This is a genomic window from Arthrobacter sp. D3-16 (assembly GCF_054408515.1).
Genome location: NZ_CP096437.1, coordinates 1,981,153 through 2,038,823, shown reverse-complemented (window position 1 = coordinate 2,038,823; position 57,671 = coordinate 1,981,153). Strand labels below are relative to the sequence as shown.

The 57,671-nt window shown below is 65.3% G+C and carries 48 protein-coding genes (2 of these 48 only partly in view); 14 read left to right on the top strand and 34 right to left on the bottom strand.

Annotation, left to right across the window (positions count from 1 at the left end):
* The 3 genes from ctaC to M1D32_RS09755 form a co-directional block, all read right to left on the bottom strand.
* A protein-coding gene (ctaC, locus tag M1D32_RS09765) for an aa3-type cytochrome oxidase subunit II (RefSeq protein ID WP_163163798.1) crosses the window boundary here: on the bottom strand, positions 1 to 772 show its 5' portion. It extends 101 nt beyond the left edge of the window; the window shows 772 of its 873 coding nt (coding positions 1–772); the start codon lies at positions 770 to 772; its stop codon lies beyond the left edge, outside the window.
* A 188-nt stretch (positions 773 to 960) separates the two neighbouring features.
* Positions 961 to 1,350 carry a HesB/IscA family protein gene (locus tag M1D32_RS09760; protein ID WP_104044002.1) on the bottom strand — a complete coding sequence of 130 codons (390 nt, stop codon included), beginning with the start codon at positions 1,348 to 1,350 and terminating at the stop codon, positions 961 to 963.
* Between the two features lie 217 nt (positions 1,351 to 1,567).
* Positions 1,568 to 3,007 (bottom strand): M20/M25/M40 family metallo-hydrolase, encoded by a 1,440-nt coding sequence (locus tag M1D32_RS09755; protein WP_458781997.1) that lies wholly within the window; start codon positions 3,005 to 3,007, stop codon positions 1,568 to 1,570.
* A gap of 90 nt (positions 3,008 to 3,097) precedes the next feature.
* On the opposite strand from M1D32_RS09755, the gene M1D32_RS09750 reads away from it, so the two are divergent.
* Positions 3,098 to 3,700: a DUF3043 domain-containing protein gene (locus M1D32_RS09750; RefSeq protein WP_458782155.1), complete on the top strand. Its 603-nt coding sequence runs from the start codon at positions 3,098 to 3,100 to the stop codon at positions 3,698 to 3,700.
* A gap of 125 nt (positions 3,701 to 3,825) precedes the next feature.
* Here M1D32_RS09750 and M1D32_RS09745 read toward each other — a convergent pair whose 3' ends face one another.
* Positions 3,826 to 4,896 carry a quinone-dependent dihydroorotate dehydrogenase gene (locus M1D32_RS09745; RefSeq protein ID WP_458781996.1) on the bottom strand — a complete coding sequence of 357 codons (1,071 nt, stop codon included), beginning with the start codon at positions 4,894 to 4,896 and terminating at the stop codon, positions 3,826 to 3,828.
* A 75-nt stretch (positions 4,897 to 4,971) separates the two neighbouring features.
* Between M1D32_RS09745 and M1D32_RS09740 the strand changes: the two genes are divergently transcribed.
* Positions 4,972 to 5,970 (top strand): alpha/beta hydrolase, encoded by a 999-nt coding sequence (locus M1D32_RS09740; RefSeq protein WP_458781995.1) that lies wholly within the window; start codon positions 4,972 to 4,974, stop codon positions 5,968 to 5,970.
* Positions 5,971 to 5,991: 21 nt separating this feature from the next.
* Here the strand turns inward: M1D32_RS09740 and M1D32_RS09735 are convergent, their stop codons facing one another.
* From M1D32_RS09735 to leuA, 3 genes are all read right to left on the bottom strand, one after another.
* On the bottom strand, positions 5,992 to 6,834 hold the full coding sequence (locus M1D32_RS09735) for an isoprenyl transferase (protein WP_458781994.1): 843 nt from the start codon (positions 6,832 to 6,834) through the stop codon (positions 5,992 to 5,994).
* Between the two features lie 2 nt (positions 6,835 to 6,836).
* Complete coding sequence (gene recO / locus M1D32_RS09730; RefSeq protein ID WP_458781993.1) at positions 6,837 to 7,589, bottom strand: DNA repair protein RecO; 753 nt, start codon at positions 7,587 to 7,589, stop codon at positions 6,837 to 6,839.
* Positions 7,590 to 7,688: 99 nt separating this feature from the next.
* The gene (leuA, locus tag M1D32_RS09725) at positions 7,689 to 9,428 is read right to left on the bottom strand and encodes a 2-isopropylmalate synthase (RefSeq protein ID WP_458781992.1); all 1,740 of its coding nucleotides are present in this window, start codon (positions 9,426 to 9,428) and stop codon (positions 7,689 to 7,691) included.
* A gap of 250 nt (positions 9,429 to 9,678) precedes the next feature.
* On the opposite strand from leuA, the gene M1D32_RS09720 reads away from it, so the two are divergent.
* Complete coding sequence (locus M1D32_RS09720; RefSeq protein WP_458781991.1) at positions 9,679 to 11,631, top strand: M13 family metallopeptidase; 1,953 nt, start codon at positions 9,679 to 9,681, stop codon at positions 11,629 to 11,631.
* Between the two features lie 82 nt (positions 11,632 to 11,713).
* Here M1D32_RS09720 and M1D32_RS09715 read toward each other — a convergent pair whose 3' ends face one another.
* The 5 genes from M1D32_RS09715 to M1D32_RS09695 form a co-directional block, all read right to left on the bottom strand.
* Positions 11,714 to 13,162: an LCP family protein gene (locus tag M1D32_RS09715; protein ID WP_458782154.1), complete on the bottom strand. Its 1,449-nt coding sequence runs from the start codon at positions 13,160 to 13,162 to the stop codon at positions 11,714 to 11,716.
* A gap of 215 nt (positions 13,163 to 13,377) precedes the next feature.
* The gene (era, locus tag M1D32_RS09710) at positions 13,378 to 14,337 is read right to left on the bottom strand and encodes a GTPase Era (protein WP_458781990.1); all 960 of its coding nucleotides are present in this window, start codon (positions 14,335 to 14,337) and stop codon (positions 13,378 to 13,380) included.
* Positions 14,321 to 15,652, bottom strand: coding sequence for a hemolysin family protein (locus tag M1D32_RS09705; RefSeq protein ID WP_458781989.1), 1,332 nt, complete (start codon positions 15,650 to 15,652; stop codon positions 14,321 to 14,323). The genes era and M1D32_RS09705 overlap by 17 nt, the downstream gene beginning before the upstream one ends.
* Positions 15,649 to 16,122 (bottom strand): rRNA maturation RNase YbeY, encoded by a 474-nt coding sequence (gene ybeY, locus M1D32_RS09700; protein WP_458781988.1) that lies wholly within the window; start codon positions 16,120 to 16,122, stop codon positions 15,649 to 15,651. The genes M1D32_RS09705 and ybeY overlap by 4 nt, the downstream gene beginning before the upstream one ends.
* The gene (locus tag M1D32_RS09695) at positions 16,119 to 17,207 is read right to left on the bottom strand and encodes a PhoH family protein (RefSeq protein ID WP_458781987.1); all 1,089 of its coding nucleotides are present in this window, start codon (positions 17,205 to 17,207) and stop codon (positions 16,119 to 16,121) included. The genes ybeY and M1D32_RS09695 overlap by 4 nt, the downstream gene beginning before the upstream one ends.
* Before the next feature lie 359 nt (positions 17,208 to 17,566).
* Between M1D32_RS09695 and M1D32_RS09690 the strand changes: the two genes are divergently transcribed.
* A complete protein-coding gene (locus M1D32_RS09690; RefSeq protein WP_458781986.1) occupies positions 17,567 to 18,526 on the top strand; it encodes a GerMN domain-containing protein in 960 nt (319 codons plus the stop codon).
* Positions 18,527 to 18,540: 14 nt separating this feature from the next.
* On the opposite strand, the gene M1D32_RS09685 is transcribed toward M1D32_RS09690, so the two are convergent.
* The 3 genes from M1D32_RS09685 to hrcA form a co-directional block, all read right to left on the bottom strand.
* Positions 18,541 to 19,323 (bottom strand): 16S rRNA (uracil(1498)-N(3))-methyltransferase, encoded by a 783-nt coding sequence (locus tag M1D32_RS09685; RefSeq protein ID WP_458781985.1) that lies wholly within the window; start codon positions 19,321 to 19,323, stop codon positions 18,541 to 18,543.
* A 2-nt stretch (positions 19,324 to 19,325) separates the two neighbouring features.
* Positions 19,326 to 20,453 carry a molecular chaperone DnaJ gene (gene dnaJ, locus M1D32_RS09680; RefSeq protein ID WP_458781984.1) on the bottom strand — a complete coding sequence of 376 codons (1,128 nt, stop codon included), beginning with the start codon at positions 20,451 to 20,453 and terminating at the stop codon, positions 19,326 to 19,328.
* A 79-nt stretch (positions 20,454 to 20,532) separates the two neighbouring features.
* A complete protein-coding gene (gene hrcA / locus M1D32_RS09675; protein WP_458781983.1) occupies positions 20,533 to 21,546 on the bottom strand; it encodes a heat-inducible transcriptional repressor HrcA in 1,014 nt (337 codons plus the stop codon).
* Between the two features lie 178 nt (positions 21,547 to 21,724).
* Between hrcA and M1D32_RS09670 the strand changes: the two genes are divergently transcribed.
* The 3 genes from M1D32_RS09670 (at position 21,725) to M1D32_RS09660 (ending at position 23,717) form a co-directional block, all read left to right on the top strand.
* The gene (locus M1D32_RS09670) at positions 21,725 to 22,579 is read left to right on the top strand and encodes a DUF3097 domain-containing protein (protein ID WP_458781982.1); all 855 of its coding nucleotides are present in this window, start codon (positions 21,725 to 21,727) and stop codon (positions 22,577 to 22,579) included.
* A gap of 150 nt (positions 22,580 to 22,729) precedes the next feature.
* Positions 22,730 to 23,149 (top strand): DUF4870 domain-containing protein, encoded by a 420-nt coding sequence (locus tag M1D32_RS09665; protein ID WP_458781981.1) that lies wholly within the window; start codon positions 22,730 to 22,732, stop codon positions 23,147 to 23,149.
* Positions 23,150 to 23,204: 55 nt separating this feature from the next.
* Positions 23,205 to 23,717, top strand: a complete 513-nt coding sequence (locus M1D32_RS09660) for a 2'-5' RNA ligase family protein (protein ID WP_458781980.1) — start codon at positions 23,205 to 23,207, stop codon at positions 23,715 to 23,717.
* Here M1D32_RS09660 and M1D32_RS09655 read toward each other — a convergent pair.
* The 3 genes from M1D32_RS09655 to lepA form a co-directional block, all read right to left on the bottom strand.
* Positions 23,714 to 24,103, bottom strand: coding sequence for a hypothetical protein (locus M1D32_RS09655; protein WP_458781979.1), 390 nt, complete (start codon positions 24,101 to 24,103; stop codon positions 23,714 to 23,716). The two genes, M1D32_RS09660 and M1D32_RS09655, sit on opposite strands and share 4 nt — an antisense overlap.
* Before the next feature lie 66 nt (positions 24,104 to 24,169).
* The gene (gene hemW, locus M1D32_RS09650; RefSeq protein WP_458781978.1) at positions 24,170 to 25,399 is read right to left on the bottom strand and encodes a radical SAM family heme chaperone HemW; all 1,230 of its coding nucleotides are present in this window, start codon (positions 25,397 to 25,399) and stop codon (positions 24,170 to 24,172) included.
* 36 nt (positions 25,400 to 25,435) lie between these two features.
* Entirely contained in the window at positions 25,436 to 27,289 is a 1,854-nt protein-coding gene (gene lepA / locus M1D32_RS09645) for a translation elongation factor 4 (protein WP_256249668.1), read from the bottom strand.
* A gap of 173 nt (positions 27,290 to 27,462) precedes the next feature.
* On the opposite strand from lepA, the gene M1D32_RS09640 reads away from it, so the two are divergent.
* Together M1D32_RS09640 and rpsT are read left to right on the top strand one after the other, a co-directional pair.
* Positions 27,463 to 27,999, top strand: a complete 537-nt coding sequence (locus M1D32_RS09640; protein ID WP_458781977.1) for a type II toxin-antitoxin system PemK/MazF family toxin — start codon at positions 27,463 to 27,465, stop codon at positions 27,997 to 27,999.
* 169 nt (positions 28,000 to 28,168) lie between these two features.
* A complete protein-coding gene (gene rpsT, locus M1D32_RS09635) occupies positions 28,169 to 28,429 on the top strand; it encodes a 30S ribosomal protein S20 (RefSeq protein ID WP_011692086.1) in 261 nt (86 codons plus the stop codon).
* Positions 28,430 to 28,543: 114 nt separating this feature from the next.
* On the opposite strand, the gene holA is transcribed toward rpsT, so the two are convergent.
* The 5 genes from holA to leuS all read right to left on the bottom strand — a co-directional run bounded on the left by holA (position 28,544) and on the right by leuS (position 36,206).
* A complete protein-coding gene (gene holA / locus M1D32_RS09630; protein WP_458781976.1) occupies positions 28,544 to 29,560 on the bottom strand; it encodes a DNA polymerase III subunit delta in 1,017 nt (338 codons plus the stop codon).
* The gene (locus M1D32_RS09625) at positions 29,560 to 31,608 is read right to left on the bottom strand and encodes a ComEC/Rec2 family competence protein (protein ID WP_458781975.1); all 2,049 of its coding nucleotides are present in this window, start codon (positions 31,606 to 31,608) and stop codon (positions 29,560 to 29,562) included. Before M1D32_RS09625 ends, holA begins: the two co-directional genes overlap by 1 nt.
* Before the next feature lie 45 nt (positions 31,609 to 31,653).
* A complete protein-coding gene (locus M1D32_RS09620; protein ID WP_458781974.1) occupies positions 31,654 to 32,577 on the bottom strand; it encodes a ComEA family DNA-binding protein in 924 nt (307 codons plus the stop codon).
* A 68-nt stretch (positions 32,578 to 32,645) separates the two neighbouring features.
* A complete protein-coding gene (locus M1D32_RS09615; protein ID WP_458781973.1) occupies positions 32,646 to 33,626 on the bottom strand; it encodes a DegV family protein in 981 nt (326 codons plus the stop codon).
* 54 nt (positions 33,627 to 33,680) lie between these two features.
* Complete coding sequence (gene leuS, locus M1D32_RS09610; protein WP_458781972.1) at positions 33,681 to 36,206, bottom strand: leucine--tRNA ligase; 2,526 nt, start codon at positions 36,204 to 36,206, stop codon at positions 33,681 to 33,683.
* 294 nt (positions 36,207 to 36,500) lie between these two features.
* Here leuS and M1D32_RS09605 point away from each other — a divergent pair, with 294 nt between their 5' ends.
* Positions 36,501 to 38,852 (top strand): PEP/pyruvate-binding domain-containing protein, encoded by a 2,352-nt coding sequence (locus M1D32_RS09605; RefSeq protein ID WP_458781971.1) that lies wholly within the window; start codon positions 36,501 to 36,503, stop codon positions 38,850 to 38,852.
* Between the two features lie 258 nt (positions 38,853 to 39,110).
* Here the strand turns inward: M1D32_RS09605 and glpK are convergent, their stop codons facing one another.
* The 3 genes from glpK to M1D32_RS09590 form a co-directional block, all read right to left on the bottom strand.
* Positions 39,111 to 40,625 (bottom strand): glycerol kinase GlpK, encoded by a 1,515-nt coding sequence (gene glpK / locus M1D32_RS09600; RefSeq protein WP_458781970.1) that lies wholly within the window; start codon positions 40,623 to 40,625, stop codon positions 39,111 to 39,113.
* A 50-nt stretch (positions 40,626 to 40,675) separates the two neighbouring features.
* Positions 40,676 to 41,425 carry an MIP/aquaporin family protein gene (locus M1D32_RS09595; protein ID WP_458781969.1) on the bottom strand — a complete coding sequence of 250 codons (750 nt, stop codon included), beginning with the start codon at positions 41,423 to 41,425 and terminating at the stop codon, positions 40,676 to 40,678.
* A 91-nt stretch (positions 41,426 to 41,516) separates the two neighbouring features.
* Positions 41,517 to 43,331, bottom strand: coding sequence for a glycerol-3-phosphate dehydrogenase/oxidase (locus M1D32_RS09590; RefSeq protein ID WP_458781968.1), 1,815 nt, complete (start codon positions 43,329 to 43,331; stop codon positions 41,517 to 41,519).
* A gap of 165 nt (positions 43,332 to 43,496) precedes the next feature.
* Between M1D32_RS09590 and M1D32_RS09585 the strand changes: the two genes are divergently transcribed.
* From M1D32_RS09585 to M1D32_RS09570, 4 genes are read left to right on the top strand one after another with little or no spacing between them, the layout of a single operon-like run.
* On the top strand, positions 43,497 to 44,429 hold the full coding sequence (locus tag M1D32_RS09585; RefSeq protein ID WP_458782153.1) for a sugar-binding transcriptional regulator: 933 nt from the start codon (positions 43,497 to 43,499) through the stop codon (positions 44,427 to 44,429).
* 10 nt (positions 44,430 to 44,439) lie between these two features.
* On the top strand, positions 44,440 to 45,309 hold the full coding sequence (locus tag M1D32_RS09580; protein WP_458781967.1) for an aldo/keto reductase: 870 nt from the start codon (positions 44,440 to 44,442) through the stop codon (positions 45,307 to 45,309).
* A 7-nt stretch (positions 45,310 to 45,316) separates the two neighbouring features.
* Positions 45,317 to 46,246, top strand: coding sequence for an alpha/beta fold hydrolase (locus M1D32_RS09575; protein WP_458781966.1), 930 nt, complete (start codon positions 45,317 to 45,319; stop codon positions 46,244 to 46,246).
* Positions 46,243 to 47,343, top strand: coding sequence for a glycosyltransferase family 4 protein (locus M1D32_RS09570; RefSeq protein ID WP_458781965.1), 1,101 nt, complete (start codon positions 46,243 to 46,245; stop codon positions 47,341 to 47,343). Before M1D32_RS09575 ends, M1D32_RS09570 begins: the two co-directional genes overlap by 4 nt.
* 22 nt (positions 47,344 to 47,365) lie before the next feature.
* Here M1D32_RS09570 and M1D32_RS09565 read toward each other — a convergent pair whose 3' ends face one another.
* The 8 genes from M1D32_RS09565 to carB form a co-directional block, all read right to left on the bottom strand.
* Positions 47,366 to 49,498 carry a primosomal protein N' gene (locus M1D32_RS09565; protein ID WP_458781964.1) on the bottom strand — a complete coding sequence of 711 codons (2,133 nt, stop codon included), beginning with the start codon at positions 49,496 to 49,498 and terminating at the stop codon, positions 47,366 to 47,368.
* Between the two features lie 107 nt (positions 49,499 to 49,605).
* Positions 49,606 to 50,841 carry a methionine adenosyltransferase gene (gene metK / locus M1D32_RS09560; protein WP_458781963.1) on the bottom strand — a complete coding sequence of 412 codons (1,236 nt, stop codon included), beginning with the start codon at positions 50,839 to 50,841 and terminating at the stop codon, positions 49,606 to 49,608.
* Positions 50,842 to 50,928: 87 nt separating this feature from the next.
* The gene (gene coaBC / locus M1D32_RS09555) at positions 50,929 to 52,170 is read right to left on the bottom strand and encodes a bifunctional phosphopantothenoylcysteine decarboxylase/phosphopantothenate--cysteine ligase CoaBC (protein ID WP_458781962.1); all 1,242 of its coding nucleotides are present in this window, start codon (positions 52,168 to 52,170) and stop codon (positions 50,929 to 50,931) included.
* Positions 52,171 to 52,204: 34 nt separating this feature from the next.
* Positions 52,205 to 52,465 carry a DNA-directed RNA polymerase subunit omega gene (gene rpoZ / locus M1D32_RS09550; protein WP_003800778.1) on the bottom strand — a complete coding sequence of 87 codons (261 nt, stop codon included), beginning with the start codon at positions 52,463 to 52,465 and terminating at the stop codon, positions 52,205 to 52,207.
* 15 nt (positions 52,466 to 52,480) lie between these two features.
* Complete coding sequence (gene gmk, locus M1D32_RS09545; protein WP_458781961.1) at positions 52,481 to 53,077, bottom strand: guanylate kinase; 597 nt, start codon at positions 53,075 to 53,077, stop codon at positions 52,481 to 52,483.
* A 44-nt stretch (positions 53,078 to 53,121) separates the two neighbouring features.
* The gene (gene mihF, locus M1D32_RS09540; protein WP_458781960.1) at positions 53,122 to 53,439 is read right to left on the bottom strand and encodes an integration host factor, actinobacterial type; all 318 of its coding nucleotides are present in this window, start codon (positions 53,437 to 53,439) and stop codon (positions 53,122 to 53,124) included.
* 111 nt (positions 53,440 to 53,550) lie between these two features.
* A complete protein-coding gene (pyrF, locus tag M1D32_RS09535; protein ID WP_458781959.1) occupies positions 53,551 to 54,411 on the bottom strand; it encodes an orotidine-5'-phosphate decarboxylase in 861 nt (286 codons plus the stop codon).
* Positions 54,404 to 57,671, bottom strand: the 3' portion of a protein-coding gene (carB, locus tag M1D32_RS09530; RefSeq protein WP_458781958.1) for a carbamoyl-phosphate synthase large subunit. Its footprint extends 47 nt past the window's final position; the window shows 3,268 of its 3,315 coding nt (coding positions 48–3,315); its start codon lies beyond the right edge, outside the window; its stop codon occupies positions 54,404 to 54,406. Before carB ends, pyrF begins: the two co-directional genes overlap by 8 nt.

Genomic DNA, 57,671 nt, shown 5'->3' with positions numbered 1-57,671 from the left:
CTTCCGAAACCACCTTGACGCGGAACAGCATTTCCGAGTGGTACTCGCCGCAGAGTTCGGCGCACTTGCCGTCGTAGGTGCCCTCTTTAGTGGGGGTAAACCGGATGTAGTTGGTCTTGCCGGGGATCATGTCGCGCTTCTGCAGGAAGGCGGGAACCCAGAAGGAGTGGATCACGTCGCGTGCGTTGAGTTCGAGGTCAACGGACTTGTTGACGGGCAGGTACAGCGTAGGGAGCTGTTCCTTGTCAATCGTATTGCCGGTCAGGTGCGCCTGGACGCCTGCCTCGTGGACGTCTTCTTCGATGACGTCACCGGCTTTGTAGTTGAAGTCCCATGCCCACTGCTTGCCCCGGACGTCTACAACGACGTCGGCAGGCTGTGACCGGTCGTCAATGGCCTGCTGGTCACGGTCCGTGAAGTAGAAGAACACCAGGACCATAAAGAGCGGAATGGTCAGGTAAAACACTTCCAGCGGAAGGTTGAAGCTGGTCTGGCGCGGGAAGCCCACGGTGCCCTTGCGGCGCCGGTAGGCCACCAGGCACCAGACGATCAAGCCCCATGTAATGATGCCCACAGCCAAGGCGGCGATCCATGAGTTGACCCAGAGGTCCATGATGCGGTCGCTGTTGCTGGTGGTGCCACGTTCTGTGGGCAGCCACCCCTTCTCTACCTCTGGCGAACATCCGGTCAAAACCAACGCGCCGGCAATTGCCAAGCTTGTGATCGTGGTGATCGTTTTGCGTCGGCTGCCGGTTCGGTTCTGCGAACTCACAGACGGCCCTTCCTACTTGTTGCTGCTGTTGTCCGGGCAGCCATCGGCGCCGCGGGCACACTAAAAGTTTTACTACTCGGTGTAGAGCTTACCGCTCCGCCGGGAGTTTCGCCCACATGTCGGCGCCGCGCCTCCTTCCATCAATAAATGGAGGAAGCGCGGCGCCGGCACCGGGCGAAATAACCGGCTTAGTGGAAGGAGTCTCCACAGGCGCAGGAGCCGCCGGCGTTAGGGTTGTCGATGGTGAATCCCTGCTTGGCGATAGTGTCCTCAAAGTCGATGCTGGCACCGCTGAGGTACGGGACGCTCATCTTGTCCACAACAACTTCGACGCCGTCGTAGTCCCGGACAGCGTCGCCGTCCAGGAGCCGTTCGTCGAAGTAGAGCTGGTAGATCAGTCCTGAGCAGCCGCCGGGCTGCACAGCAACCCGGAGCCGCAGATCAGTGCGGCCTTCCTGCTCGAGAAGACTGCGGACCTTGCCTGCTGCGACGTCGGTCAGGTTGACCTCGTGGACAGGCAGTTCTTCACTGGCCGCGCTGGTGGTCTGGGTGCTGTTCTCATTGGTTGCGGTGCTCATTGGCCTACCTTCTTAGGACGGTCTGGCGGCTCCGCGCTAACGGTGCCTGCCCCTACGGATTCGGTATGGGCTATAGCTACATGCTACGCGGGGCGCACCCGTAGCTCTAACTCCTGACGTAACCATGGAAGCCCCTTCCTTGTTCCCGCGGAGCCACTTTCAGCTTCAGCTTTCGGGTGGCCGCCAGTGTGACGCCGTGACGACAGGCCGCCCGCTTCTACAGTCCATCGTTCAGGCGTGATAGCAGCAACGCTTCGGCAAGGATGGCTTTCCGGAAATCACCCAGGTGCAGTGACTCGTTGGCGCTGTGGGCCCGGGAGTCCGGGTCTTCCACGCCAGTCACGAGGATCTGGACGTCCGGATACACCTCGGTGAGGTCGGCGATGAACGGAATGGAACCGCCGATTCCTGTCTCCACCGCTTGTACGCCCCACGCCTCTCCCAAGGCCCGCATCATCAGTCCTGCAGCGGCCGAAGATGTGTCCGTCTTGAACGGGTTGCCGCTCTCCCCCGGCGTGAAGGTGACTTTGGCACCGAAGGGAGCGTGGGCCTCCACGTGTTTACGGACTGCCTCCATCGCTTCTTCCGGGACCTGTCCCGGTGCAAGCCGCAGGCTGAACTTGGCCCGCGCCCGCGGCAGCAGGGTATTCGAGGCCACGTCCACGGCAGGTGCGTCAAAGCCGATGATGGACAGTGCAGGCTTGGTCCAGAGCCGGGAGGCGATGCTGCCCGAGCCGGCGAGGCGGACGCCGTCGAGCACTGAGGCATCCGCCCGGTAGTCGGCCTCCGGGAACTCCACCGTTGCGTTGTCGAAGGCTACGAGACCCTGGATGGCGACGTTTCCGTCGTCGTCATGAAGGGTGGCGATGAGGCGGGACAACAGGGTGGGGGCATCCAGCACCGGTCCCCCGAACATCCCTGAATGGACCGCGTGCTCCAGGACCTGGACTTCAATGGTTCCGTCAACGAGCCCGCGCAGGCTTGTTGTCAGGGCCGGAACGCCCACCTTCCAGTTGCTGGAATCGGCGACGACGATGACATCAGCACGCAACAGCTCCCGGTGTGCTTCCAGGAACGGCCGGAAGGTGGGGGAACCTGCTTCCTCCTCGCCTTCGAAAAAGAACGTCACGCCGAGGCCCAGCCCGGTACCCAGGACCTCGGAGACGGCTGCGTACGCGGCGATGTGGGCCATGATGCCTGCCTTGTCGTCTGCCGCACCGCGGCCGAAGAGGCGCCCGTCCTTCTCAACAGCAGTGAAAGGTTCCGTGTCCCAGAGTCCCTCGTCGCCTGCGGGCTGGACGTCATGGTGGGCGTACAGCAGGATGGTCGGCTTGCCTTTCGCAGCCGGCCGGCGTGCGACGACGGCGGGACCGCCCGGAGTGCCGTCGGGCTTGTCGCAGCCTAGGATCTGCACCTCCTTGAGGCCAGCGGCGCGGAGCAGTCCCGCCACGGCTTCGGCGCTGCGATCGAGCGGAGAACGGTCGAAGCTGGGCCAGGCGATGCCCGGAATCGCGACCAGTTCCTTAAGGCGGGCCAAGGTGCCCTCAAAGGAGTGGTCGATGGCGGCCCGGAGATCTTCCGTGCCCGGGTGTGCCTTGAGGCCGGGAGGTGTGGAGCCGGCAATGTCGTCGGGGGTGGCCGTCGGAGATGAAGTCATGGAAAAAACATTACCCTCGTCACATTCAGCGCCGTGGCTGCCGCCACGGCCGGGCCGGAAAGCAGTGCCGCCGCAAGGTATTCTGTTCAGGTGTTCGGACGTAAAAAGGAAGCGCCCTCGGCGCAGGAATTATCAGACCAGCAGGCCGCGGAAGCCTCGGCCCGGCAGAACGGCATAGCCGGCAAGGGAGCTCCCACTCCAACCCGCAAAGCCCAGGAGGCTGCACGGAAGCGCCCGTTGGTGCCGGAGGACCGCAAAGCCTCCAAGGCTGCCGAGCGCCAGGCCATCCAGGACCAGCGGCTCAAGATGCGCCAGGCGCTGGACACCGGTGACGAGAAGTTCCTGCCGCTCCGGGACAAGGGCCCCCAGAAGCGGTTCACCCGTGACTATGTTGACGCGCGGTTCAGCCTCGGGGAATACCTGATGTTCGGCGCCCTGGTGTTCGTCCTGGTTTCCCTGGTCGTGCCCGCGTCCAGTGACCTGATGATTTACGTCCTGGGCGGTTTCTGGGTGATGTTCCTGGCCGTCTTCGTTGACGTGTTTATCCTGTCCCGCAAGCTCCGCAAGAGGTTGACCGAGAAGTTCGGCGAGGTGGAGCGGGGCACGGTCTGGTACGGCTCCATGCGTTCGCTCCAGTTCCGGAAGCTGCGGCTGCCTAAGCCGCAGGTCAGACGCGGGCAGTACCCGGCCTGATACGGTCCCCTGCGTCCTCGCATTTATACAGACAACAAAACCCCGGCGGAATGTCCGCCGGGGTTTTGCTGCAGTCAGGGGTACTGGCCCGCTGCCGGTGCGGCTGCAGCCGCTTCAGCACAATGCTAGGACCGCCGGTTCTTCGCCAGTTGCCGGTTGATGCGAGACGCCCAGAACGGCCCTTCGTAGAGGAAGGCCGTATAGCCCTGGACCAGGGTGGCGCCGGCGTCCAGCCGGTCCTGGACATCCTGCGCCGTTTCTACGCCGCCAACGGCCACGAGGGTCAGGGTGTCACCGGTGATCTGCTTGAGCCGGCGCAGCACTTCCAGGGACCGCTGTTTGAGCGGAGCACCGGAGAGCCCGCCCGCGCCGCACTGTTCCACCAGGGCTGCAGGGGACGCCAGCCCTGTCCTGGCGACAGTGGTGTTGGTGGCAATGATGCCGTCCAGCCTCAGGTCCAGGGCGAGGCGCGCGACGTCGTCGATGTCCTCATCGCTGAGGTCCGGGGCGATCTTCACCAGCAGGGGAACGTGGCGGCCCGCTGCACGGTCGGCTTCTTCACCCACGGCGGTCAGCAACGGCCGCAGGCTCTCCACGTCCTGCAGGAGCCGAAGGCCGGGGGTGTTGGGCGAACTGACATTGACCACAAGGTAATCGGCGGCTGGCGCAAGGCTGCGCGCACTGGCCAGGTAGTCATCCACGGCGTCAGCCAGTTCAACAACCTTGGTCTTGCCGATGTTGACTCCGATGATGGGACGCACCGCAGGGTGCCTGCGCTGAAGTGCAGCACGGGCGGCCTTAAGCCGCGGAGCCACGGCGGGGGCACCGTCGTTGTTGAATCCCATCCGGTTGATCACGGCGCGGTCCTCGACCAGGCGGAAAAGGCGCGGCTTTTCGTTGCCTGGCTGGGCCTGGCCGGTAATGGTTCCCACCTCTATGTGGCCGAACCCGAGCTGGCTCAGTGCCTCTATGCCGTGGCCTTCCTTATCGAAGCCTGCGGCGAGACCGAAGGGCGAGGGAAAGGTGACGCCAAAGGCCGTTGTCTGCAGTGACGGTGCCGGGGCGGTCAGTTTCTCCAGGACCTTTCCGGCGCCGGACCGATGTGCCAGCCGGATGGCCTTGAACCCTATTTTGTGGGCGCGCTCGGCGTCCATCCATGAAAAGGCCAGCCTGAAGAATGTGGGGTAAACGCGCATGCCTCCAGTCTTCCGCCTTGGCGGTCCCAGACCAAAATGACGCGGGCCGGCCACACGGCGGAATAGCATAAAGCCATGGAATGGCAGCGGGACATCCTGGGCGAAGAATTCGAGTCCCATGCCTTCACAGCTGCCGGAGCGGACGGTGTGGAGCGGACCGCGACCCTGGTCCGGTTCTGCCCTGCGGTAACCGGTGCCCTCACGTCGCCGGGGCACCGCAGGGCTGTCCTCTTCCTGCATGGCTGGAGCGACTATTTCTTCAATGTGGACCTTGCCCGCTTCTGGTCGTCGGTCGGCTACGGCTTCTACGCGCTTGACATGCACAACCACGGCCGGAGCCTGCGTCCGGAGTCTCCGGGTGGATACGTCGCGGACCTCGCCGACTATGATGCCGAGATCGGGATGGCCTGCCGCTTGATCAGCCAGGAGGGTGTTACCCGGCCGCTGACCCTGATGGGGCACTCAACGGGAGGGCTGGTGGCGGCCCTATGGGCTAGCAGGCATCCCGGAACGGTATCGCAGCTCATCCTCAACAGCCCGTGGTTGGAGATGCATGGAAGCGCACTGGTGCGGCGCGCGGCGTCAAGCATGGTGGGACCTGTTGCCCGCTTCCGGCCCGAGGCCGTGCTTAGGCTTCCCGAGCGCGGCTTCTACTGGCGGACCATCAGCAGTTCTGCGGACGGGGAATGGTCGCTGGATGACCGGTACCGGCCGCCTATGGCTTTCCCGGTGCGCGCCGGCTGGCTCAGCGCGGTACTTGCCGGGCACGCGAAGGTGGCGCGCGGGCTCAACATCGAGGTTCCCATCCTGGTGATGCTGTCCCGGGGAAGCGCGAACGGACTCTTCTGGTCCGAGGACATGCGGCGGACGGACGCCGTGCTGGACGTCAACGTTATTGCTGCCCGCGCCCTCACTTTGGGCCGTACGGTAACGGTGGAAAGGATTGAGGGCGCACTGCACGACGTGTTCCTCTCCCCCGCCGCTGTGCGTGCGGACGCCTACGCGCGGCTGTCGCGCTGGCTCCGCGCTTACGGGGACCCGGCAGACGACGAAGAGCTTCCTGAACAGCCCTGACCGGCGCTGACCCTGGCCGGTCTACTGCGCAGGCCCTGCTCCTTCGACGGGACGGGCTGCGTCCACCGCACCACCGTACCGGCGGTCCCGCCGGGCGTACTCTTCCACTGCCGCCCACAGCGTGCGGCGGTCGACGTCTGGCCAAAGGGTGTCCATAAAGACGAACTCTGCGTAAGCGGACTGCCACAGCAGGAAGTTGGACAGCCGCTGCTCCCCCGAGCTGCGCAGGAACAGGTCCACGTCCGGGAGGTCCGGCTCGTCAAGGTACTTCTGGATGGTGCGTTCGGTGATGGCACCAGGCTTGAGCCGGCCGGCGGCGACTTCGCCGGCGATGGCGGAGACGGCGTCGGTAATCTCCGCCCGGCCGCCGTAATTAACACACATGTTCAACGTGCAGGTGCTGTTCCCGGAGGTGAATGCCTCAGCTTCTTCAAGTTCCCGGATCACCGAGCCCCACAGCCGCGGCCGCCGGCCGGACCAGCGGACACGCACCCCCCATTCATCGAGCTGGTTCCGTTGCCTGCGAAGCACGTCCTTGTTAAATCCCATCAGGAACCGCACTTCCTCCGGGGAGCGGCGCCAGTTCTCCGTGGAAAAGGCGTAGACACTGACGTACTCGATGCCCAGCTCAATGGCCCCTGCCATAACGTCCAGCAATGCGGGCTCGCCCGCTTTATGGCCTTCTATCCTCGGCAGCCCGCGCTGGTTGGCCCACCGGCCGTTTCCGTCCATCACAATGGCAACATGCCGGGGTATGAATTCTGCGGGGATGGACGGGGCCACCGCGCCCGAGGGATGCGGGTAGGGGGCAACCACGGGGTGGCTCCGCTGAGGGGACGCGTTGTTCTTTTTTCCCAGGGCCACTGTTAGCTGCGCTCCACATGTTTGAGGGACTTCAGGACTCGTTCAAGATGCCATTGCAGGTAGGCCGCCACCAAACCGGCCGCTTCTTTGCGGTGCACGGGCAGGGAACCGTCCGCGGTGACCCAGTCTCCGGTCAGCAGCGCCGCGAGGAGCACCACCGTTTCCGGGGCCGGCGCAGGCGAGCCCGGCGGCCGGCATCCATTGCAGACCATGCCGCCCACCGGTGCGGAAAAGGCGCTGTGCGGGCCCGGCAGCCCGCAGCGGGCGCAGTCCGTAAAGCTGGGCGCCCAGCCGCCGGTGGCCAGTGCCCGGAGCAGGTAGGAATCCAGGATCAGCCCGGCGGCGTGTTCGTTCCGGCTCAGTGACGCCAGGGCACCGACCAGCAGGTTGTACTGGGCGGTTCCGGATTCACCGTCGACGTCGGTGAGCTTTTCCGCTGTCTCCGTCATGGCGGCAGCTACGGTATAGCGGCCGTAGTCTGCGGCGATGCTTCCGCCATAGGCGCCCTTGGCCACGGCCTGGGTGACAATGTCCAGCGACTTTCCGGACACAAGCTGCAGGTCCGCCACCATAAACGGCTCAAGGCGCGCACCGAACCGGCTGCTGGTCCGGCGGACTCCTTTGGCCACAGCCCGGACCTGGCCGTGGTGCTTCGTCAGCAACGTGATGATGCGGTCCGCCTCGCCCAGTTTGTGGGTACGGAGCACGACGGCGTCGTCCCGGTACGCGCGGGAGGCGAAAGAGTGTTGGGCCACCCCTTTATCTTCCCATCCTTTGCGGGCGCTGCCCTCCGAAGGCGCCAGGGGCGGCGGCGTTGTGCCGCCAGGAGTCCCCCGGCGGCACACGCCCGCGCGTCAGGCCTGGGCGTCCCGGATGGCCCGGTTCACGGCAGAAATAACAGCCTTCAGGGATGACATGCTGGTGTTGGCGTCGATGCCAACGCCCCAGAGCACGCGCTCCCCCACAGCACACTCCACGTAGGCGGCAGCCATGGCGTTGCCGCCCTCGGAGAGGGCATGCTCACTGTAGTCCAGGACGCGGACGTCCACGCCGTCTTCCCGGAGGATGCTCAGCAGGGCGGCGATGGGGCCGTTGCCGGTGCCTGTCCGCTGAACCTGCACGCCGTCCACGGTGAGTGAGGCGTGAAGCGTCATGCCGCCGTCGTTGTCCGTTTCTGTCTTGACGGCGCCCAGGGAGTAGCGGCCCCACTGTCCATCTGTCTTGCTGGAGGGCAGGTACTCGTCCTGGAAGACCTGCCACAGCTGGGCACCGCTGACCTCGCCGCCCACCGTGTCCGTGCGCTTCTGGATGACGCCGGAGAATTCAATCTGGGCACGGCGCGGCAGGTCCAGGCTGTGCTCATTCTTGAGCAGGTACGCCACGCCGCCCTTGCCGGACTGGGAGTTGACCCGGATCACCGCTTCGTAGCTGCGGCCAAGGTCTTTGGGATCCACGGGCAGGTAGGGAACCTGCCAGGTGAAGTCGGCAACGTCCTTGCCCGCGGCTGCGGCGTCCCGCTCCAGGGCCTCGAAGCCCTTCTTAATGGCGTCCTGGTGCGATCCGGAGAACGCCGTGAAGACGAGGTCGCCGCCGTAGGGTGAACGCTCGGGGACGGGCAGCTGGTTGCAGTACTCCACGGTCCGGCGGACGTCGTCGATGTTGGAGAAGTCGACCATGGGGTCGATGCCCTGCACGAAGAGGTTCAGGCCGAGGGTGACGAGGTCCACGTTGCCGGTCCGCTCGCCGTTGCCGAAGAGGCAGCCTTCGATCCGGTCGGCCCCGGCCATGTAGCCGAGTTCCGCGGCTGCGACGCCCGTTCCACGGTCGTTGTGGGGGTGCAGGGAGAGAATGATCCCTTCCCGCGGGTGGAGGTGGCGGCTCATCCATTCAATCGAATCGGCGTAAATGTTGGGCGTGGCCATCTCCACGGTTGCAGGCAGGTTGATGATGACCTGGCGGTCCGCGGAAGCCTCAAAAACGTCGGCGACGGCGTTGCAGACCCGCACTGCGTACTCCAGTTCGGTGCCCGTGAAGGATTCCGGGGAGTACTCGTAGGTGACGTGGGTGTCCACGAGGGTCTCTTCGTACTTCCTGCACAGCCTGGCGCCCTGGAGCGCGATGTCCAGGATTCCGTCCTCATCCTGGTTGAAGACCACGCGGCGCTGCAGTACGGAGGTGGAGTTGTACAGATGGACGATGGCCTGCTTGGCACCTACCAGTGACTCGTAGGTCCGCTCGATCAGGTGTTCGCGGGCCTGGGTCAGGACCTGGATGGTGACGTCGTCCGGGATGTGGTTGCCCTCGATGAGCTGGCGGACAAAGTCGAAGTCCGTCTGGGATGCGGACGGGAAACCTACCTCGATTTCTTTGTAGCCCATGCGGACCAGCAGGTCGAACATCTTCATTTTGCGGGCCGGGCTCATGGGGTCGATCAGGGCCTGGTTTCCGTCGCGCAGATCAACTGCGCACCAGCGCGGAGCCTTGGTAATGACTTTGTCCGGCCAGGTGCGGTCGGGCAGCTCGACTTTGATCTGGTCCTGGAACGGCGTGTACCGGTGGGCGGGCATTCCAGAGGGCTTCTGTGCGTTTCGCATTACTATCGGGGCCTTTTCTGTGATTCTTCTTTGAAAGGGTGGCCGGGCAACACAAACTCCGCAGCGAGGGTGGGCCTTGCGCTAGATCGCGTCTGAGGCCTCGCCGCGGCAGCTAAGAAGAAGAAGCTCTGCACGCACCATTTGAGAGTAACACGGGTGCGTAAGATGAAAGGGCACTACCGTCCGTTACGTCCACCATGCAGACGCCGACCGGTATTCCGCCGGCCGCGGTCAGCAAAAAGGAGCTTCAGTGCCCATTTCGGGGATCGACCTGTCCACCTTTGATAACGCCGTCCGGCCGCAGGATGACCTCTACCAGCACGTGAACGGTGCGTGGCTGAAGGCTACCGAAATCCCCGATGACCGGCCCCTGGAAGGCACCTTCACTGCCCTGCGGGACGGGTCCGAGATTGCTGTCCGGGACATCATCGAGGAAGCAGCGGCGAAGGGCCGGGCCGCCAGCGGCATCGAACAGAAGGTCGGGGACCTCTACAACAGCTTCATGGACGAAGCTGCCGTTGAAGCCAAAGGCATGGAACCCATCCGCCAGCGGCTCGCCGAGGTGTTCGCCACCACCTCCGTGGCAGACCTGGTCTCCCTGGCGGGCCGGTTGTTCCGCGCCGATGTGGGTGGCCTGTTCTACATCTACCCGGCCCCGGACGCGGGTAATCCCGAGAGGGTCCTCCTGTACGTGGGCCAGGGCGGTCTCGGACTCCCTGACGAGTCGTACTACCGGGAAGAGAAGTTCGCCCCGATGGTCACCGCCTATGGTGCGCACGTGAAGACGATGCTTGGCCTGGCCGGCGTTCCGGACGCGGACGGTGCAGCTGAGCGTGTGGTTGCGCTTGAGAGGAAGCTGGCATCCCATCACTGGGACAAGGTCACCCTTCGGGACCCGCAAAAGACGTACAACCTGAAGTCCGCGGACGAGGCGTCCGCTTTGTTCCCGCAGCTCACCACCTGGTTTGATGCGGCGGGCATTGATGAGGAAAAGCGGCAGGAGATTGTGGTGAGTACCCCGCCGTTCTTCGACGGCGCCGCCGGCCTTCTCGAGTCCGAGCCGCTGGCGCATTGGCAGGAGTGGCTGGCCATGCGGGTTATCAGTGCCGCAGCCCCCTACCTGTCCTCGGCATTCGTTGATGCCAACTTCGCCTTTTACGGAACCACCATCAGCGGCACCCCGCGCAACAAGGACCGCTGGAAGCGCGGCGTGGGCGTGGTGGAAGGCGGCCTCGGCGAGGCCGTAGGACAGATCTATGTGGCGCGGCACTTTCCGGAAACGCACAAAGCCCGCATGCAGACGCTCGTCGCCAACCTGATTGAGGCCTACCGCCGAAGCATCACCGCCGTCGGCTGGATGGGCGAGGACACCAAGGCCGAAGCGCTGCGGAAGCTGGAGGGGTTCCGGGCGAAGATCGGCTATCCGGAAGAGTGGATTGACTACTCAGCCGTGGAGATTGATCCAGCGGATCTGCTGGGCAACGTGGAACGGGCACACAACGCAGACGTGGACCGGCACCTTGATGAGGTGGGTAAGCCGGTGGACCGCAACAAGTGGCTGATGACCCCGCAGACAGTCAACGCCTACTACCACCCGATGATGAACGAGATCGTTTTCCCGGCCGCCATCCTGCAGCCGCCGTTCTTCACCGCCGACGCGGACGACGCCGTGAACTACGGTGGGATCGGCGCCGTGATCGGGCACGAGATCGGCCACGGCTTCGACGACCAGGGCTCACAGTTCGACGGCGGCGGGGCGCTGCGGAACTGGTGGACGGATGAGGACCGTCAGGCCTTCGAAAAGCTCACGGCCAAGCTGGTGGCGCAGTACGATGCGCTTTCCCCGTACGCGGCGCCCGGCCATAACGTCAATGGACGCCTCACCCTCGGCGAAAACATCGGCGACCTCGCCGGGCTGGCCATCGCCTACAAGGCCTACCTGATCAGCCTCGATGGAAAGGAGCCGGAGGTCCTGGACGGCCTCACCGGGCAGCAGCGCTTCTTCGCATCCTGGGCAGCAGGCTGGCGGCAGGTGATCCGGAGCGAAGAAGCCATCCGCAGGCTGGCAACTGACCCGCACTCGCCCAACGAGTTCCGGACCAATGCCATCGCGAAAAACCTCGACGCCTTCCACGACGCCTATGAGGTCACCGACCAGGACGGCATGTGGATGCCTCCGGAGGAACGCGTCAGTATCTGGTAGCAGACACAAACGGGGCCCGCTCGGCGGGCCCCGTTTTTTGTGCCTTCGGCCGCGGGCTGGATCGGCCCTGGCCGGACCCTGCCTAACCCTCGACGATGAGCATGGGGTTGGCCTGCTGGCAGCGGGTGTCCCCGGCCGTCTGGTTGACGATGTCCTCAGGCAGAGCAGCCGCCGCCCCGTACGTGGTACCCGAAGTGAAATCGGTGCCGAGGTGGACCTGGACCCCGGACACTGCAGGAGCCGGCAGCACCTGCCCCGCAGGGACCCCCAACAGCGCAGCAACGTCAGCAGCCACATCCGCGTAGCCGGTGCCGTAGTAGACAACGGACTGTTCCACAACGGTTGCCTCGAATTGTCCGGTCTGGGTGAATCCGCCGCCGATCAGTGCCTGCACTATTTCCTGCGCGCGCCCCGGCACGCCGCTGCCGTTGGCTACGGTGACCGGCTGGAGCGCCTTGTCGTAGGCCGGGGCGGGAGGAGCCGTCTCACTGGGCGCCGCACTGGGCGGAGCCGTGGTCTCCGTAGGCTTGGGCGGCGCTGTGGGGTCGGTCAGGTCAATATCCTGCCGCAGGGCGGCGAACAGCTGGGACCCTTCGGGCTCGGCGATCTGCAGCCGGTTCGGATCCAGAAGGGCAGGCGTGGTGGGAACGGAAACGAACGCCACCTTGCTGATGTCGATGTCCTTGAGCCGATTGCCGATAGTGAGCAGGCTGGGCACCGAGGCCAGTCCTTCATCCACCGTCAGGTTCTGCGTGACGACGTCGGCGATCTTCAGCATCTTGCCGGGATCGCTCAGTGTGCCTTCATCCTTGATCTTCCGGGTGAGCGAGGACAGGAACCCCTGTTGGGCCTTGATACGGCCAAGGTCGCCTCCGTCGGCAAACGCGTGGCGGGTGCGCAGGAAGGCGAGGGCCATTTCACCTTGAACGGCGGAGGTGCCTTTCGGGAGCCGGAGCCGGGAATCGGGATCAAAGACGGCGTCGCTGATGCAGACGTCCACGCCGCCCACTGCGTTCGACAGTTCCTTCACTGCGTTGAAATCCGCCATCATGAAGTGGTCCACTTCCAGGCCCGTGAGCCGGTTGACCGTGTCCACGGCGCAACCAATGCCGGCCTCGTTCATGGCTTCGTTGATCATGACACCGCTGCGCGCGGGAAAAGTCTGCTTCGTTTCCTCGTCCCTGCATTCGGGGATGTCAACCAGCAGGTCGCGCGGAAAACTGATGACGCTGACCCGCTTGTTGTCCTCGGAGATGTCCATCAGCATCATGACGTCGGACTTGCCATAGCCCTTGGAATCATCCGCAGTCCCGTACTCGGCATTCTTGCCCTCGCGGGTGTCCGAGCCCAGGATCAGGATCTGCATACGCCCGCTCGCATCACTCACCGACTCGGCACCTCCGCCCCCGGCGTTCAGCGGGGCCTTGGAGATGTTGTTCTGCAGGCGGAGGAACCAGAATCCTGCGAAAGCCAAGGCCCCGACGAGGGCCACCGACAGCACGCCTGTGGTGATCTTGAGCCACAGCGGCATCCCGCGCACGGAACCAAGGTGGCGGGCGGCTCCAACGGTGCCTTCATCCGCGTGCCGCGACACTGGTCCCCCTGCTGATACGTCAGCTCCATTTTCGCGCTTGTCGCGGCCTCGCCCCACGTGATGGACCTTCCTCTAGATTCTGAATCCGGTCCATTTTAGTGGTCCAGGCTGGGAAATTCCCGGTCGGCCCCACGGCCGCACTTATTAAAGCGTCAGAAGCCCAACTTTACGAGCTGTTTTGGGTCCCGCTGCCAATCCTTGGCCACTTTCACGTGCAGGTCGAGGTAGACACGCGTGCCCAGGAGCGCCTCGATCCCCTTCCGTGCGTTGGTGCCCACTTCGCGCAGGCGGCTGCCGCCCTTGCCGATGATGATGGCCTTCTGGGACGGGCGCTCGACGTAGAGGTTCACGCGCACGTCCAGCAGGGGGTTGTCGTCGGGACGGTCCTCGCGGGGCACGATTTCTTCAACCACCACTGCCAGGGAGTGCGGCAGCTCGTCGCGGACGCCTTCCAGTGCCGCTTCACGGATCAGCTCCGCGACCATCACGGCTTCAGGCTCGTCGGTCAGCTCACCGTCCGGGTACAGCGGGGGCGACGGCGGCATGTGGCTGATCAGGACGTCGGCGACGGTTTCCACCTGGAAGCCGTCGCTGGCGGATACCGGAACAATGTCCTTCCAGCCTTCCTCCCCGAGCACTTCCCGCCCGAGCGCGGCGACGGCAAGGAGCTGCTCAGTCAGGGCCTGCCGGTCCACGAGGTCCGCTTTGGTGACAATGGCGATCACGGGCTGGCGGCCAACAGCTGCGAGCTGGGCAGCGATGTACTTGTCGCCGGGACCGATCTTTTCGTTGGCAGGCAGGCAGAACCCGATCGCGTCCACCTCTGCGAGGGTGTCCGCAACAAGGTCGTTCAGGCGCTTTCCCAGGAGGGTGCGGGGACGGTGAAGGCCTGGTGTATCCACGAGGATCAACTGAGCGTCCTCGCGGTGGACGATGCCGCGGATGGTGTGCCGGGTGGTCTGCGGCTTGGCAGAGGTGATGGCCACCTTCTTGCCCACCAAAGCGTTTGTCAGAGTGGACTTGCCCGCGTTGGGGCGGCCCACAAGAACTGAAAATCCTGCCCGGAAGCCGCCGAAATCTTCGTCATTTGCGGCCTTATTTTTCTTGCTCACGTGGAACTCCCTGCTGGGTTGCTTCCGCCTCCTGGAGGAGGTCTTCAAGGTCAGTGTCTACTTTTGGAACCTGCGCCGCAATGATGTGGCTGACCCGGTTCCGGCGGCCTTCAAGCCTTTCGGCGCGCAGCGACACACCGTCAACTTCGACGCTGCTGCCGACAATGGGCACACGGCCCAGCGCCTTGGCGAGCAGGCCTCCCACTGTGTCCACTTCGTCGTCGTCGAGCTCGATGTCAAAAAGCTCGCCGAGGTCATCGATGCTCATCCGGGCGCTCACGCGGTACGAGCCGTCGCCCAGTTCTACGGCCTCGGCGCTTTCGGTATCGTATTCGTCGACGATTTCGCCCACGATCTCCTCGATGAGGTCCTCAAGGGTGACGAGTCCGGCGGTACCGCCGTATTCGTCGATCACGATGGCAACATGGGTGGATTCCTTCTGCAACTCGCGCAGCAGGTCGCTGACCTGCTTGGATTCGGGAACGTACCGCACCTCCCGGACCAGCGAATCCACCAGGGGCGGCTCCTCGTCCGGTGCCAGTTCGTGCAGGACGGCGGCCACGTCCTTCAGGTAGATAATGCCCAAAATGTGGTCCGTGTCTTCGCCAATCACGGGGATCCTTGAATACCCGGAGCGCAGGAAGAGCGACATGGCACGGCGGAGGCTGGAGCCCGCCTCGATGCTGAGGATGTCCGTCCGCGGCACCATAACGGCACGGACCAAAGTGTCGCCGAAATCGAAGACCGACTGGATCATCTCAGCCTCGGTGTCCTCGATCATGTCTGACTCGCTGGCACGTTCCACCAGCTCACGGAACTCCTGCTCACTGAAAAACGCCTCGTCGCCAATCGGCGCGCCGGGTGCAGCAGCGCTTCCCAGGGCGACGAGCCATCCCGGAATGGGTCCCAGTACCCACGTGAGGAACCGGATCATGGGCGCCGTGAGGCGCACGACGGCGGCCGAATGGAGCCGTCCAAGCTGGCGGGGAGAGACCCCCACGATGACGAATCCCAGGAGGGCCATGATGCCGGTCGCAGCAAGCCCCGCCAGCCAGATGTTGTCCAGCAGGCTGTACAGCAGGACCGCGACGGCAACCGCGGAGGCCATCTCAAACCAGATGCGCCAGAACCGCAGTGCACGGATATGGGCCACGGGCTGGGCCAGGATCCGGCGCATGGCCGTGCCGCGGCTCTTGACGAGCGCTTCCTCGGCGTCGTGCCGCGGAAGGAAATTGAAGGCGGCCTCGGCCGCGGTCAGTACTGCCGCGAAGCCCAGGAAAGCCAAGGCCATTGCGACGAGGAGCAGAGGGGTCACTGGGTGGTCTCGGCGGGCGCTTCTTTGCCGGTGAAGCCGGACAGGAGCTCCCGCTGAAGGCCGAACATCTCGGCCTTCTCCTCAGGCTCGGCGTGGTCGTAGCCCAGCAGGTGCAAAATACCGTGCGTAGTCAGGAGCAGCATCTCGTCCTGCAGCGAGTGGCCGGCGTTCCGGGCCTGGACCGTGGCAACCTGCGGGCACACCGCAATATCCCCCAGCATGCCCTGGGGCGTCGGCCGGTCAGGCGTGCCAGGGGTCAGCTCGTCCATGGGCACGGACAGCACGTCAGTGGAGCCGGGCTCGTCCATCAGTTCGATGTGAAGCTTCTCCATTGCGGGCTCGTCCACAAGGAGGATGGACAGTTCGGCCTGCGGATGGATGTAAAGCTGCTCAAAGACGTACCTGGACAGGGCAACGAGTTCGGACTCGTCCACCTGGACGCCGGACTCGTTGTTCACCTCGATGCTCACGCGTGTTCCCCCCGTTTTTCCCGGCTTGCCGAATGCTTGACCCGGCTGCGCTGGGTGTCGTCCCAGATGCTGTAGGCATTGACGATATCGCCCACCAGGCGGTGCCGCACCACGTCAGCTGCGTCCAGGACGGAGAAGTTCACGCCATCGATGCCCTGCAGGATCTCTTCCACGATCCTCAGTCCGGACCGCGTGCCGAAGGGCAGGTCCACCTGGGTGACATCGCCTGTGACCACCATTTTGGAACCGAAGCCAAGCCTGGTGAGGAACATCTTCATCTGCTCGGGCGTGGTGTTCTGCGCCTCATCGAGGATGATGAAGGCGTCGTTGAGCGTGCGGCCGCGCATATAGGCCAGCGGCGCCACCTCAATGGTCCCCGCTGCCATCAGCCGCGGAATGGACTCCGGGTCCATCATGTCGTGCAGGGCATCGTACAGCGGACGGAGGTAGGGGTCGATCTTGTCGCTCAACGTGCCGGGAAGGAAACCCAGCCGCTCCCCCGCCTCGACGGCCGGGCGGGTCAGGATAATCCGGCTGACCTCTTTTTGCTGCAGGGCCTGCACCGCTTTGGCCATGGCCAGATAGGTCTTGCCGGTGCCGGCTGGCCCAATTCCGAAGATCACCGTGTTCGCGTCGATCGCATCAACGTAATTCTTCTGGTTCAGCGTTTTGGGACGGATGGTCTTCCCACGGCTGGACAGGATGTCATGGGTGAGCACATCCACGGGATTCTGCATCGACTGCGAGCGGAGGAGCGCCACAAGCTGCTGCAATACAGCCGGGCTGATGACCGTGCCGCGGGCCACGAGCCCGCGCACTTCGTGGAGGAGCCGCATGATCCGTGGCACATCAGCCGCCGGGCCGCTGATGGAAAGCTCATTGCCGCGAACGTGGAAGTTCACGTCGGGGAACTGTTCCTCGATGAACCGCAACGCTTCATCATGGCTGCCCAGCGATTGAACCATCTGGTCCGAGTTGTCGAAAAGGACTACTTCGGTCCGGACGCCAGGGAGTGAATGGGGAAACTCCCCCGCTGCGCCCTCGCCTGTCACGAGCCTGCGCTTTCCGTTAGCTGATTCAGTCATGGTGCTGGCCCGCAGGCCTGTGATCCCCTCGATGTCGAAACAATTGCTGTTGGCTGATCTGCGGCGGCTGGTGCCGTTGCTTCCAGCGGTACCTTCCATCCTACGCCAGCAGGCACACCAGACCCCATACTGCAATACGCCGCCCGTACCTGTCCGTCGGGGCAGATGGCACTGTTCCCGTTATTAGGTATCAACTTCATATCGGGCTCATATCGTTCCAGTTGCAGTTGGACCGCTCAGCGCATCCCGGCGCTTTTGCTCCCCGGGGCTGTGCAATGCTGGAAATCCAGCCTGCTGCTGGAGCAGCAAGGCCGACCGGGGATCGGCCTACCCGACCAGGAAAGGACAGAGCAATCAAGGTGCCGGAAACCGCAGCGCCCCGCCGCGCCCGAGGAGCCCTTAGCGGCGCCCGTTCCGCGGTCCTTGCCGGTCTCCTGCTCGCAGTTCCTGTCCTGGCGGGCTGCATCGCCGAACCGGGACCGTCCCCCACCGGCGCACTCTCTTCCAGCCCCGCTGGCCCCGGCACTACATCCGGCGCCCCCTCCACGAGTGCTCCCCTGGAGACCACCCAGTCGTCCAATAAGGCGCCCGTCTACTGGATCGGGCGCAGCAACAGCGATGTCTTCCTTTACCGGGAATTCCGGGACGTCCCGGAGCAGGAGAATCCGGTCACACGGGCCCTGCGCGCCATGATGTCCGAAAAGCCGCTGGATCCGGACTTCTTCACGCCATGGCAGAACCCCAAGCAGCTGGCCACCTCGATTTCCGGCAAGGACATCATCACGGTGGATGTGTCAGAGGATGCCTTCAACAGCAATCTTGACGCCGACATGGCCACCCGGGCCATCCAGCAGCTTGTCTACACGGCTACCGCCGCGGCTGCCAGCTCAGGACTGATTGACTCCGGCCAGCAGATCCGCGTCAGGATCCTCGTGGACGGACACACGGACTACGTTGCGTTCAACCATGTGCAGCTGGGGTCCCTCATGGCCCGCACAGTCGGGCTGGTGGCCCCCGTATGGATCATCGACCCGCAGGAAGACGTGGAAGTGGCCGACGGCAGCGTCAAAATCACCGGGCGAAGCACCCTGCCGGGCGGAAAGCTCCGCTGGCAAATCCTGCGGGCCGGGGACAACGGCGACAAGACACCTTTCCTGACCGGAGAAACAACGGCGGCTGCAGATCCCGCGCAGGCCGGGGTATTCACCTTGGCCCTGACCCTGCCCGAGGGTGACTTCGAACTACGGGTGGCCCAAACCTCCAACTCAGACGGCCAAGTGGACGGCACCGAGGACACGCGGAGCTTCAAGGTCCGCTAGATCCCCCGGGCAGCTCAGACTGCCGGTGCTGCCCAGCGGCCCAGGACGTCGCTGGCAAGAACGACGGCGGCAGGGCCGGCCGTTGAAGAGCGCAGCACGTGGTGTCCCAACAGGGCTGTTACGGCACCCTGGCCACACAGCCTTGTCACTTCACGCTGGCTGATCCCTCCTTCGGGTCCCACGATCAGGAGCACTTCCCGCACCCCGTCAGTGGCCCCGGTTGGAAGCCAGGATTCCAGGACGGACCGGAAGGGCCGCACGGCGTTCTCGTGCAGGATTACGGCGAGGTCGGCCGCCTCCACTGCCGCGGCGAGGGCGGCGGTGTCGACGGCGGCACGCACTTCAGGGATCCAGGCACGGCGGGCCTGCTTGGCGGCGGCGGTAACAACGGACTGCCATTTTGCGTGGGCCTTGGCAGCCCGGTCACCTTTCCAGCGGACGATGGACCGCTCCGACTGCCACGGAATTACGGCATCGATGCCTAGTTCGGTGGCCGTCTCGATGGCCAGCTCGTCCCGGTCACCCTTGGCCAGGGCCTGGACCAGCACCAGCCTCGTGTGCGGACGCTCCTCAGTCACCATGGACGTGCATTCCACTTCGAGCCCGGAGGAGGAAGCGGCAGTGACCTTGCCGGTCATGCGGGTACCGGCGCCGTCAACAATATCCACGGCCTCGCCCGGAGCGAGCCGCTTGACCGTCACCGCATGCCGCGCCTCCGGTCCTTCCAGGACGAAAATCCCTTCCGGCGTCATCCGGTCCAGGGACCCGGCCGCAGTGAAAAAGACGGGGTTGCTCACCGCTACAGGTTACCGAGCCGGTCCCGGAGCTTGGCGAACATGCCGCCGCTGGCAGCAAGCTTGCCGTCCGTAATTTGCTCGCCGCGAAGCTTGGCGAGCTGGCGCAGCAGGTCCTCCTGCGCTGCGTCGAGTTTTGCAGGCGTCTCGACCTGGAGATGAACCTTCAGGTCACCGCGGCCGTAACCACGCAGGTGGGTCACACCGAGGCCGCGCAGGGTGATGATCTCTCCGGACTGGGTGCCGGCCTTCACGTCAATGTCCTGCGGCCCGTCGAAGGTTTCGAGGGTCACGTCGGTTCCCAGGGCGGCTGCCGTCATGGGAATATTCAGCGTGGCGTGGAGGTCGTCGCCCTCGCGGACGTAGGTGGCGTCGTTGTTGACGCGGATTTCCACATAGAGATCACCCGCGGGGCCGCCCGCGGGACCGGCCTCGCCCTGGCCGGACAGCTGGATGCGCGTGCCGGTGGCAACGCCGGCGGGGACCTTGATGGTCAGGGACCGGCGGCTGCGGATCCGCCCCTGCCCGCTGCACTCGTTGCAGGGGTCCTTGATGACAGTTCCGAAGCCTTCGCAGGTGCCGCACGGGGCCGCCGTCATGACCTGGCCGAGGATGGAACGGACGGCCCGCTGGACCTGGCCGCTGCCACCACAGATGTCGCAGCGCTCCGGATGGGTTCCGGGACGGCAGCACGAACCCTCGCAGGTGGGGCAGACCACTGCCGTGTCCACTTCGAGCTTCTTGTTGACCCCGAACACCGCATCCCGGAGTTCGATCCGGACGCTGATGAGCGCGTCCTGTCCACGCCTCACCCGTGATGCGGGGCCGGTGGTGCCTCCTGCGCCGAAGAAGGTATCGAAGATGTCCTGGAAAGCGAAGCCCTGGCCGGCGTACGCTCCCCCGCCGAATCCGTTGTCGGTGCCGTTCTCGTTGCCGGTGGTGTCGTAGACCCGCCGCTTTTGGGGATCCGAGAGAACTTCGTAGGCGTGGGTCACTGCCTTGAAGCGGTCCGCAACATCCTCACCGGGATTGACGTCCGGGTGAAGGGTCCGGGCCAGCTTGCGGTAGGCCTTCTTGATCTCTTCTCCGGTGGCATCCGGTGAGACTCCAAGGACTTCGTAGTGGCTGCTCAAAGTTCGTATCTCTTCCTTGTTGTTCTGCCTGCAGTCGTACTGCCTACACTGCTGTGCGCTCTTGGGCGCCGTTGTGGGGTCAGGGACCCAAAATCCGGGACAGGTAACGGGCCACGGCCCTGACGGCTGCCATGGTGGTGGGATAGTCCATCCTGGTGGGGCCCAGCACGCCAATCTTGGCGACGCTGTCCGGGCCATAGCCGGTGGCCACGACAGATGCCTCCGCAAGGCCGTCGTAGGGGTTTTCGCGGCCAATGCTGACGGCTACTCCGCGGTGGTCCTGCGCCATCTCGCTCAGCAGGCGCAGCATCACCACCTGTTCCTCGAGCGCCTCCAGCACCGGTCCGATGCTGAGCGGGAAGTCAACGTTCGAACGGGCCAGGTTGGCCGTGCCGGCCATCACCATACGGTCTTCGCGGCTGCTGTGGCCCAGGCCTTCCAGCCCGTGAGCCAGCGCCTGGGCTGCCTGCCGCTGTCCATGGGCGACGCCGGCCACCACCGCGGTCAGCGACTGTCCCAGCTGAGCCAATGGAGTCCCGGCGAGGGATCCGAGGAACCTGGCGCGCAACCCGGCGAGAGCTTCATCCCCCAGATCCTGCCCGACGTCGATGACGCGTTGTTCCACCTTGCCGCTGTTGGCGATCAGCACCACCAACACCTTCCGCGGTGCCAGGAGAACGAATTCAATGTGGCGGACCAGTGCGCGGTTGAGGTGCGGATACTGGACAACCGCCACCTGGTTTGTCAACTGGGACAACAGCCGGACGGTACGTTCCAGGACGTCGTCGAGGTCATCCGAGCCTTCAAGCAGGGACTGGATGGCCCGCCGCTCCGCCTGGGACAAGGGCTTGACCGCGGAGATCTGGTCGACGAAAAGCCGGTAGCCCTTGTCCGTGGGGATGCGGCCTGCGCTGGTGTGGGGCGCGGTAATCAGCCCTTCGTCCTCAAGCGCGGCCATGTCATTGCGAATGGTGGCGCTGGAGACGCCAAGATGGTGCCGCTCCACCAGGGCCTTGGACCCGACGGGCTCGCGGGAGTGGACGTAGTCCTCCACGATGGCCCGCAGTACTTCCAGTTTGCGTGGCTCGCTCACTCTCCACCTCCATCCAGGGTTCAGGGCAGCCGTTCCGCCCGCACCGTGACGCTGCAGCGGTTAGCACTCGACATGCCCAAGTGCTAACAGTCTATTATGACTCACCCCGTTGTTAGCATTGGTACCGCTCCGGGTGAAATTCCCCCGGCCGTGATCTAGCGCGAGGCGGAGTGAGTTGATGCATTACCAGAACTGGGGAGCCCAGGACCTATCCGCCCCCGCCAAGGCTCAATTACCGGAAGTGCCCGTGGAGCGGGGCATGGTGCTCGAAGATGTGCAATCCGGCTGGGTTGGCGCCGTGACCCGGGTGGAAAAATCGGGCGGAATGCATGTAGTCGCCCTGGAGGACCGCCGCGGCAAGTCGCGCTCGTTCCGGTTGGGCTTCGGGTTCCTCCTGGAGGGACAGGCGATCCGCCTGATGCCGCCTGCTCCGCGGCCGGCTGCCGGGTCGGGCACAGCCGCCGGCAGGACGGCGTCTGGCTCCGTCCGCGTTGCCGGCCAGAGGGCGCAGGTTGCCAAAGCGAGCCGCATCTGGGTGGAAGGAAAACACGACGCCGAACTCGTGGAGAAGGTGTGGGGAGATGACCTCCGGGTGGAAGGCATCGTCGTCGAACCCCTGCACGGCATTGATGACCTCGCGGCGGCTGTGGCCGACTTCAAACCGGGGCCCGGCAGGCGCCTGGGCGTGCTCGTGGACCACCTGGTGCCCGATTCGAAAGAGTCCCGCATTGCCGATGCCGTGATGGCCTCTCCCGGCGCCGCGGGGAATGTGCTGATCGTTGGACACCCCTACGTTGACGTCTGGCAGGCCATCCGCCCGGCCGTGCTGGGGATCGAGAAGTGGCCCGTAGTGCCGCGCGGGCAGGACTGGAAAACAGGCATCCTCGCAGCCTTCGGGTGGCCCCACGAAACCAAAGAGGACATCGGCCTGGGGTGGCAAAAGCTGCTGGGCGCCGTCCGCAGTTACGCGGACCTGGAAGCGTCGCTGCTGGGAAGGGTGGAGGAAGTCATCGATTTCCTTACGGTCCCCTGAACCACAGGCGCGCTGCCCGGTGCGCCCGGTGGCGGACTGGCAGCACCGCTGCACCCAGTATTCTTGGTACTGCGGTAACTGCGGATCGCAGCACCGGCACTAGACATGGCATTCTTAGTCAGCACCATTGCACTTTCGAAGGAACAGACTGTGGCAGAAAACGCACGTGAGCACAGGGACAGCCAGGGCGGCCAGGGCCGTTCGGAGTACCACGGCGTGCCAGCGAATGCGCTGCCCCTGACCGCCAGTGAAGACCGGCAGTGGGCCACCCTCGCCCACTTTGGCGGCATCCTGGGTTGCGTTCCTTCACTGCTGATCTACCTGATCTTCCGGGATCGGGGGCCGTTTACCGCCCAGGAGTCCAAGGAGGCGCTGAACTTCAGCCTGCCACCCACCATCGCCGCAGTGGTAGCTAACATCCTGGTTTTTGTGCCGGTGGTGGGCAACATCTTTGCGGTCATTGCAACACTGATCTGGATCGCCCTTACCTGCTTCTCGGTAGCCGCCGGGATCCACGTCAACAAGGGCCAGCCGCACCGTTACCCGTACAACCTGCGCTGGATCAAATAGCGCAGTCACCCTCCAAAACCTGAACCCACAGGCAGGCGTACTGCATGATGGGTGCATGCGCAGCGTCGAGTTGACCTTTGGGGAATCCACCGATTCTTTGATCAGGATGGACTGGGCCCGCCTCCTCGAAGCGGGCCTGCCCAGCCTGGCCACGCATACCTCTCCGAGCAACAGGCCACACATCACCCTCGCCGCAGGCAACTCCTTGGCCCTCGGGGCCGATGCGCAGGATCTGTGGGGCGGGCTGCCGATCGTCATCCGGTTTTCCGGTCTGGTGCTCTTTCCCGCCGGTTCCGGGAGCTGCGTGCTGGCACGCCTGGTGGTGCCGGCGGAAGGATTGCTGCAACTTCACGCGCGGCTCCATCAGCAGTGCGCGGGGGCATTCGCCAATACCCTCCCGGATTCGTGGACACCCCACGTCACTCTGGCGCGCCGGATTCCGGGGCACCTGCTCGGAACTGCCATCGCGGCCCTGGATGTGCGGACGGAAGGAGAATGCACCGCAGCCCGCCTCTGGGACAGCCCCACCAGGACCACCACATCCCTTGCCGGCCCGCCGGAGGACTAAGCGTTCGTACTGTCCCGACTGAGGGCGCCCCGTACCTCAGGAAAGGAGCCATCAGGGTTGAAGCCCAGAAGGACGTGGGTTTTGCGAAGCCAGCGTCCGAAGATGATGCTGGACCCGGCATAGAGCACGAGGGCGGCGACAACTATGAGGAGGGCCGTGGCTGATGCAGCCTTGTACGCGTCGTAGCTTGGGTGCCCTGCCGCAATGTCTCCCCGCAGCAGCGGGTAGAGCAGCCCCGTGAGGTAGAGGGATCCGGCCAACAGTGGCCCGCCGAGGGCCAGTCCTATGCAGGCACCCACACGTTTACGGGTTTTTGCGTATCGGCCGAACTGCCTCTCCCATTCCTCCCGGTCCGGTACGAGCAGAACCGCTTTCGTGCTATCCATGTCCTCCCCAGACTCTTGGTGCTGACCACATCATAGGCCCAGGCAAAGCGCGGTGGGGGCGACTAATCAGGCCGGGAGTACGCGGCGGACCACAGCATCCGCCAGCAGCCTGCCTTTGAGGGTAAGGACGAGCCGTCCCCGGAAGGCTTCGGCCGGCTCCACCAGGCCATCCGCAATCAGGCCTGCGACCTCGCGCCGGCCGTCATGCCCAAGGGATGACACTTCAAGGCCGGACTGCAGGCGCGCTTCGAGCATCACGCGTTCCATGTTCCGGGTTTCCAGGTCCAAGGTCTCCCTGCCGGCAGCGGGCGACAGGCCCTGCGCCAAACGGCCGGCATAGGCGGTGGGGTGTTTGACGTTCCACCAGCGGACCCCGCCCACATGTGAATGCGCCCCGGGCCCGATTCCCCACCAGTCGTCGCCGCGCCAGTAGGCGAGGTTGTGGCGGCAGGCCTGCTCCGGCGTGCGGGCCCAGTTGCTGACCTCGTACCAGCCGAGGCCGGCTTCGGTGATCAGCTGGTCGGCGAGTTCATACTTGTCGGCATGGTCGTCGTCGTCGATCCCGGGGACTTCCCCACGGCGGATCTGAGCGGCGAGCTTGGTACCATCCTCCACGATCAGCGCGTAGGCGCTGATGTGGTCGGGCTCGTAGGACAAGGCCGTCTCCAGCGAGTATCGCCAGTCAGCGAGGGACTCCCCCGGTGTTCCGTAAATCAGGTCGAGGCTGACGGCCAGGCCGGCCTCGCGTGCCCACTGCACCACCTGCGGGACCCGGCTGGGCGTATGCGTGCGGTCAAGTACCTTGAGCACATGCGGAACGGCGGACTGCATGCCGAAGGAAATCCGGGTGAATCCTGCGTCCTTCAGGACAGCGAGCGATTCGGGCGTAACCGAATCGGGGTTCGCCTCCGTGGTGACTTCAGCGCCATCTTCGATACCCCACTGGTCGATGGCACGGCGGAGAATCAGGGCAAGATCGTCCGCGGGCAGCAGGGTGGGTGTACCCCCGCCGAAAAACACGGTGCTCAGCCTGCGCGGGGGAAGGCCGGATTCAGTGAGGACTTTGGCCGCCATCGAGACCTCTGACGCAGCCGTGCCGGCATAGGCATCCTGTGAAGCGCCACCGCCGAGCTCGGTGGCGGTGTAGGTGTTGAAATCACAGTAGCCGCAGCGCACCGCACAGAACGGGATGTGAACGTACAGGCCAAAGGCCCGGTCCGCAGAACCGTCCACTGCCTGGGCGGGCAGCAGACCGTCCGACGGCGCCGGGTCGCCGAGGGGAAGGGTGCTAGGCATTGCAGGGGCCTCCGGTATTGCCGGACGCTGTGTTCACTACTTCTTGGCCTTGTCCTTGGACTCGTCTGTGGTGAGGGCGGCGATGAACGCTTCCTGGGGGACCTCGACGCGGCCCACCATCTTCATCCGCTTCTTGCCTTCCTTCTGCTTTTCCAGCAGTTTGCGCTTACGCGAGATGTCACCGCCGTAGCACTTGGCCAGCACATCCTTGCGGATGGCCCGGATGCTTTCGCGGGCGATGATCCGCGAGCCGATGGCAGCCTGGATGGGCACCTCGAACTGCTGGCGGGGAATGAGCTCGCGCAGCTTGGTGGTCATCATGACGCCGTAGGCGTAGGCCTTGTCCCGGTGCGTGATGGCGGAGAACGCATCCACCTGCTCACCCTGGAGCATGATGTCAACCTTCACGAGATCGGCCACCTGGTCGCCGTCGGCCTTCCAGTCCAGGGAACCGTAGCCACGGGTCTTGGACTTGAGGATGTCGAAGAAGTCGAACACGATCTCCGCCAGTGGCAGGCGGTAGCGGATTTCCACCCGGTCCTCGGACAGGTAGTCCATGCCGCCCATAACACCGCGCCGGCTCTGGCACAGCTCCATGATGGCGCCAACGAACTCGTTCGGGGCCAGGATAGTGGCGGACACCATCGGCTCACGGACCTCCGAGATCTTGCCGGAAGGGTATTCGCTGGGGTTGGTCACGTGGACCACCTTCTTGTCTTCCAGCGTCACCTCGTATTCCACGTTGGGCGCCGTGGAGATCAGGTCGAGGTTGTACTCACGTTCCAGCCGCTCGCGGGTAATTTCCAGGTGGAGCAGTCCGAGGAAGCCAACGCGGAAGCCGAAGCCCAGCGCTGCGGAGGTCTCCGGCTCGTAGACCAATGCGGCGTCGTTGAGCATCAGCTTCTCCAGTGCATCGCGGAGCACCGGGTAATCCGTTCCGTCCAAGGGGTACAGGCCGGAGAAGACCATCGGCTTGGCATCGGCGTAGCCGGGGAGCGAATCGGCGGCGGGCTTGGCGAGGTTGGTCACGGTGTCGCCCACCTTGGACAGGCGGACATCCTTTACCCCGGTGATGAGGTAACCCACTTCGCCGACGCCCAGCCCTTTGGAGGGGGTGGGCTCCGGGGAGCTCACCCCGATCTCGAGGAGTTCATGGGTAGCGCGGGTGGACATCATCTGGATGCGCTCCCGGGGGTGCAGCATGCCGTCCACCACACGAACGTAAGTCACCACGCCGCGGTACGTGTCGTAAACGGAGTCAAAGATCATGGCACGGGCGGGAGCGTTGGCATCACCTTCCGGGGCCGGAAGATCGCGGACGATCTTGTCCAGCAGGGCTTCGACACCCATTCCGGTCTTTCCCGAGACACGGAGTACATCCTCCGGGTCCCCGCCGATCAGGCTTGCCAGTTCCGCCGCGTACTTCTCGGGCTGGGCCGCCGGGAGGTCGATCTTGTTCAGGACCGGGATGATGGTGAGGTTGTTTTCCATCGCCAAGTACAGGTTGGCGAGGGTTTGGGCTTCGATGCCCTGCGCTGCGTCGACCAGGAGGATCGCCCCTTCGCAGGCTGCCAGCGAACGGGAAACCTCGTAGGTGAAGTCCACGTGGCCCGGAGTGTCGATCATGTTCAGCGCGTAACTGGTGCCGTCGAGTTCCCACGGCATACGGACAGCCTGGGACTTGATGGTGATGCCGCGTTCACGCTCGATGTCCATGCGATCCAGGTACTGGGCCTTCATGTCGCGGGACTGGACGACGCCGGTGAACTGCAGCATGCGGTCAGCCAGGGTGGACTTGCCGTGGTCTATGTGCGCGATGATGCAGAAGTTCCGAATAATTGCCGGATCTGTCGCGGCGGGCACCGGGGCGGTGCGGGCCATGGGAGACACGCAGGGTCCTTACTGTTGGCATTCACGCGGTCGCCGCCAAGGCGCACGGAGGGCACCCTGCGGACACTCCGCACATCTGGAACTTCAAGTGTCCCACGTCCGGGCCTGTGGCACCGCATTACGGGCCCCTGACGTCCCGTGGCTTTGACGCGGGCCAGGGTTAGGGTTGCACGATGGCTATCAACCTCCGCTCCCTGGCCGGCGCCGTCAGAGCCGGCCTTCGCGCACTGCAGAAGGCAGGCCGCGGCGGCCCGGCCGGGAACGCCGGTCCCACCCGCGGCGCACCCTCCCCCGCTACTCCAGGCAAGGCTCACTACCCCGGCGACTTTCACGGCCGGTTCACCATCCGCTACGCGCCGCAGCGGGACGGCGACCCTGATCCCGGCGAGGTGGTGTGGGCCTGGGTCCCTTACGAAGAGGACCACACGCGCGGCAAAGACCGGCCGGTGCTGCTGGTGGGCCGCAGCGGCGGATACCTCCTTGGGCTGATGCTCACCAGCAAAGACCGGGTCCCCGAGTCGGGGGCATCGGCAGGATATGTGGACATCGGCACCGGCGCCTGGGACCGCCAGGGCAGGCCCAGCGAAGCCCGGCTCGACCGCATCGTGCAGCTCCGACCGGACAGCATCCGGCGGGAAGGGGCCGTACTGGAGCGTGCCCGCTTTGACAGGGTGGCCGAAGGGATCCGCCGGCGACACGGGTGGAGCTAGGTTCCCAAATGGCCAGTCCCGCCCCTGACCTGCTATTCTTTATAGCTGTGTGTCCGTGCAGGTCGACGGCCACTGATGGTTGGCCGCCATAGGTATCCCCACGCCGCTCAGTCAATGGCCAATCTGAAAGCCCTCTAGACCATTTCCGCATTAAAAAGAGAGTTCACACGTGGCGAATATCAAGTCCCAGAAGAAGCGCATCCTCACCAACGAAAAGGCACGCCTGCGCAACAACGCAGTCAAGTCCGAGCTCAAGACGGCCATCCGCGCCGTCAACACCGCCGTTGAGTCCACAGACAAGGATGCAGCTGCTGCTGCCCTGGTTGCTGCCAGCCGCAAGCTGGACAAGGCTGTCAGCAAGGGTGTTCTGCACAAGAACAACGCAGCAAACCGCAAGTCGGCGATCTCCAAGAAGGTCAACGCACTGTAAGGTTTCCAGTTCGCTTGAACTGATGGTTGTGGCCGGTACCGTTTGGTACCGGCCACACATCTTTAAGTTCCTGCGCTCCGGTTTCCCCTGCGCTTGGTGTGCGGTGGCGCTGGATTACCTGCCCTGGACGGACATGGCAATCACCGTGACCGCGTGTTCAACCGCGTAAACAGGATCGCGGGACAGGCCCTTGACCTGGGCATCTGCTTCGGCGGTGGCCTGGATGGAACGGACCAGGCCTTCCGGCGTCCAGCGCCTGACGTCCCGCTGGGCCTGCTCGACCAGCCACGGTTGCATTCCCAGGTCGGCGGCTATCTGGGCCGAAGAGCCCGAAGCGCCGGCCACGCGCGCCACGGTCCGCAGCTTTGCCGCCAGTGCGGCGACCAGCGGGACCGGATCTGCTCCCGTGGCGAGGGCATGGCGGAGGGTGGAGAGCGCCAGCGGCCCGTTTCCTGCCATGGCGGCGTCGGCCACCTTGAAGGCCGTGGCCTCGATTCGCCCGCCGTAGTAGCGGTCGACAATGTCGGTGGTGACCGTCGTGCCGGCATCCGCGATCAGCTGGCTGCATGCTGCCGCCAGTTCCGAAAGGTTGGCTCCCACGGCGTTTACCAGTGCCTGCACGGCGTCCTGCTCGATCTTCCGCCCTGCCCCTTTGAACTCTGCGGTGACAAATGCCACCTTGTCCGCGTCCTTTTTGAGGGGCTGGCAGTCCACTACGGGCCAGCCGGCCTTCTTGATCGCGTCGAGCAATTTCTTGCCCCGGACTCCCCCGCCGTGCCGCAGCACCAGCACGGCGTCGGACTCCGGGTGGCCGAGGTAGGCAAGCGCGTCGGCCAGGAAGGCGTCATTCATCGATTCGACGGCCTCGACTTCGATGAGCTTGCTTTCGCCGAACAGGGACGGGCTGACCTGCATGAGCAGGGTCCCGGCTTCATACGCTGCGGCGTTGATACGGCTGACTTCAACGTCCGGGGCAGCCGCCCGTACCTGGGCGCGCACCCGGTCAATGGCCCTGATGCCAAGGTACTCTTCAGGCCCGGTGACCAGGACCACTGCTGCCGGGGTTACGTCCCGCCAGGTAGGGCCGTTTGACGCCGGCGAACGGGTTGCACGTTTCTGCGCAGCGGCCATCAGGGCTTCCTTCCGGAGAGTTTTGTGGAGTATCCCAGCCTGCCATGTCCAGTGGCCCCGTCCAAGCCCGGGCAACGCTTCGGCAGCACGCGACAGGCAGGGATGCGCCGTGCAGGGATGCGCCGCGGCTTGCGGCCGTAGCTCCTTGGCCTTCCGGCCGCGTACCTTTCCAGCACTTCAATCACGGAAACGGTGCGGCTGTGCGAGGCCATCACAAACCGGACGAGCCGGCGTGGGCGGACCGCGGCCCAAACGGTGAGGAACGTCAGCACGGACAGGATCACCATGGTCAGCAACCCGGGCACACCCTCCGGCCAAGGTAACGCTGCGCCGGGAAGCTGCGAGGTGAATCGGGCCGTCCCCGCCACACCGGCGCTGAAGGTGCCGGCCACCGCGATCAGGACGGTTGCCGCCCATGGGGCCAGGACCACCAGGGGCACGGCAGCCGTTCCCAGCAGGGTTACAGGTGCCACCAGTGGGGACGCCATGACGTTGGCCAGCAGGGAGTAGGTGGAAAACTGGGGCTGCAGCACAACAATCACCGGTCCGCAGAGCAGCTGCGCGGACAAGGGAACGGCCACAGCGGCCGCTGCCCACCGCGGGACGAACGCAGGGGTCCATGCCATGAGGCGCTGACCCAGGACGATAATCCCCAGTGTCGCCAGGACGGACAGAAGGAACCCGAAACTTGATCCCAGCCCCGGATCCATCAGCAGGAGTCCAATCACGGCGAGGCACAGGAAGCTCAGGCCCCGCCCCGGCCGGCCAGCAGCCAGGGAAGCAACCGCCACGGCTCCCATCAGGGCCGCCCGCAGCACGCTCGCATCGGGCCCGACGAGCAGTACGAACAGCCCAAGGCCCGCCACAGCAAGCGCCGCTGCGGGCAATCGCGGTAGGCGGAATCTCCTGCATAACAGCAGCAGCGCGCCCAGGACCAAGCTGCAGTTCGCCCCGCTGACGGCCGTCAGGTGAGTCATACCAACGCCTTTCATGGCGGAGTTCAGGCCCTCATCCAAGGCGCTGGTGTCCCCGGTAACCATTCCGGGCAGCAGGCCACGGGGATCCGGGGCGAGGAAGGACGAGGCAGCAACAAAACGCTCCCGCAGTTCCTTTGCGGCTCCCTGCAGGATGGGCGGGGCAACCGGCTGCCCTGGCCCTGAGGACGCCGTGAGGATGCCCGCTTCCTCCTTCCCGGGATCAGCGGGGCGCAGCTTTCCCGTTGCGCGGACCATCTGGCCTGGCACTACGGCTCCCCAGCCGCCACCCCCCATCACCAGCAGTTGCGCCCGCGTCCGGAGCACAACACCGCCGGTACTGACATCCCGGGTCCAGACAGGTACAGACCAGCGCGCGGGCGGGCCAGCCTGGTTGGGTGCAGTCAGGGCACGCGGGGTTCCTGCCACTTCGAGGACAGCTACCACGGACTTCCCGGAGGAGACGGCGGCTGCGAGGGGACCATCGTGGCGCTGTGTGGCGGCCACCGCCGAGTGCGCTGCCGCTGTCGCCGCCAAGAGGAGGGCAACCGCCGTGGTGGTGAGGAAACTGCGCCGGGCCGGTTTTCCGTTCCCTCGCGGGGCTGTGCGCAAGGAATGGGCTCTGAAAGTCCGGTGCAGCAGCAGCGCAGCCAGGACGAGCAGAGCACAGCAGATGCCGGCCAGCGCCAACGGGGGCAGCCAGAGCCCGGCAAGGGAGGCAGCCCAGACAAGCGCCGCCGGCAACGCCAGCCGGACGTCGGTGCGCCGGCGCGGGGTTCCGCTACTGTCGGGGTCTGCCTCCTGCCGGGCTTTCCTGTTGCTGTCCCGGAACCGCGCTGACTGCGCTTCATAGAACTTTTGAAAGCTTCTCCCAGGCTCAGGGGCAGGACGGAGCAACCTCCGTGGCAGGTCGCCCCGGGCACCATCACGGGTGCCAGTCCCGGCCGCCAGCCTCGAACGGTCCGCTGCTCCTGTCTGCGACGCGTCAAGCCGCTTAGTGGCATGCGCGCTGACCGCCGACTCTACATAACGGCTCCAGGGGCTCGCCCCGGTCCCCGATGTCCGGTTATTCATGGCGCTGCCAGAAGGCATTCGCCGTCATGATGTGCTGCCCACGCCTCATATGGTCACCAGCGGCAGCAATGCTTCAAGCATCTTCGGGCCGACACCGTCAATTGCGTCAAGGTCCTCGACCGCCTTGAACGGGCCGTGCTCCTTTCGCCAGTCCACGATCCGCTGAGCCAGCACCGGGCCGACCTTCGGTAATCCATCCAGTTCCTCCACCCCGGCAGTGTTCAGGTTGATCTTGGATCCTGCCGCTCCCCTGGTGTTCCCCTCCGGCGGATCACCGGCAGCCGGCGCTCCTGAATCGTCGGAGCCGCCCGGCAGCGGTTCACCCTGCTGCGGGACGTGGATCTTTTGCCCGTCCGCAACAACCAGGGCGAGGTTAAGGCGGTTCAGGTCCGCGCCGGGGGCGGCCCCGCCCGCGGCGGCAATGGCCTCGTGTATGCGGCTGCCGGCGGGCAGATCGACCACTCCGGGACGAAGCACTGAACCGGCAACGTGAACCACAACAGTCCCTCCGGGGGCGCTTTCCTGCGGGTCCGAGTCCGGACCGGCCCGGCTGCCGCCACCATTGTCCTCTTCGGGGGTACCACCCCCGGCCCCGCCGGCCGCGGCCGCGGATCCGGAGCTGGCTCCGCCCAGTGGCAGGATCTCCGGCTGGCCGGAAGCCGCCGCCTGCCACCAGAACCAGGCGACGGCAGCCACGGCGAGGACGCCCAGGAGCACGCCAAGCCGAAAGCTGACGCGCCAACGGATGGCGGGGCGGACGTCGAACGGCTCAGTGCCGGCCACCGCATCACCCGGAAGGGTACGGCCGGGTTTTTCTTCTCCGGCGGTTCCAGGACCCCGGTACTCGAAGGAGGGCCCGCCGTCGTCCCCCAGCAGCAGCCCACGGGACGTGTCACCCAAAGTAGCCTGCAGCCGCGACCGGGCATGGCGCGCCTGTTCACCTGCTGCTCCAGCATTCCGGCGTGACATACCCCTACGCTAAGGACCGCGCGTACGCGGGCAACAGGGCGGCAACCGGCTATGTGGAAAGCAACTGGTCAGCGGCCGCCGTCCGTGGCAAGACCGTCGCCCACAATAACGGCAAGGACGCCGAGCCCCGCGTGGGCAGCAAGCACAGCAGGAAGCGAGCTGATCTGGGCCGGAGCGCACTGCGGCAAGGCAACAGCCAGTCGTTCGGCGAGGTGCTCCGCTTCCGCAGGGTTGCCGAAGTGGTGGACCGCGAGGCGTACTTCTGCGGCGGTGCGGGCAGACGCGTCCGCAACCACGAGTTCCTCGAGCCGGGCAACGGCCCGGACGGCGGACCGCACCTTCTCCAGCGGTACGATCTTTCCGCCATCGACCCCAAGAATAGGTTTGATTGCCAGCATGGTGCCCCACAGCGAAGCAGCCGTTCCGATCCGCCCGCCGCGTCGAAGCTGCTCGAGGCTCGGAACGTAGAAATAGACCTTGGTGCGTGCTGCCTGGCCGGCGGCCGCATTCGCCACTGCGGCTGCGTCTGCGCCTTCCCCGGCAACGCGCGCCGCTTCCTGGACGGCCATCCCGAGGGCCATGCCCACCGTCCCGGAGTCGATGACTTCCACCGGAATGCCCACCCTGCCGGCGGCAAGTTGGGCGGCATCTGCCGTCCCGGACAGGCCGCCCGAAATGTGCACGGAAACTACCCCTTCGTACCCCTTGCGCTGGGCAGCGAGGTAGGCCTGTTCGAACTGCCCGGGCGAGGGCCGCGACGTTTTCACTGATGTCCCGCTGGCCAGGGCCAGCGCGATTGTTTCCGAAATGTCGTCTTCGCCCTCGCCGTAGATCTCATCCCCCACCATCACGGGCATGGGAATGACGGCCAAGCGGCCGTCGCTGCTCAACCCGGCAGTCCAGTCAGCCGGCAACGCGGCGGCGGAGTCGGTTACCACAGCAATACGTACGACGGCGCCGGCTTGAGTTCCGGAGCTTTCCTGCCCGCGGCGCCGGGCCAGCAGGCGCGCCCGGACCCAAGGCCAGGCAGCGGCGTCGCGGTGTGGCAAGGAGGCCTCCTGGGTCACAGCAGCCCGCCGGAGGTTCCGGCGGGCTGGTCCGGCTTACGCCGGGACGATGTTGACCAGTTTAGGGGCGCGGACGATGACGGTGCGGATGCCCCGCCCGTCAAGGGCGCGCTGGACGTTGTTCGAGGCCAGCGCCAGTTCGCGCAACTGGTCCTCCGAGACCTCGGGCGACACTTCCAGCCTGTCCCGCACCTTGCCCTGCACCTGCACCACGGCGGTGACGGTGTCCTGCACCAGCAGCGACTCATCATGGGCCGGCCAGCCGGCATTGGCTACCGAGGGCTGGTGACCGAGTACGCTCCACATGTCCTCAGCCGTGTAGGGGGCGAACAGGCTCAGGATCACCGCAACAGCCTCGGCTGCCTCCCGCACTGCCGGGTCCGCTCCCCCGGCACCGGAATCGATGGCCTTGCGGGTGGCGTTGACCAGTTCCATCAGCTTGGCTACAACGACGTTGAACTTGTTGGCATCCAGCAGTTCAGCAGCGTCTGCAATGGTCCGGTGCGTCACCGAGCGAAGGGCGCGGTCGCCGGAGGTGACGTCGATGCCGGGCTCGCTGGTGACGTCCTGGGCGAGGCGCCAGGCCCGGGCCAGGAACTTTGCCGAACCGGACGGCGAGACGTCTGCCCAGTCCACGTCGTCCTCCGGCGGGGAGGCGAAGATCATGGTGAGGCGGACGGCGTCAACGCCGTACTTGTCCAGCTGCTCACCGAGGTCCACGCCATTGCCCAGCGACTTGCTCATTGCCTTGCCGCCGTTCAGGACCTGGCCCTGGTTCAGCAGCGCAGTGAAGGGTTCACTGGCTTCGATCAAGCCCAGATCGTTGATGACCTTGGTGAAGAACCGGGCGTAGAGCAGGTGCAGGATGGCGTGCTCCACACCGCCCACGTACTGGCCCACGGGCATCCAGTCGTTAATTTTTTCCGGATCGAAGGGACCCTCTGTGTACTGCGGTGACACAAAGCGCAGGAAGTACCACGACGAGTCGACGAAGGTATCCATAGTGTCGGTGTCCCGCTTGGCCGGACCGTGGCAGGAAGGGCAGCCGACATTGACCCACGCTTCGGCTGCGGCCAAGGGCGACGTACCCTTGGGCGACAGGTCCTCGCCGCGGAGGTCGGAGGGCAGCGTCACGGGCAGCTGGTCATCGGGCACGGGGACTTCCCCGCAGGACGGGCAGTGGATGATGGGGATGGGGGTTCCCCAGAACCGCTGGCGGCTCAGCAGCCAGTCGCGCAGCCTGAAGTTTACGAACTTCTCACCCGTGCCCTGGCGTTCCAGGATTGCAATCGCGGCAGGAATGGCCTCGGCCTTGGGCAGGCCGTCCAGGTCGCCGGAATTGATCAGCGTGCCCTCCCCTGCCGTGGCTGTGCCGGAGACTGCGGGGTCTTCCTCGCCGGTATCCAGGACCGCCCGCACCGGGAGGTCAAACTTGCGGGCGAAGTCGAGGTCGCGCTGGTCGTGGGCCGGCACTGCCATGATGGCCCCGGTGCCGTAGTCGGCGAGGACGTAGTCCGCGGCCCATACCGGCAGCTTCTCCCCGTTCAGCGGGTTGACGGCGTAACGGCCGGTGAAAACGCCGGTCTTCTCCCGTTCCGTGGACTGCCGTTCGATCTCTGTGAGCGCCTTGACCTGCTCGCGGTAATCTTCCAGGGCAGCAGCGTGTTCATCGGTGACGAGCTCCACGGCCAGCGGAGCGTCTGCGGCCACTACAAAGAACGTGGCGCCGAACAGGGTGTCCGGGCGGGTGGTGAAGACCGTGACCTCTTTGGCGGGTTTGCCGCCATCGGCCTCGATGACGAAGTTGACGTGCGCACCCTCGGACCGGCCGATCCAGTTCTTCTGCATCGCCAGGACGCGTTCGGGCCAGTGGCCGCGCAGCTGTTCCATATCATCCAGCAGCCGGTCCGCGTAGTCCGTGATCTTGAAATACCACTGGTTAAGCGACTTCTTGGTGACGGTCGTACCGCAGCGTTCGCAGGCGCCGTTGACAACCTGCTCGTTGGCCAGCACGGTCTGGTCCTTCGGGCACCAGTTGACCGGGGAATCCTTCCGGTATGCCAGGCCGCGCTCGTAGAAGCGCTTGAACAGCCACTGGGTCCAGCGGTAGTACTCCGGGTCCGAGGTGTGCAGCCGGCGGGACCAGTCGGCGGAGATGGCGTAGCGCTTGAAGGAAGCTGCCTGCGTCTCGATGTTGGCGTAGGTCCACTCACTGGGGTGGGCGTTGCGCTTGATTGCCGCGTTTTCGGCGGGCAGGCCGAAGGAGTCCCAGCCGATCGGGTGCAGGACATCGTAGCCCTGCTGGCGGAGGTAGCGGGCCACCACGTCACCCATGGCAAACGCTTCCGCGTGCCCCATGTGCAGATCGCCGGACGGGTACGGGAACATGTCCAGCACGTAGCGCCGCTCCCGGGACCCGTCGTCGACAGGGGTGAAGACCTTGAGGTCTTCCCACACCTGCGGCCACTTGGCCTCCATGGCGGCAAAGCTGTACGTGCCCTCCTCGGGCACCTCCGCCGACACTGTTGCTGTTCCGGTCTCTGTCTCCGGCTGAACGCCCACTGCTGCCCTCTTCTGTTCTGTTACGGCATCTGTGCTGCCATAACGGCCTGATCCTCCTGCTGAGGCCCGGAAACTGGCCCGGACACACAAAAGCCCCTCGCCATGGAGGGGCTGCCGCTCGGTTATCCGTTGTTTCGGATGCCGGGCGGCTAACTAAGCAGAAGGATCGCACGCATGAATCCACTTTAGCGCACGAACCGGGCAGGCTGGTGTGGAGTCTACCTGTACCGCCGGCGGCCCCCGTCACTAGACTTGAGCCGGGCAACCCGGCTTAACTACCCGGCAGGTGACTCCTTGGGCAATCACGCGAGCGACGTGGGCGATGGCGCCGGTGCCAGTCCCCCTCACCGCGGGCTTTTCCTGCCGCTTGGCGGACGTCTCCACCTGGCGCGGGTGGAGGCCGGCGGCAAGGCCGCCGCATTGTCCGAACTGAAAACCGCGGGTTTCCCCGTTCCTTCCGGCTTCGTCGTCACGCGCGCGGCCATGGATGCACGGTCGGGTGACGGCCAGGATGCCTGGGACCGCCAACTGCGCGACGCCGCCAGGGCGGCCGGCCCCGGCCCGTATGCCGTCCGCTCCTCAGCGGCTGCCGAAGACCTGCCAGGCGCCTCCTATGCGGGAATGTATGAAAGTTACCTGGACGTGCCGGTGGAGGACCTCCCTCCGGCCGTCATACGCTGTTTCGGTTCGGCCGGCGCCGGCCGCGTCCGGACCTACCAGGAATCGCTGCCCCCGGTTGCCGCCCCGCCTGCCGGAGCCAACGCCCGTCCAGGCGCTGGAAACGAGGACCGCACGGGCGCCGGGCAGATGGCCGTCCTTGTCCAGCAGATGGTGGATGCCACGGCCGCCGGTGTAGCCTTCACCGCACATCCCTTGACCGGAGCCCGGGACGAGACGGTGATCTCCGCTGTTAAAGGGCTCGGGGAAAACCTGGTGGGAGGGTCGGAACGCGGCGAAGAGTGGCTGGCGCGGGGCGGATCGGTCAGCCCGCGGGATGATGCCCCAGCTGTCCTGACAAGGGAAAGCGCGACGGCGGTTGCCACCACGGCGGGGAACGTAGCGCGGTATTTCGGCTACCCGCAGGACGTGGAGTGGGCGCTGGACCGCTCCGGCAGCGTCCAGGTTGTGCAGGCACGTCCGATGACGGCCCTTCCGGAAGCGGTGGTGTGGCGAGCCCCGGGAAAGGGCGCATGGCTGCGGAACTTCCGGCTGGGGGAATGGCTGCCGGAACCGGTCACGCCGCTCTTTATGGACTGGATCGTCCCCAGCATGGACTCCGCCTACAACGACGCCGTCTTCCGTTCGGCCGGCCTTCGGGTTCCGATGGGCAATGCCACCGTCAACGGCTGGTACTACGTTGCCCCGCCAACACCCCGGGCACTCCCCCGGCTGGTCTTCGGGGGCAGGCCGCACTCGCTGCCCTATTTCTTCAATTCCGTGGTACGCCCGATGATCGACCCCCCTGGTGCAGACCGCGCCGTCCTGCGGGACCTTGAGCTTGAGTGGCGCACCCGGCACCTGCCGGCCTACCGCAGCCTCGTTGACAGTTACCGCGATGCCCCGCTGCCGGCAACCCTTGCCGGGTTGATGGGTCTGGCTGAAGAGGTGGCGCGGGCGGCCGGAGGATATCTTTGGTTCTTCGCCGCCACGGGCGGGGCGGCGTGGAAGATGGAGATGGTACTGGCCAGGTTCTGGCGCCGGCACCTTGCTCCGGAGGTTGCCTCCCGGCAGGAACAGGGATTGTACGACGGCCGCGGCTACCAGGTGCTGCTCGGTGGCCTGTCCCCGGCCTTGCCGCCGAGGCTTCCCCACGCCGTCTACAGCCTCGACTGGTATTACCCCACGGCCGGAGAGGAGCCAGGCCCGGCTGCTCCGTCCGGCAGCGGTTCCCGGGGTGCCGCTACTGCGGCTGTCCGGCGGCGTGCAGCCGAAGAGGCCTGCCGCTCCATACTTAAGGGCTGGTGCCTGCTGCGCCGGTTCGACAGCTTGCTTGCGGTTGCCCAGCACTATGCGCTGCTCCGGGAGGAACAGGTCCGGGATTTCACCTTGGGCTGGCCGCTGCTGCGCCGCTGCGCGGCAGGGATTGGGACGCAACTGGAACAGTCGGGCGTCATCCGACACCCGGATGACGTGTACTTCCTGACGCGGCAGGACCTGCGGCCCGACGCGCCGCCCCAGCAGGACAACGTGGCGGCACGCCGCGCGGAATGGCTCCGGCAACGGAAACTGGCCGCCCCGCTGATGCTGGGCAAGGTCCCGATGCTCGGCAACATCTTTGACCGGCTGGCCAACACGGCCCGAAGTACCGGCAAGGTACCCAAAGCGGCTTTGGTTGGCCATCCGGCAAGCCCGGGCCGGGACCGCGGCCGGGTCCGTATCGTCGAGGGTCCTAATGACTTTTCGACGTTCCAACCAGGCGAGGTGCTCGTGGCGAAGGCCACCGCCCCAGCCTGGACTCCCCTCTTCGCCGAGGCCGCCGCCGTCGTAACAGACGGCGGAAATTTGGCAGCCCACGCCTCCCTCGTAGCCCGCGAATACGGCATCCCGGCAGTGGTAGGCACCGGCACCGCCACCCAAGTGCTCAGAACAGGCCAGCTGGTTACGGTCGACGGCAACGCAGGAACAGTAGAAATCCACGAGGAATGAACGGGCCTCGCCGCGAGGATGGCGGCCCCTCGAGGAGGTATGGTGCGCACCGCGACAAGCAAGGGAGGCGGCCCCTCGCCCGGGTGTGGTGGGCACCCGTGGGGGGCCCACTGCTGCGAGGGCCCCGACACGAGCTTGCGAGTGTTGGGAGCAGCAGGGGACGGGCGGGGCAGGGGCCGCCTCCCTTGCGAAGGTGAGCAGCGCTACATCGGCAACACGGGCGGGGAGCCCCGGCCCTTTTTGTAACTCGTGAGAAAGCTACTTCACGTCCTCGTCCACCCAATCCATGGACTTCGTCACGGCCTTCTTCCACAGCCGCATCTGCCGGTCCTGCTCGGACTGGTCCATCTGGGGTTCCCAGCGCTTGTCTTCAGACCAGTTGGATGACAGTTCGCCGAGGTCCTTCCAGAACTCGACTGCGAGGCCTGCGGCGTAGGCGGCACCAAGGGCAGTGGTCTCCACCACCTTGGGCCGAATGACGGGGACGCCAAGGATGTCTGCTTGGAACTGCATCAGCGCATCATTGGCAACCATGCCGCCGTCGACCTTCAACTCGGAGAGCGGTACGCCGGAGTCCGCGTTCACGGCGTCGAGCACCTCGCGGGTCTGGAACGCCGTGGATTCCAGCGCTGCCCGGGCAATGTGGCTCTTGTTGACGAACCGGGTGAGGCCCACGATGGCGCCCCGGGCGTCGGAACGCCAGTATGGCGCGAAGAGCCCGGAGAATGCGGGAACGATGTACACGCCGCCGTTGTCCTTCACTGAAGCGGCGAGGGTTTCCACTTCCGGGGCGCTGCTGATCATGCCCAGGTTGTCCCGCAACCATTGGATCAGCGAGCCGGTGACCGCGATGGAGCCTTCAAGGGCATAGTGGGGTGCCGCGCCGCCGAGCTTGTAGCCCACCGTGGTCAGAAGGCCGTTCTTCGAGTGGACGATTTCCTCGCCGGTGTTGAAGATCAGGAAGCAGCCCGTCCCGTAGGTGTTCTTGGCCTCACCGGTCTCAAACGCCGCCTGGCCGAACGTTGCTGCCTGCTGGTCGCCAAGGATGCCCGCCACCGGAACCTCGCGGAGAAGCTGCGAAGTGTGGACGGTGCCGTACACCTCCGAGGATGACTTGATCTCCGGCATCATGGACCGCGGAACGCCGAAGATGCCCAGGATTTCCTCGTCCCACTGGAGGGTCTCCAAATCCATGAACAGCGTGCGCGAGGCATTGGTGACGTCGGTGACGTGGACACCGCCGTCCACCCCGCCGGTGAGGTTCCACAGGACCCACGCGTCGGTGTTGCCGAACACCAGGTCCCCGGCTTCGGCCCGCTGGCGAGCGCCATCCACATTGTCCAGGATCCACTTGATCTTGGTGCCCGAGAAGTAGGTGGCCAGCGGTAGGCCCACCTTCTGCTTGAATCGGTCCGCTCCCCCGTCCCTGGACAGTTCGTCCACGATGTCCTGCGTGCGGGTGTCCTGCCAGACGATGGCGTTGTAAACGGCTTCACCCGTTGTTTTGTCCCACACCACGGCGGTTTCGCGCTGGTTGGTGATGCCGACTGCGGCAATATCGTGCCGCGTCAGGTTCGCCTTCGAAAGGGCCGAGGCGATGACCTCACGGGTGTTGTTCCAGATCTCGGCGGGGTTGTGCTCCACCCAGCCGGCTTTCGGGAAGATCTGTTCGTGTTCCATCTGCCCGGAGGAGACGATGCTGCCGCTGTGGTCGAAGATGATGGCACGGGTGCTGGTGGTTCCCTGGTCGATGGCGATTACGTACTGGTTCACGATGACGTCCTTGTCTTTTGGTGTGATGTGAGCGGTGGTTGGGTGAGGGGTCAGGCTGCTGCTGTGGCGATGATCGGGACAATCCGGGCGACGAGGCCGCCAAGGGCACCGCCGACCAGCGGACCAACCACCGGGATCCAGGAATAGCCCCAGTCGCTGGAGCCCTTGCCCTTGATGGGCAGCAGGGCATGGGCGATACGCGGGCCGAGGTCACGGGCGGGGTTGATGGCGTAGCCTGTGGGCCCGCCGAGTGATACACCGATGCCGACGACGAGCAGTGCGACAGCCAGCGGCCCAAGGCCGGACGGGGTGCCGCCGAAGGTGAGGATGACGAACACCAGCACGAAGGTGCCGATGATCTCCGTCACCAGGTTCCAGGAGCTGGAGCGGATGGCTGGGCCGGTGGAGAAAACGGCCAGTTTGCTGGCGACTTCCTCTTCGGCGTCAAAGTGCTGCTTGTAAGCGAGCCAGCAGACGACGGCGCCGAGGAAGGCACCCAGCAGTTCTCCGCCAAAGTAGGTCAGCGTAGAGGCGAAATCGACAGCAACATCGGGGGCGTATTCCGCAGCTCCGTTAAGGAGCAGTCCGAGCGTCACGGCCGGGTTCAAGTGCGCCCCGGACTGCGCGGCCACATAGACACCCGCGAAAACAGCGATGCCCCATCCCCAGGTGACCATCAGGAACCCGCCGCTGTTGCCTTTCGTCCCCCGCAGGGCGACGTTGGCGACGACGCCGCAACCCAGCAGGGTCAGCATCGCCGTTCCGAAGACTTCGGATAGAAAAACAATTCCAAGAGACATCTTTGACTCCTCTATTTTCTGTTGTCAGTCCTTCGCGGGTTGAAGGACCGTTGGGCCGGGACGGGATGAGCGCCCCGGCCGACAGCCTGTCCTATGCGACCAAGCTGTGGGTTTCTACGCGGTGGAACCGCTGCAGCACCTCCTGCGCGTGCCGGATCTCTGCTGCCCGAGCGGCAGGGTCCCACCCCATTGGACCGGAGAGCACTTCGGCCACCTCGTTGAGCAGCTCCCCCGTCACGAGGCCCCGGAAGGCCAGGGAAGTGCGCCGAATGAGGACATCCACGAGGTGTCCAACCTGCTCATGGGCGGCCATGAATTCCAGTTCACGGGCACTTAGTTCACGGGTGGAGTGCAGCAGGTGGTCCGGCCCGCCGTCGAGGAAGGCCATCACCTCCTGCGCTCTGGTCCCGTAGCGGGTGAGCAGGCCGGCAGTCCGGTCCGCGTCACGGCCGGCAGCCATGTGATCCTTGATCCACTTCTGCACGCCGGCCTCGTCGGCGGGAAAACCGGCGCCGCCGCCGATGGCGAGCTGGGCCGTCGATACTTTGCGGTGCACGCCGAGTTCGGCGAGGACGTCATTGGTCAGGTGCTCCGCCAGTGCCCGGAAGGTGGTCCATTTGCCACCTACCAGGCTGAGGACGACGGCACCCGCCCCGGCGCCTCCGCTTACGGGGCCCCGGCGCTCGATCCGGTAATCCCGGGAAACGAAGCCGGGCTGGGTCGCATCATGGTGGGGCAGCGGCCGCACCCCGGAGAAGGTATAGACGATCTGTTCGCGCTTGACGGGGATGTTCGGAAAGACGTGGCCGATGAGTTCGAAGAAGTACTCAATCTCCTCATCTGTACAGACGGCATCCTGGGTCATGTCCGCGTCAATGTCCGTGGTCCCCACGAGGACCCGGTCCCCCATCGGATAGATGAGTACGATTCGGCCATCAGTATGCTCGAAGAAGATTTCCCGTCCCCGGCAGGCGGCAAGGAGCTCCGGGTGGTCGAGCACGATGTGCGAACCCTTGGTGCCGCCCATAAAGGCGGAGGCTGCTCCCATGGCTTCATTGGTGAGGTCCACCCAGGCGCCAGTGGTGTTCACGATGACGTCGGCAGTGAAATCGAATTCCTCACCGGTCAGCTCATCCCGCAACCGGACGGTGCTCCCTTTGCCGGTGCCGCGGTTGGGCTCGCCGGTCATGGATGTCAATGACAGGTAGTTGCTGGCACGGGCCGTGCTGCCCTGGGGGTTGCCGCCTGAGGCATGGCCTGCCTTTTCGCCGTCCTGCAGGACATCAAGGGTGAGCCGCTCTGGGTTGTGGACGGAAGCATCGAAGTACGTGGCCGCGTACTTGACGTCGGGACGGAGGTCAGGCAGCTCAGCAAGGGCGCGCTTGTGTCCCCTGAACTGGTGGCGCGGCACGGTGCCCCCATCACGGGAAAACGAGTCATACAGGCTGAGACCGATTTTGATGAGGAACGCGCCGCGTTCCTTGGGCTTGCCCTGCTGCTTATGGGTGAGGAAGCGCAGAGGGGCAGCTAGCACTCCGGAGAAAGTGCTGAAGATGGGAATGGTGGTCTGCAGTGGTTTGACGTAGTGCGGTGCGATCCGGAGCAGGCGGTTGCGTTCCACCACCGATTCCCGGACCAGACGAAACTCGCCGTTCTCGAGGTAGCGGATGCCGCCGTGGATCATGTGCGAGGAGGCACCGCTGGCTCCCTGGCAGTAGTCGCCGCGTTCCACAAGTGCCACGTCCACTCCCTGCAGGGCAAGGTCCCGGAATGTTGCTACGCCGTTGACCCCGCCACCCACCACCAGCACTTTTGCATGCGGCCGGAGCCGCAGATGGTGTACTGACGGGCGCTCGGCGCCCGGCCTTGGTGCAGCGGGGCGGGCAGGTGAATCCTTGGGTCCCAAAACAACTCCCTTGGGCTTTGCGTGGCGCGGACACAAAAAAGTGATCCGCCGTTCTCATCTATTCTTTGGAGTAATGGAAAATGGAGTCAAGCACTATGCACAAACGTGCAGAATGGAGTTCCGGTGGACGCTTCCCGGCATGCTGACGCCCTTCGGGCTGCACAAATGTATTACCTGCAGGACCTGACGATGGATGCCATCGCCCGTGAACTCGGCACATCCCGCTCGACTGTTTCGAGGCTGTTGTCCTCCGCCCGGGACTCAGGCCTGGTGCAGGTCCAGATCCGCAGCCCCCTTGACACTGGCCCCGAGTTGGAGGGCCTGATCCGCCGCCGGTACGGGGTAGACGCCCACGTTGTTCCGGTCGTGGAAACACTCAACGAGGCTGAAACCTTGGACCGGGTGGCGATGCAGGCGGCCCGCACCATCGGTCCCCTGGTGGATTCCAATGCGATCATTGGCGTCGCGTGGGGTTCTACCCTCAGCGCCGTCAGCCGGCACCTGACGAGGAAAATTACCCATGACAGCGTGGTGGTTCAGCTGAACGGCGCGGGCAATATGCACACTACGGGTATCACCTACGCCAGTGACATCATGCGCCGCTTCGGCAGCGCCTACGGCGCGCGGGTGGAACAATTCCCCGTTCCCGCTTTTTTCGACCACGCAGCCACCAAAACCGCCATGTGGAAGGAACGCAGCGTGCAGCGGATCCTTGAACTTCAGGCAAAGATGAGCATCGCAATCTTTGGCGTTGGATCGGTGGACGCCGATTACCCCAGCCACGTCTATGCCGGCGGCTACCTGGACGAGAGCGACCTCAACGTCCTGGCAACCTCCGATGTTGTGGGTGACGTTGCAACAGTGTTCTTCCGGGCTGACGGTTCCTCCGACGGGATCGTCCTCAACGAACGGTCCACTGGCCCGGCCCTCACCGAGCTTCGGCAGGTCAGGCGGAGGATCTGCGTGGTTTCCGGCGTGTCCAAGATCAACGGGCTCAAGGGTGCCCTGGCAGCCCGCCTGGCTACGGACCTGATCCTCGACGAAGCCACCGCGCGCCGCCTGGTGGGCATGGAGGGCCTCGCCGTGGCGAGTAGGTAGAGTCATGGCTATGAGGATCTCCCCGCGGCTGAGCCTGAACAACGGCGTGCTGATCGACCAGCTGGGCTACGGCCTGTACAAGGTGCCGCCATCCGATGCGGCCGGCCTTGTAGCCATGGCCCTCGGCTCCGGATACCGCCACTTCGACACCGCCGCCATGTACGGCAACGAGCAGGGAGTAGCCCGCGGGATCAGTTCCCAGCTCGGTACGCAGGCAGGAAGCGGCGGCTCCGGCGAACTGTTCCCGGCACCCGCCAGGGAGGACATCTTCGTTACCACCAAAGTATGGAACGACCACCACGGCTATGACGCCACCCTGCGCGCCTTCGACACCTCCATGGTCAACCTGGGCCTGGACTACGTGGACATGTACCTCATCCACTGGCCCTGCCCCCGGCGTGGACTGTTTCCGGAAACCTACCGGGCCATGGAGACGCTCTATCGGGAAGGAAAAGTGCGGGCCATCGGGGTCAGCAACTTCCAGCCCGCCCACCTGGACAGGCTGATGCAGACTGCGGAGGTCACCCCGGCCGTCAACCAGATCGAGCTGCACCCCTGGCTCCAGCAGCTGGAGCTACGGAAAATCCACGATGACCTCGGGATCCGGACCGAAGCTTGGAGTCCCCTGGGGCGCGGACATGTGCTGGCAGACCCCGTCGTCCAGGCCTGCGCCGCCGAACACGGCAGGACCCCGGCGCAGATCATCCTCCGCTGGCACATACAACTGGGGAACATCGCCATCCCCAAGGCAAGCACGGAGGCGCGCATCCGCGAGAACCTGAACGTCTTCGGCTTTGAGCTCTCAGCCCGGGACATGGAGGCGCTCGCCGGCCTGGACCGGGGACACCGCACCGGTTCCCACCCGGACAATGTCAATTAGGACTCCCATGAAAACAGCACACCGCGGGCAGTCCACGGCGCCTGCCTTCATCAGCCCGGACCTGGCCGGCCGTACCCATGCCTCATCCCTGCAGCTGGCAGGCGGCAGGGTCTCATTCTGGACGTACGAACCCCTGCTGGAAACCGCGGAGACCCGGACCATCCTGGTGATCCACGGGTTCCGCGGGGACCACCACGGGCTCCTTCGGGTGGCCGACCAGCTTCCCGAAATGCGCATCATTATGCCCGACCTGCCTGGCTTCGGCGCCTCCGAAGCCTCCCCGCCAGGAGGACATACGGTTCCCGGCTACGGCGCCTTCATCATGGAATTCATGGCGGCCCTGGGATTGGGGCCGGATACAGTTCTCCTGGGGCATTCGTTCGGGTCCATCATTGCCGCCCATTTCACGGCCGCCCATCCCGGTTCCATAAAACCCTTGATCCTCATCAACCCCATCGCCGCGCCTGCGCTCGAGGGCCCCAAGGGCGTGATGACCCGGCTGGCGGTGCTGTACTACCGAGCGGCCGCCCGCCTGCCCCGTCCGCTGGGGCTGGCACTGCTGCGCAGCCCGCTCATTGTCCGCGTGATGAGCGAGGCCATGGCCAAGACAGGCGACCGGGACCTGCGGCGCTTTATCCACGGCCAGCACCACGCGTACTTCAGTGCCTTTGCCAGCCGCGACAGCCTCCTCGAATCGTTCACTGCCTCCGTCAGCAGCCACGTGGCCGAGGTGGCCGGCAGCCTTGCCCTTCCGGTGCTGCTGATCGCCGGGGAAAAGGATGAAATCGCCGCGCTTCCGGACCAGCACCGGCTCGTCGGGCTGCTGCCGAACGGCGAACTCCAGGTCATTCCGGATGTTGGCCACCTGATCCATTACGAAACGCCTGAGCCTGCCGCAAACTACATCCGCAGCTTCCTTAAGGACCACGCCGCGTGAAGATTGTCATCGATGCCCGGTTCACGAAGACCGACCACCACGACGGCATCAGCCGCTACGGTGCGAGCCTGATCGCGGCGACCTCCAGGATCGCCGACGTTTCGATGCTGATCTCGGACCTCCGCCAGCTGGCCCTGCTGCCGGATGTACCATACACGCTGATCAACAGCCCCCTGTCCCCCGCGGAACTGTTCGTTGCCCGAAAAATCAACCCGCTCGGGGCGGATGTGGTGGTTTGCCCGATGCAGACGATGGGCACCCTGGGCCGCAAGTACGGCCTGGTACTGACACTGCACGACCTCATCTACTACGAGCACCCAGCGCCCCCGGGATTCCTGCCGGCCCCGGTGCGGCTGCTCTGGCGCCTTTACCACAAGGCGTACTGGCCGCAGCGGCTCCTTCTCAACCGGGCCGACGTCGTAGCCACCATCAGCCGGACCACCGAGGCCCTGATGGCCAAGTACCGGCTGACGCGCCGGCCCGTCCGGATTATCAGCAACGCGCCGCAGCCTGCCCAGGAACCCCGTACGCCTGAAGCAGGCGCCGAACCATCCCTCGTGTACATGGGCTCCTTTATGCCCTACAAGAATGTGGAAACCATGGTGGCCGGAATGGCCGACCTGCCCGGCTTCACCCTTCACCTGCTCAGCCGGATCACCCCGCAGCGGCGGGCCGAACTGGAGAAGCTCATCCCGCCCGGCGCGAAGGTGGAGTTCCACAACGGCGTCACTGACGAGGAATACGCCGGATTCCTGAAAACGGCCACCGCGCTGGTAAGCCTCTCCCGGGCCGAAGGGTACGGCCTGCCGCTGGTCGAGGCCATGGCTCTGGGCACGCCGGTCATTGCAAGTGACATTCCCATTTTCCGGGAAGTGGGCGGCGATGTTGCCAGCTATGTTGAGCCGGAGTCACCCAAGCAGTTTGCCGCCGCTGTGAAGAGGCTGCAGGACCGGGAGCGGTGGGAAGAAACGTCACGGCGCTCTGTCGCCCGTGCCGGGGAGTTCAGCTGGGAGGAGTCCGCCCGGCAGCTGGTGGACGTGGCACACGGCATTACCGCCCAACGCCGCAGGATGCCACGAGGCCGCGGCATGCTCTAACAGTTCCCGACAGGAGGCTCCGCTATAGCACGTCCACTCCGTCCAGGCGCAACTGGACCGGTTCCGCGCTCCGCTTTGCGGCGGTCGCAGAGCGGGTTGCCCGCAGGACGCGGGTCACCGCGGCGGCTTGGGCGTAGGGGAAGAACAGGAGGGTCCGGACGTCCTCCGCCGAGCGGCGGGCAGAAGGCGGACCGCTGAGAATGAGTGGCGCCGGGCCTGCGGTGCGGAGGTGGATCCCGGCGTGCTCCAGTTGCGCTGCCACGGCACCCGAGAAATGTTCGACGGCGGCCCGGGGGCCGGTGATCGAGGCGATGCGCACCGCCGGAGGAAGCTGCAGTTCGGCCCGGAGGGAGAGCTCGCGCTGGGCGTAACCAGCAGGATCCCACCTCATTAGCGCGCCCACAGCTCCGGTGTCCGCTGCGGTCACCACCACAAGGCCTCCCTCGGACGCAGGCCTGACCAGAGCGCCGGCATTAAACCAGCGCCGCACTGTGTCCTCGCTGGCCCGCAGCGACTCACGGCGCAGCAGGGAATCACCGTCCAGCAGCAAGGCGGCGGCATATCCCCCTTCTGCCACGGGTTCGGCTCCCACGGTAGCCACAACGAGTGCCTTGCTGTTGGTTACCTGCGCCTTGACCTGGTCGCCGGAGGACGTGATGACCGCTTTCCCGGGAAAGGCACGGCCCAGCTCCTCGGCCGTCCGGATCACGCCTGTTGCGCCCCTGCGGAGCTTCCGGCCATCGCAGTGAGCACAGTGCCAGGCAGGCGCTGGAGTGGAGCACCAACGGCATTGCGGCAGTGCGGAGGTGCCACTGGCCCCGGCTATGGCCAACGGACCCTGGCAGGCAGCACAGCGTGCCGGCTCCCTGCAGTTGTCGCACACCAGCGACGGGGCGTACCCTGCGCGGGCCACCTGGACCAGGACCGGACCCCGCTCGAGGCCTTCCTTGGCGGCCCGCCAGGCAGTGCCCGGAAGGCGGGCGATCCTGGCCAGGGGATCCCTCTCCTGTTCGAAGCTGTCCGCGGTGTTGACTACGCGGGGAACGGTGCGGCGAACCAGAGTGCGGTCGGCTTCCACGGGCAGGACCCAGCCTGTTTCGGCGAGCCTTTGGACCTCCGTGCTGCGGGCATGGCCGGCCAAAAGGCAGGCAGCGCCGGACTGTTCGGCGCGCAGGAGCAGGACTTCGCGGGTGTGGGCATAGGGCGCACGCTGCTCGATGTGGAGGTCGTCGCCGTCGTCCCAGCACACGACGAGCCCCAGGTCCTTGACGGGAGCATAGGCAGCTGACCGCGTTCCGATGGCAACGCGGGCGGTTCCGGCGAGGAGCCGCAGGAAATTTTGGTAGCGGGGTGTGGGCCCGTCCTCTGCGGTCAGGCGGGCGACGGCGTGGTCCGGCAAGAGCGCGTTCAATGCCTCTTCGAGCCGGTCCAGGTCCCTGTTGTCCGGGACCACTGCCACCGCTCCCCGGCCCGACGCATGGGTTGCGGCAATGGCCTGGGCCAACAACTGCGGCCAGCCCGCAGGTCCATAGCCTTGCAGGGGATTCAGGACCGCCCGTGGCGAGCCGCCGTCCTTGAGGTGGCGCAAAAAGGCTTGACCATTCCGAAAGCTTGCCCAGGCAGTGTCCGCGCCGGCGGGCTCGACGGTCCCGGCGGTTTCGGCTGCCGCCCCGGTCGGCGCTTTCGCAGACTCCGGATAAGTCTTTTCCAACTTAGCTACCCGCGGCGGGACGGCAACCCGGAGGACGTCGCTGACCGTTCCGGCGTAACGGGAGGCTACGGCGGTGACCAGGTCGCGGACCTCGGGCGTCAGGACGGGAACCGGGGACACGATTTTCGCCAGCGGCAGCAGGGTGTGGCCGGCGTCGGACTCCGCGGCCCGTTCCATGATTAACCCACCGAGATCCTGGCCGTTGAACTTGACCTTGACCCTGACGCCGGGCTGCGCGTCCTGATCGAGCCCGGCAGGAACACCATAGTCAAAAGGCCTATCCAGGTGGGGCAGAGAGGATTCCACCAGCACCCTGGCCACCGGAAGGTGGTCCGCGAACTGCAGGCCCGCCTGCTGCTTGCGGGAAGGGAAACCCTGCAGCAGGGAGGGCTGCACCGCGGCCGGCAGATCCAAGAGCGGCTGGGTGGAATCGTCAGCAACCACTGTGGCTACCTCCGTTCAGCATCACCGGGTGGACCTGGCCAGTAAACCAGCAGGCACGGACATTCGACGGGTAGCGGCATCCGTGCCTGTCCGGCCATGGCCACCGCTTAGGCGTTGAAGAACGCCTTCAGGTCGTCCACACGGTCCAGGCGCTCCCAAGTGAAGTCCGGATCGTCCCGGCCGAAGTGCCCGTGCGCAGCAGTCTTGGCGTAAATGGGCCGCTTCAGGTCCAGGGCGTCGATGATGGCGCGGGGGCGCAGGTCGAAGATTTCGGCGATGGCCGCGCTGATGCGGGCGGGGTCCACAGTTTCGGTGCCGAACGTCTCAACGTACGTTCCAACAGGCCGCGCCTGGCCAATGGCGTAGGCGATCTGGATTTCGGCGCGCTTGGCCAGGCCTGCTGCAACAACGTTCTTGGCAACCCACCGCATGGCGTAGGCAGCGGAGCGGTCCACCTTGGACGGGTCCTTGCCGGAGAAGGCGCCGCCGCCATGGCGTGCCATTCCGCCGTAGGTGTCAACGATGATCTTCCGCCCCGTCAGGCCGGCGTCACCGACGGGGCCGCCAATAACGAATTCACCGGCCGGGTTGAGGATGTTTGCGGCACGCGAAATGTCCAGATTGGCACCGGCCAGCACCGGCCCGATAACGATGGAGGCGAGATCAGCACGGAGCTGTTCCAGGCTTGCGCCTTCGGCGTGCTGGCTGGAGATGACCACAGTTTCGACGGAGACCGGCAAGTCCTTGTCATAGCCAACGGTCACCTGGGTCTTGCCGTCCGGGCGGAGGTACGGCAGTTCTCCGGACTTGCGGACTTCGGTGAGCCGCTCGGAGAGCCGGTGTGCGAGCCAGATGGGCGTCGGCATGTAGGAGGGGGTTTCGTCACTCGCGTAGCCGAACATCAGGCCCTGGTCGCCTGCGCCCTGGAGGTCGTAGTCGTCCTCCTGGCGGCCCTCACGGGCTTCAAGGGAGTTGAAGACTCCACCGGCGATATCGTTGGACTGCTGGCCGATGGATACGGAAACACCGCACCGGGCGCCGTCGAATCCGTTGGCCGAGGAGTCATAGCCGATGCCAAGGATGGTCTCGCGGACGATTTGCGGGATTTCCACGTAGGCATCGGTGGTGACCTCACCGGCCACGTGCACCAGGCCGGTGGTGGCCATGGTCTCCACGGCGACGCGGGATTCCGGGTCCTTGTCCAGCAGGGCGTCAAGAATGGCGTCGCTGATCTGGTCGCAGATCTTGTCCGGATGGCCTTCGGTGACCGACTCGGAGGTGAAGAGCCGGAGCGCGGAGGGCGTGGCCGCGTGGGACTGGGGAAGGTGCAGCGGTAAAGTCACTCAACTACCTTACTGGTTGGGATCCGTCCTCCCCGCAGGAGGCCTCAGGAGATGTCCTCGTGCTAAGGAACGAAAGCCTGGAACACTTCAGGCGCGGGGCGAAACGTGATTCAGTTCAAAGCCGATCCGGCTGATGATGGCCGCCGAGACTTCTGTTTTGGTTCCGGCCGCCTCCTGTGGTCCGGCGCCGGACCGGGCCAGGATGACAACGGAATTCGTGTCCTGGCCAAAGACCTTGTCGGCGCCTACATGGTTCACCACCAGCAAGTCGCAGCCTTTGCGCTGCAGTTTTGCCTCGGCGTAGGCCAGCACGTCACCGTGGCTGTCGCCGGTTTCGGCAGCGAAGCCTACGATCAGCTGCTGCCCCTTACCGTGGCCGCCGTTGTTCCGGAGTTCCACCAACTCGTGGAGGATGTCCGGGTTCCGGACCAGTGTGATCACCGGGTCCGCGCTGTCATCGCGCTTCTTGATTTTGGTGTGCGAGACCTCCGACGGGCGGAAGTCGGCCACGGCGGCGGACATGATGACGACGTCGGAATCCGCCGCTGCTGCCAGCGCCGCCTCCCGCAGCTGCAGGGCAGTCTCCACGGGGACCACTTCCACGCCGGCGGGCGGTGGAACTTCCATGTGGGCTGCGAGCAGCCGGACCGTGGCGCCGGCATTCCGGGCCGCAACCGCCAGCGCCACTCCCTGCTTGCCGGAGGAGCGGTTGCCCAGGAACCGTACCGGGTCCAGCGGTTCGCGGGTTCCACCGGCACTGATGGTGACGGTGCGTCCCGCCAGCGGCAACTGGTAGTCCGACTGACCCTGCACCAGGGCCATGGCAGCGTCGAAAATCACCTCGGGCTCAGGCAGCCTGCCGGGGCCGGAATCAGAACCCGTCAGCCTGCCGGTTGCGGGTTCCAGGACGGCTGCTCCACGGCTCCGCAACGTTTCCACGTTGGCCCGGGTCGCCGCGTGCTGCCACATCTCGGTGTGCATGGCCGGGGCGAACAGTACCGGGCCGTGTGCCATCAGCAGGGTGTTGGTGAGGAGGTCCCCCGCCTGTCCGGTGGCTGCTTTGGCCAGGAGGTCGGCGGTGGCCGGAGCGATGACCACGAGGTCAGCTTCATGGCCCAGGCGGACGTGGTTGACTTGGTGGACGTCGTCGAAAACGCTGTTGCTGACAGGGTTTCCGGACAATGCCTCCCACGTGGCGGTGCCAACAAAGCGGGTGGCCGCCTCCGTGGGGATCACCGTGACGTGATGGCCGGCTTCAGTAAAAAGCCGGAGGAGCGATGCCACCTTGTAGGCGGCTATCCCTCCCCCGACTCCGAGGACTATGCGCACGTGACCTCCGTCAACAGCACGTCAGGCGGCAGTCTTACTCTGCGGCTTCGATCGGCGTGGAGACGAGCTTGCCTTCGTTGATCTCGCGCAGGGCGATGGAAAGCGACTTCTCGTTCAGCTTGGTGTCTACCAGCGGGCCAACGTATTCGAAGAGGCCCTCGTGCAGCTGGGCGTAGTAAGCGTTGATCTGACGAGCACGCTTGGCACCGAAGATCACCAGGCCGTACTTTGAGTCCGCTGCCTCGAGCAGCGAGTCGATCGGCGGGTTGATGATGCCTTCAAGGTTCGTGGACACGAATTCTCCAAATTTCTAACGGGCTGACCGTTCCGGCGTTCCGTGCGGATGCGGGGTCAGCCCCATGAGTGAAACAAGCTCGTCCGCTGCCCGGCGAACGTCGTCGTTAATGACGGTGTGGTCGAACTCCGGTTCAGCAGCAAGCTCCAGTTTAGCGGTTTCCAGCCGGCGCTGCTGTTCCTCCGGTGTTTCCGTGCCGCGGCCCACCAGCCGGCGGACCATTTCGTCCCAGCTCGGCGGCGCGAGGAAGACGAACTGGGCGTCCGGAACGGCCGCCTTGACCTGGCGCGCACCCTGCAGGTCGATCTCAAGCAACACCGACCGGCCCTCGGCGATGGCCTGGTTGACGGTGCTCTTCAGCGTCCCGTAGGTGTTCTGGCCATGGACCACTGCCCACTCAAGGAACTCGCCCTCGGCGACGAGCCGTTCGAATTCCTCCTTGGCCTTGAAGAAGTAGTGGACTCCATCGACTTCACCCGGCCGGGGCGCGCGGGTAGTGGCTGAGACAGAAAGCCAAACCTCGGGGTAGTTGTCCCGGATGTAGGTGGACACGGTGCCTTTGCCAACAGCCGTCGGACCAGCGAGGACTGTCAGTCCAGGTTTTTTGCTCACGTATTCCTTTGTGCAGGATTTGGGGGAAAGCGGGGGGTACCGCTCTAGTTCTGGTCTATAAAATCTACCAGCGCACGGCGCTGGTGGACGCCGAGCCCGCGGAGCCTCCGGGAAGCCGCGATGCCCAGCTGTTTCATGATGGCGGCGGCGCGCACCTTTCCCACGCCAGGCAGTGCCTCCAGCAGCTCCGAAACTTTCATCCGGGCCATGGCTTCGTCCTCCATAGCCGAATTGATGATGTCGGCTGCGGAACTCTCACCGTTCTTGAGGCTTTCCTTGGCTGCCGCCCGGGTGGCCCTGGCTGCCGCCGCCTTGTTCAAGGCATCTGTTCGTTCGGACGCGGATAAGGGTCGCAGCACCATGGTGGACACCCCCGGATCTGGGTGGATACGTCCAAGGGCGGCCGCCCTTGGACATGTCCTGAAAATACTCTTTGGTGCTGCCCGAATCAATGCATCGTGGGAAACGGGCAGCTATTCGCCCCGGAGCCCGCCGAGGGTCCGCTGGGCGGCCTCCCGCAATGCGCGCGGCTGTGGCCCGGCTGAAAGAATATCCCTGCTGGACGTCCCCAGCACCTGGGGGTAGGCGTTGCCAAAGGTGGCCCGGAGGTCCGCCGGAGTGGCCCCCTGCGCTCCCAGGCCCGGCGCCAGGATGGGCCCGCGCATGGCGGCGAGGTCCACATCAAGGTCTGAAAGGGCAGAACCAACGGTTGCACCGACTACCAGGCCAACCGAACCCAGCTCCCCGGGGTAGCGTCGGTTTTCCCCGCCGGCTGCCAAGGCGATCCGGCGGGCCACGGAGTCCGCTCCCCCGACATGCTGGACCGAGGCTCCTTCCGGGTTGGAGGTCAATGCGAGGACAAAAATGCCACGCCCCGTCCCGGCAGCCAGATCGAGGGCCGGACGCAATGACTCGAAGCCAAGGTAGGGGCTCAGCGTCACCGAGTCTGCGGCCAGCGGGGAACCGTCGCGAAGCCACGCGTCGGCGTAGGCCGCCATGGTGGAGCCAATGTCCCCGCGCTTTGCGTCGGCAATGGTGAGCACAGCCTCGTCCCGTGCAACGGCAAGTACTTCCTCGAGGACAGCCATCCCCGCGGAACCGTGGCGCTCGTAGAGCGCCACCTGCGGCTTAACCGCGGCAGCGAGGGAAGCGACTGCCTCCAGGACTGTCAGGGAAAACGAGCGGAGGCCCTCGACGTCGTCCTTCAGCCCCCAGCCGGACAGCAGGGAAGGGTGCGGGTCAATGCCGACACACAGCGGGCCGCGCTCGGCCATGGCTGCACCCAGCCGGGAGCCAAAGGGCTCCCGGCCGGCGCCGGATACCTGCTCAGGCATGCTGCAGGGCCGCCTTCTGGGACTCGGCCAGGGCAGCAGCGTGCTCCTGCAGGCTGGTGACCGACCACTCGTAGGTGCGCATGGCCTCAATGGCCTGGACGGCGGCGTTGAACTCGGCCACCGTGGTGATGCAGGGAATGCCGATGGACGTGGCAGCTGCCCGGAGTTCGTAACCGTCGCTGCGGGCTTCGCCGCCGGAGGGCGTGTTGAAGACCATGTCGATTTCCCCGGCGATGACCAGATCCGCGATGGTGCCTTCGCCTTCGGCGCTGCTGCCTTCTGCCACCTTGCGGACCGGGGTGGCCTGGATGCCGTTGCGCCGCAGGACGTCCGCAGTGCCGCCGGTGGAGACGATCTCGAAACCGAGGTCCGAGAGCCGCTTGACGCCCATGATCACCGAACGCTTGTCGCGGTTTGCCACCGAGACGAAGATCTTGCCTTCGGTGGGCAACGCGTTGTTGGCAGCTGCCTGGCTCTTGGCGAACGCCGTATCGAAGTGCTTGTCGATGCCCATGACCTCGCCGGTGGAGCGCATTTCGGGTCCGAGCAGGGAGTCCACCACCTTGCCCTCGAGGGTACGGAAGCGGCTGAACGGCAGGACTGCCTCCTTGACGGACACCGGGGCGTCCAACGGCAGGGTGGAGCCGTCGCCGACCTCGGGCAGCATCTTGTAGGCGCTGCGGAGCTGGCCGATGGTGACACCGGTTCCGATCAGGGCCGCGGCCTTGGCCATCTGCACGCCGGTGGCCTTGGACACGAACGGCACGGTCCGGGAGGCCCGGGGGTTGGCCTCGAGGACGTACAGCACGTCGGAGGCCAGGGCGAACTGGATGTTGATGAGGCCACGGACGCCCACGCCTTCGGCGATGGCACGGGTTGCGGTGCGGACTCGCTCCAGGACGTTGGTGCCCAGGGTGATGGGCGGCAGGACACATGCGGAGTCACCGGAGTGGATGCCGGCTTCCTCAATGTGCTCCATGATCCCGCCCAGGTACATGTCCGTGCCGTCGAAGAGGGCATCGACATCGATTTCGACGGCGTCCTCCAGGAAGCGGTCGATCAGCACCGGGTGGTCCGGGGTAATTTCCGTGGCATTGGCGATGTAGCGGGACAGGTTGGGCTCGTCATAGACAATCTCCATGCCGCGGCCACCGAGGACATAGGACGGGCGGACCAGCACCGGGTAGCCGATCTCGTCTGCGATCTTCTTGGCGTCCTCGAAGGACACTGCCGTGCCGTTCTTCGGGGAGATCAGGCCGGCCTTGTCCAGGACCCGCGAGAACGCGCCGCGGTGCTCGGCAAGGTCGATGGCTTCCGGAGAGGTACCGAGGATGGGCACGCCCGCATCCGCCAACTGCTGGGCCAGCTTGAGGGGGGTCTGGCCGCCGAGCTGGACGAAGACACCCATCACGCCGCCGGTGCGTTCCTCCGCGGCAATGACCTCCAGCACGTCCTCGAGCGTCAGCGGCTCGAAGTACAGGCGGGTGGAGATGTCGTAATCCGTGGAGACGGTTTCGGGGTTGCAGTTGACCATAACAGTCTCGTAGCCGGCCTTGCGCAGCGCCATCGAAGCGTGGACACACGAGTAGTCGAACTCGATGCCCTGGCCGATGCGGTTGGGGCCGGACCCCAGGATCAGGATGGACGGTTTGGAGTGCAGCTCCACCTCGTCCTCCTCGTCGTAGGCCGAGTAGTGGTACGGGGTGTAGGCCGCGAACTCCGCAGCGCACGTGTCCACGGTCTTGTACACAGGACGGATGCCCAGTGCCTGGCGGACGCCGCGGACCACGGCCTCGGAGTTGTGGGTGAGGGCGCCGATCTGCTCATCGGAGAAGCCGTGGCGCTTGGCCCGCTGCAGCATGTCAGCGGTCAGTGCACCCGCCTGGCGGATCTCGTGGGAGATCTCGTTGAGCAGTTGGAGCTGGTCCAGGAACCAGGGGTCGATCTTTGTTGCCTCGAAGAGGTCCTCCACGCTGGCGCCGCCCAGGAGGGCACGCTGGACCTGGTGCAGCCGGTCCGTCGTCGGGCGCTTCGACTTTTCGATGAGCTCAGCCACTTCCCATTCGGGAACGGGGCTGAAGTCCAGCTGGGAACCCTTCTGCTCCAGCGACCGCAGCGCCTTCTGCAGGGCCTCGGTGAAGTTGCGGCCCATGGCCATGGCCTCGCCCACCGACTTCATGGTGGTGGTGAGGGTGTTGTCCGCGGCCGGGAACTTCTCGAACGCAAACCGCGGGACCTTGACCACAACGTAGTCGAGGGTAGGTTCGAAGGACGCCGGGGTCTTCTGGGTGATGTCGTTGGGGATCTCATCCAGCGTGTAGCCCAGGGAGAGCTTCGTGGCGATCTTGGCGATGGCGAAGCCGGTTGCCTTGGACGCCAGGGCCGAGGAACGGGACACGCGCGGGTTCATCTCAATAACCACCACGCGGCCGGTGGCGGGGTCGATGGCGAACTGGATGTTGCAGCCGCCGGTGTCCACGCCCACTTCACGGATCACGGCGATGGAGATGTCGCGCAGCCGCTGGTATTCGCGGTCCGTCAGGGTGAGGGCGGGAGCCACGGTGATGGAGTCGCCGGTGTGGACGCCGACGGGATCGAAGTTCTCGATGGAGCACACCACTACGACGTTGTCGTTCTTGTCCCGCATCATTTCGAGCTCGTATTCCTTCCAGCCGAGGATGCTCTCTTCGAGCAGCACCTCGCTGGTGGGGCTGTACTGCAGGCCCTGGCCCACGATGCGGCGGAGGTCGTCCTCGTTGTAGGCGAGGCCCGAGCCGAGTCCGCCCATGGTGAAGGACGGGCGGACCACCATGGGGTAGCCGAGGTCATCGGCGGCCTTCAGTGCCTCATCCATGGTGTGGATGATGTGGCTCCGGGCCGATTCGGCGCCGCAGCGCTCCACCACGCCCTTGAACTTTTCGCGGTCCTCGCCGAGTTCGATCGCGGCGATGTTGGCGCCGATGAGCTCCACGTTGTACTTCTCAAGGACACCGTTCTTGTCCAGGGCGATGGCCGTGTTCAGGGCTGTCTGGCCGCCCAGGGTGGGCAGCACGGCGTCCGGGCGTTCCTTGGCGATGATCTTCTCCACCACCTCAGGGGTGATGGGTTCGATGTAGGTGGCGTCGGCGAACTCCGGGTCGGTCATGATGGTGGCCGGGTTGGAGTTGACCAGGATGACCCGCAGGCCCTCTTCCTTCAGGACGCGCAGCGCCTGCGTGCCGGAGTAGTCGAATTCCGCGGCCTGGCCGATAACGATCGGG

Excerpts from the sequence above, each read along its gene's own strand:
- M1D32_RS09760 (WP_104044002.1), bottom strand. The coding sequence starts at position 1,350 with ATGAGCACCGCAACCAATGAGAACAGCACCCAGACCACCAGCGCGGCC.
- M1D32_RS09755 (WP_458781997.1), bottom strand. The coding sequence starts at position 3,007 with ATGACTTCATCTCCGACGGCCACCCCCGACGACATTGCCGGCTCCACA.
- M1D32_RS09745 (WP_458781996.1), bottom strand. The coding sequence starts at position 4,896 with ATGCGCGTTTACCCCACATTCTTCAGGCTGGCCTTTTCATGGATGGAC.
- M1D32_RS09740 (WP_458781995.1), top strand. The coding sequence starts at position 4,972 with ATGGAATGGCAGCGGGACATCCTGGGCGAAGAATTCGAGTCCCATGCC.
- leuA (WP_458781992.1), bottom strand. The coding sequence starts at position 9,428 with ATGCGAAACGCACAGAAGCCCTCTGGAATGCCCGCCCACCGGTACACG.
- M1D32_RS09715 (WP_458782154.1), bottom strand. The coding sequence starts at position 13,162 with ATGCCGCTGTGGCTCAAGATCACCACAGGCGTGCTGTCGGTGGCCCTC.
- M1D32_RS09695 (WP_458781987.1), bottom strand. The coding sequence starts at position 17,207 with ATGACTGAATCAGCTAACGGAAAGCGCAGGCTCGTGACAGGCGAGGGC.
- M1D32_RS09670 (WP_458781982.1), top strand. The coding sequence starts at position 21,725 with ATGCATTACCAGAACTGGGGAGCCCAGGACCTATCCGCCCCCGCCAAG.
- M1D32_RS09660 (WP_458781980.1), top strand. The coding sequence starts at position 23,205 with ATGCGCAGCGTCGAGTTGACCTTTGGGGAATCCACCGATTCTTTGATC.
- M1D32_RS09655 (WP_458781979.1), bottom strand. The coding sequence starts at position 24,103 with ATGGATAGCACGAAAGCGGTTCTGCTCGTACCGGACCGGGAGGAATGG.
- hemW (WP_458781978.1), bottom strand. The coding sequence starts at position 25,399 with ATGCCTAGCACCCTTCCCCTCGGCGACCCGGCGCCGTCGGACGGTCTG.
- M1D32_RS09640 (WP_458781977.1), top strand. The coding sequence starts at position 27,463 with ATGGCTATCAACCTCCGCTCCCTGGCCGGCGCCGTCAGAGCCGGCCTT.
- holA (WP_458781976.1), bottom strand. The coding sequence starts at position 29,560 with ATGGCCGCTGCGCAGAAACGTGCAACCCGTTCGCCGGCGTCAAACGGC.
- M1D32_RS09625 (WP_458781975.1), bottom strand. The coding sequence starts at position 31,608 with ATGAATAACCGGACATCGGGGACCGGGGCGAGCCCCTGGAGCCGTTAT.
- M1D32_RS09620 (WP_458781974.1), bottom strand. The coding sequence starts at position 32,577 with ATGTCACGCCGGAATGCTGGAGCAGCAGGTGAACAGGCGCGCCATGCC.
- M1D32_RS09595 (WP_458781969.1), bottom strand. The coding sequence starts at position 41,425 with ATGTCTCTTGGAATTGTTTTTCTATCCGAAGTCTTCGGAACGGCGATG.
- M1D32_RS09585 (WP_458782153.1), top strand. The coding sequence starts at position 43,497 with ATGTATTACCTGCAGGACCTGACGATGGATGCCATCGCCCGTGAACTC.
- M1D32_RS09580 (WP_458781967.1), top strand. The coding sequence starts at position 44,440 with ATGAGGATCTCCCCGCGGCTGAGCCTGAACAACGGCGTGCTGATCGAC.
- M1D32_RS09575 (WP_458781966.1), top strand. The coding sequence starts at position 45,317 with ATGAAAACAGCACACCGCGGGCAGTCCACGGCGCCTGCCTTCATCAGC.
- mihF (WP_458781960.1), bottom strand. The coding sequence starts at position 53,439 with ATGGTGCTGCGACCCTTATCCGCGTCCGAACGAACAGATGCCTTGAAC.
- pyrF (WP_458781959.1), bottom strand. The coding sequence starts at position 54,411 with ATGCCTGAGCAGGTATCCGGCGCCGGCCGGGAGCCCTTTGGCTCCCGG.